Source organism: Streptomyces sp. NPDC001492 (genome assembly GCF_053597275.1).
This window is the reverse complement of sequence record NZ_JBSFHW010000023.1, coordinates 102,922-152,681: the sequence shown is the minus strand read 5'-3', so window position 1 is coordinate 152,681 and position 49,760 is coordinate 102,922. Positions and strand designations below refer to the sequence as shown.

The 49,760-nt window shown below is 68.4% G+C and carries 72 protein-coding genes (1 of these 72 running past the window's edge); 9 read left to right on the top strand and 63 right to left on the bottom strand.

What is annotated here, in order from left to right:
• Positions 1 to 428: 428 nt before the first annotated feature.
• The 4 genes from ACWC1K_RS28270 to ACWC1K_RS28255 form a co-directional block, all read right to left on the bottom strand.
• Entirely contained in the window at positions 429 to 704 is a 276-nt protein-coding gene (locus tag ACWC1K_RS28270; protein ID WP_351481081.1) for a YciI family protein, read from the bottom strand.
• 71 nt (positions 705 to 775) lie between these two features.
• Positions 776 to 1,495 (bottom strand): cupin domain-containing protein, encoded by a 720-nt coding sequence (locus ACWC1K_RS28265; RefSeq protein ID WP_450835377.1) that lies wholly within the window; start codon positions 1,493 to 1,495, stop codon positions 776 to 778.
• A complete protein-coding gene (locus tag ACWC1K_RS28260; protein ID WP_450835375.1) occupies positions 1,489 to 2,415 on the bottom strand; it encodes a DUF6807 domain-containing protein in 927 nt (308 codons plus the stop codon). Before ACWC1K_RS28260 ends, ACWC1K_RS28265 begins: the two co-directional genes overlap by 7 nt.
• Positions 2,412 to 3,599, bottom strand: coding sequence for a Gfo/Idh/MocA family protein (locus ACWC1K_RS28255; protein WP_450835373.1), 1,188 nt, complete (start codon positions 3,597 to 3,599; stop codon positions 2,412 to 2,414). The genes ACWC1K_RS28260 and ACWC1K_RS28255 overlap by 4 nt, the downstream gene beginning before the upstream one ends.
• A gap of 265 nt (positions 3,600 to 3,864) precedes the next feature.
• Here ACWC1K_RS28255 and ACWC1K_RS28250 point away from each other — a divergent pair, with 265 nt between their 5' ends.
• The gene (locus ACWC1K_RS28250) at positions 3,865 to 4,743 is read left to right on the top strand and encodes an undecaprenyl-diphosphate phosphatase (RefSeq protein WP_450835371.1); all 879 of its coding nucleotides are present in this window, start codon (positions 3,865 to 3,867) and stop codon (positions 4,741 to 4,743) included.
• Positions 4,744 to 5,368: 625 nt separating this feature from the next.
• Positions 5,369 to 5,608 (top strand): helix-turn-helix domain-containing protein, encoded by a 240-nt coding sequence (locus ACWC1K_RS28245; RefSeq protein WP_450835369.1) that lies wholly within the window; start codon positions 5,369 to 5,371, stop codon positions 5,606 to 5,608.
• A gap of 211 nt (positions 5,609 to 5,819) precedes the next feature.
• Here the strand turns inward: ACWC1K_RS28245 and ACWC1K_RS28240 are convergent, their stop codons facing one another.
• A complete protein-coding gene (locus ACWC1K_RS28240) occupies positions 5,820 to 6,068 on the bottom strand; it encodes a hypothetical protein (protein WP_450835367.1) in 249 nt (82 codons plus the stop codon).
• A 158-nt stretch (positions 6,069 to 6,226) separates the two neighbouring features.
• On the opposite strand from ACWC1K_RS28240, the gene ACWC1K_RS28235 reads away from it, so the two are divergent.
• Both ACWC1K_RS28235 and ACWC1K_RS28230 read left to right on the top strand, forming a co-directional pair.
• Entirely contained in the window at positions 6,227 to 6,472 is a 246-nt protein-coding gene (locus tag ACWC1K_RS28235; RefSeq protein ID WP_450835366.1) for a winged helix-turn-helix domain-containing protein, read from the top strand.
• Between the two features lie 64 nt (positions 6,473 to 6,536).
• Entirely contained in the window at positions 6,537 to 6,695 is a 159-nt protein-coding gene (locus tag ACWC1K_RS28230) for a hypothetical protein (protein WP_450835364.1), read from the top strand.
• 73 nt (positions 6,696 to 6,768) lie between these two features.
• On the opposite strand, the gene ACWC1K_RS28225 is transcribed toward ACWC1K_RS28230, so the two are convergent.
• From ACWC1K_RS28225 to ACWC1K_RS28215, 3 genes are read right to left on the bottom strand one after another with little or no spacing between them, the layout of a single operon-like run.
• On the bottom strand, positions 6,769 to 6,936 hold the full coding sequence (locus ACWC1K_RS28225) for a hypothetical protein (protein ID WP_450835362.1): 168 nt from the start codon (positions 6,934 to 6,936) through the stop codon (positions 6,769 to 6,771).
• Positions 6,933 to 7,427, bottom strand: coding sequence for a hypothetical protein (locus ACWC1K_RS28220; RefSeq protein WP_450835361.1), 495 nt, complete (start codon positions 7,425 to 7,427; stop codon positions 6,933 to 6,935). The genes ACWC1K_RS28225 and ACWC1K_RS28220 overlap by 4 nt, the downstream gene beginning before the upstream one ends.
• Positions 7,428 to 7,487: 60 nt before the next feature.
• Positions 7,488 to 7,667 (bottom strand): hypothetical protein, encoded by a 180-nt coding sequence (locus ACWC1K_RS28215; protein ID WP_450835359.1) that lies wholly within the window; start codon positions 7,665 to 7,667, stop codon positions 7,488 to 7,490.
• Between the two features lie 117 nt (positions 7,668 to 7,784).
• Here ACWC1K_RS28215 and ACWC1K_RS28210 point away from each other — a divergent pair, with 117 nt between their 5' ends.
• Together ACWC1K_RS28210 and ACWC1K_RS28205 are read left to right on the top strand one after the other, a co-directional pair.
• The gene (locus ACWC1K_RS28210) at positions 7,785 to 7,994 is read left to right on the top strand and encodes a hypothetical protein (protein ID WP_450835358.1); all 210 of its coding nucleotides are present in this window, start codon (positions 7,785 to 7,787) and stop codon (positions 7,992 to 7,994) included.
• Between the two features lie 9 nt (positions 7,995 to 8,003).
• A complete protein-coding gene (locus ACWC1K_RS28205; RefSeq protein ID WP_450835356.1) occupies positions 8,004 to 8,204 on the top strand; it encodes a hypothetical protein in 201 nt (66 codons plus the stop codon).
• 109 nt (positions 8,205 to 8,313) lie between these two features.
• Here the strand turns inward: ACWC1K_RS28205 and ACWC1K_RS28200 are convergent, their stop codons facing one another.
• The 3 genes from ACWC1K_RS28200 to ACWC1K_RS28190 all read right to left on the bottom strand — a co-directional run bounded on the left by ACWC1K_RS28200 (position 8,314) and on the right by ACWC1K_RS28190 (position 10,283).
• On the bottom strand, positions 8,314 to 8,535 hold the full coding sequence (locus ACWC1K_RS28200; protein WP_450835355.1) for a LexA family protein: 222 nt from the start codon (positions 8,533 to 8,535) through the stop codon (positions 8,314 to 8,316).
• A gap of 99 nt (positions 8,536 to 8,634) precedes the next feature.
• Entirely contained in the window at positions 8,635 to 9,777 is a 1,143-nt protein-coding gene (locus tag ACWC1K_RS28195; protein ID WP_450835354.1) for a tyrosine-type recombinase/integrase, read from the bottom strand.
• Positions 9,774 to 10,283, bottom strand: coding sequence for a hypothetical protein (locus ACWC1K_RS28190; RefSeq protein ID WP_450835352.1), 510 nt, complete (start codon positions 10,281 to 10,283; stop codon positions 9,774 to 9,776). The genes ACWC1K_RS28195 and ACWC1K_RS28190 overlap by 4 nt, the downstream gene beginning before the upstream one ends.
• 29 nt (positions 10,284 to 10,312) lie before the next feature.
• Here ACWC1K_RS28190 and ACWC1K_RS28185 point away from each other — a divergent pair, with 29 nt between their 5' ends.
• Positions 10,313 to 10,582 (top strand): hypothetical protein, encoded by a 270-nt coding sequence (locus ACWC1K_RS28185; protein WP_450835351.1) that lies wholly within the window; start codon positions 10,313 to 10,315, stop codon positions 10,580 to 10,582.
• 62 nt (positions 10,583 to 10,644) lie between these two features.
• Here ACWC1K_RS28185 and ACWC1K_RS28180 read toward each other — a convergent pair whose 3' ends face one another.
• The 19 genes from ACWC1K_RS28180 to ACWC1K_RS28090 all read right to left on the bottom strand — a co-directional run bounded on the left by ACWC1K_RS28180 (position 10,645) and on the right by ACWC1K_RS28090 (position 25,878).
• Positions 10,645 to 10,962: a hypothetical protein gene (locus tag ACWC1K_RS28180; RefSeq protein ID WP_450835350.1), complete on the bottom strand. Its 318-nt coding sequence runs from the start codon at positions 10,960 to 10,962 to the stop codon at positions 10,645 to 10,647.
• Positions 10,959 to 11,120, bottom strand: coding sequence for a hypothetical protein (locus tag ACWC1K_RS28175; RefSeq protein ID WP_450835349.1), 162 nt, complete (start codon positions 11,118 to 11,120; stop codon positions 10,959 to 10,961). The genes ACWC1K_RS28180 and ACWC1K_RS28175 overlap by 4 nt, the downstream gene beginning before the upstream one ends.
• Before the next feature lie 3 nt (positions 11,121 to 11,123).
• A complete protein-coding gene (locus ACWC1K_RS28170; protein ID WP_450835348.1) occupies positions 11,124 to 11,450 on the bottom strand; it encodes a putative phage holin in 327 nt (108 codons plus the stop codon).
• Positions 11,447 to 11,668: a DUF7620 family protein gene (locus ACWC1K_RS28165; RefSeq protein WP_450835346.1), complete on the bottom strand. Its 222-nt coding sequence runs from the start codon at positions 11,666 to 11,668 to the stop codon at positions 11,447 to 11,449. Before ACWC1K_RS28165 ends, ACWC1K_RS28170 begins: the two co-directional genes overlap by 4 nt.
• Complete coding sequence (locus tag ACWC1K_RS28160; RefSeq protein ID WP_450835344.1) at positions 11,631 to 11,951, bottom strand: hypothetical protein; 321 nt, start codon at positions 11,949 to 11,951, stop codon at positions 11,631 to 11,633. The genes ACWC1K_RS28165 and ACWC1K_RS28160 overlap by 38 nt, the downstream gene beginning before the upstream one ends.
• A 32-nt stretch (positions 11,952 to 11,983) precedes the next feature.
• Positions 11,984 to 12,310, bottom strand: a complete 327-nt coding sequence (locus ACWC1K_RS28155; protein ID WP_450835342.1) for a hypothetical protein — start codon at positions 12,308 to 12,310, stop codon at positions 11,984 to 11,986.
• Complete coding sequence (locus ACWC1K_RS28150; RefSeq protein WP_450835341.1) at positions 12,307 to 12,888, bottom strand: 3'-5' exoribonuclease domain-containing protein; 582 nt, start codon at positions 12,886 to 12,888, stop codon at positions 12,307 to 12,309. The genes ACWC1K_RS28155 and ACWC1K_RS28150 overlap by 4 nt, the downstream gene beginning before the upstream one ends.
• On the bottom strand, positions 12,885 to 13,883 hold the full coding sequence (locus tag ACWC1K_RS28145; RefSeq protein ID WP_450835339.1) for a hypothetical protein: 999 nt from the start codon (positions 13,881 to 13,883) through the stop codon (positions 12,885 to 12,887). The genes ACWC1K_RS28150 and ACWC1K_RS28145 overlap by 4 nt, the downstream gene beginning before the upstream one ends.
• A gap of 19 nt (positions 13,884 to 13,902) precedes the next feature.
• On the bottom strand, positions 13,903 to 14,823 hold the full coding sequence (locus ACWC1K_RS28140; protein ID WP_450835337.1) for a hypothetical protein: 921 nt from the start codon (positions 14,821 to 14,823) through the stop codon (positions 13,903 to 13,905).
• 61 nt (positions 14,824 to 14,884) lie between these two features.
• Complete coding sequence (locus ACWC1K_RS28135) at positions 14,885 to 15,481, bottom strand: hypothetical protein (RefSeq protein WP_450835335.1); 597 nt, start codon at positions 15,479 to 15,481, stop codon at positions 14,885 to 14,887.
• 14 nt (positions 15,482 to 15,495) lie between these two features.
• The gene (locus ACWC1K_RS28130; RefSeq protein WP_450835334.1) at positions 15,496 to 15,768 is read right to left on the bottom strand and encodes a hypothetical protein; all 273 of its coding nucleotides are present in this window, start codon (positions 15,766 to 15,768) and stop codon (positions 15,496 to 15,498) included.
• Positions 15,765 to 16,859 carry a DUF5047 domain-containing protein gene (locus ACWC1K_RS28125; protein WP_450835332.1) on the bottom strand — a complete coding sequence of 365 codons (1,095 nt, stop codon included), beginning with the start codon at positions 16,857 to 16,859 and terminating at the stop codon, positions 15,765 to 15,767. The genes ACWC1K_RS28130 and ACWC1K_RS28125 overlap by 4 nt, the downstream gene beginning before the upstream one ends.
• A gap of 2 nt (positions 16,860 to 16,861) precedes the next feature.
• A complete protein-coding gene (locus ACWC1K_RS28120) occupies positions 16,862 to 19,090 on the bottom strand; it encodes a hypothetical protein (protein WP_450835330.1) in 2,229 nt (742 codons plus the stop codon).
• Between the two features lie 12 nt (positions 19,091 to 19,102).
• Positions 19,103 to 23,560 (bottom strand): hypothetical protein, encoded by a 4,458-nt coding sequence (locus tag ACWC1K_RS28115; protein WP_450835328.1) that lies wholly within the window; start codon positions 23,558 to 23,560, stop codon positions 19,103 to 19,105.
• A gap of 21 nt (positions 23,561 to 23,581) precedes the next feature.
• On the bottom strand, positions 23,582 to 23,962 hold the full coding sequence (locus ACWC1K_RS28110) for a hypothetical protein (RefSeq protein ID WP_450835327.1): 381 nt from the start codon (positions 23,960 to 23,962) through the stop codon (positions 23,582 to 23,584).
• Between the two features lie 29 nt (positions 23,963 to 23,991).
• Positions 23,992 to 24,408, bottom strand: a complete 417-nt coding sequence (locus ACWC1K_RS28105; RefSeq protein ID WP_450835325.1) for a hypothetical protein — start codon at positions 24,406 to 24,408, stop codon at positions 23,992 to 23,994.
• 91 nt (positions 24,409 to 24,499) lie between these two features.
• Complete coding sequence (locus ACWC1K_RS28100; RefSeq protein WP_450835323.1) at positions 24,500 to 25,087, bottom strand: phage tail tube protein; 588 nt, start codon at positions 25,085 to 25,087, stop codon at positions 24,500 to 24,502.
• A gap of 72 nt (positions 25,088 to 25,159) precedes the next feature.
• Positions 25,160 to 25,552: a phage tail termination protein gene (locus tag ACWC1K_RS28095; protein ID WP_450835322.1), complete on the bottom strand. Its 393-nt coding sequence runs from the start codon at positions 25,550 to 25,552 to the stop codon at positions 25,160 to 25,162.
• Positions 25,549 to 25,878, bottom strand: coding sequence for an HK97 gp10 family phage protein (locus tag ACWC1K_RS28090; RefSeq protein WP_450835321.1), 330 nt, complete (start codon positions 25,876 to 25,878; stop codon positions 25,549 to 25,551). Before ACWC1K_RS28090 ends, ACWC1K_RS28095 begins: the two co-directional genes overlap by 4 nt.
• A 35-nt stretch (positions 25,879 to 25,913) precedes the next feature.
• Here ACWC1K_RS28090 and ACWC1K_RS28085 point away from each other — a divergent pair, with 35 nt between their 5' ends.
• On the top strand, positions 25,914 to 26,234 hold the full coding sequence (locus ACWC1K_RS28085) for a DUF4429 domain-containing protein (RefSeq protein ID WP_450835319.1): 321 nt from the start codon (positions 25,914 to 25,916) through the stop codon (positions 26,232 to 26,234).
• On the opposite strand, the gene ACWC1K_RS28080 is transcribed toward ACWC1K_RS28085, so the two are convergent.
• From ACWC1K_RS28080 to ACWC1K_RS27945, 28 genes are all read right to left on the bottom strand, one after another.
• Positions 26,231 to 26,494, bottom strand: a complete 264-nt coding sequence (locus ACWC1K_RS28080) for a hypothetical protein (protein WP_450835317.1) — start codon at positions 26,492 to 26,494, stop codon at positions 26,231 to 26,233. The two genes, ACWC1K_RS28085 and ACWC1K_RS28080, sit on opposite strands and share 4 nt — an antisense overlap.
• Positions 26,495 to 26,604: 110 nt before the next feature.
• Positions 26,605 to 27,021, bottom strand: a complete 417-nt coding sequence (locus tag ACWC1K_RS28075) for a hypothetical protein (RefSeq protein WP_450835316.1) — start codon at positions 27,019 to 27,021, stop codon at positions 26,605 to 26,607.
• A gap of 10 nt (positions 27,022 to 27,031) precedes the next feature.
• Positions 27,032 to 28,009 carry a glycosyltransferase family 4 protein gene (locus ACWC1K_RS28070; RefSeq protein ID WP_450835314.1) on the bottom strand — a complete coding sequence of 326 codons (978 nt, stop codon included), beginning with the start codon at positions 28,007 to 28,009 and terminating at the stop codon, positions 27,032 to 27,034.
• Positions 28,010 to 28,065: 56 nt separating this feature from the next.
• The gene (locus ACWC1K_RS28065) at positions 28,066 to 29,022 is read right to left on the bottom strand and encodes a phage major capsid protein (protein WP_450835313.1); all 957 of its coding nucleotides are present in this window, start codon (positions 29,020 to 29,022) and stop codon (positions 28,066 to 28,068) included.
• Positions 29,023 to 29,034: 12 nt separating this feature from the next.
• Positions 29,035 to 29,682 (bottom strand): hypothetical protein, encoded by a 648-nt coding sequence (locus tag ACWC1K_RS28060; protein WP_450835311.1) that lies wholly within the window; start codon positions 29,680 to 29,682, stop codon positions 29,035 to 29,037.
• Positions 29,683 to 29,750: 68 nt separating this feature from the next.
• Positions 29,751 to 30,524, bottom strand: coding sequence for a VG15 protein (locus ACWC1K_RS28055; RefSeq protein ID WP_450835309.1), 774 nt, complete (start codon positions 30,522 to 30,524; stop codon positions 29,751 to 29,753).
• Complete coding sequence (locus ACWC1K_RS28050; RefSeq protein ID WP_450835307.1) at positions 30,505 to 31,965, bottom strand: phage portal protein; 1,461 nt, start codon at positions 31,963 to 31,965, stop codon at positions 30,505 to 30,507. Before ACWC1K_RS28050 ends, ACWC1K_RS28055 begins: the two co-directional genes overlap by 20 nt.
• A complete protein-coding gene (locus ACWC1K_RS28045) occupies positions 31,962 to 33,716 on the bottom strand; it encodes a terminase (RefSeq protein ID WP_450835305.1) in 1,755 nt (584 codons plus the stop codon). The genes ACWC1K_RS28050 and ACWC1K_RS28045 overlap by 4 nt, the downstream gene beginning before the upstream one ends.
• On the bottom strand, positions 33,697 to 34,152 hold the full coding sequence (locus ACWC1K_RS28040) for a phage terminase small subunit (RefSeq protein ID WP_450835304.1): 456 nt from the start codon (positions 34,150 to 34,152) through the stop codon (positions 33,697 to 33,699). The genes ACWC1K_RS28045 and ACWC1K_RS28040 overlap by 20 nt, the downstream gene beginning before the upstream one ends.
• 453 nt (positions 34,153 to 34,605) lie before the next feature.
• Complete coding sequence (locus tag ACWC1K_RS28035) at positions 34,606 to 34,755, bottom strand: hypothetical protein (RefSeq protein ID WP_450835303.1); 150 nt, start codon at positions 34,753 to 34,755, stop codon at positions 34,606 to 34,608.
• Between the two features lie 23 nt (positions 34,756 to 34,778).
• Positions 34,779 to 35,042, bottom strand: a complete 264-nt coding sequence (locus tag ACWC1K_RS28030) for a hypothetical protein (RefSeq protein WP_450835301.1) — start codon at positions 35,040 to 35,042, stop codon at positions 34,779 to 34,781.
• Entirely contained in the window at positions 35,042 to 35,254 is a 213-nt protein-coding gene (locus tag ACWC1K_RS28025) for a hypothetical protein (RefSeq protein ID WP_450835299.1), read from the bottom strand. Before ACWC1K_RS28025 ends, ACWC1K_RS28030 begins: the two co-directional genes overlap by 1 nt.
• A 6-nt stretch (positions 35,255 to 35,260) precedes the next feature.
• The gene (locus tag ACWC1K_RS28020; RefSeq protein ID WP_450835298.1) at positions 35,261 to 35,476 is read right to left on the bottom strand and encodes a hypothetical protein; all 216 of its coding nucleotides are present in this window, start codon (positions 35,474 to 35,476) and stop codon (positions 35,261 to 35,263) included.
• A 297-nt stretch (positions 35,477 to 35,773) separates the two neighbouring features.
• Positions 35,774 to 36,088, bottom strand: a complete 315-nt coding sequence (locus ACWC1K_RS28015; protein ID WP_450835297.1) for a DUF305 domain-containing protein — start codon at positions 36,086 to 36,088, stop codon at positions 35,774 to 35,776.
• A 10-nt stretch (positions 36,089 to 36,098) separates the two neighbouring features.
• The gene (locus tag ACWC1K_RS28010; protein WP_450835295.1) at positions 36,099 to 36,962 is read right to left on the bottom strand and encodes an NAD-dependent epimerase/dehydratase family protein; all 864 of its coding nucleotides are present in this window, start codon (positions 36,960 to 36,962) and stop codon (positions 36,099 to 36,101) included.
• Positions 36,962 to 37,561 (bottom strand): class I SAM-dependent methyltransferase, encoded by a 600-nt coding sequence (locus ACWC1K_RS28005; RefSeq protein ID WP_450835293.1) that lies wholly within the window; start codon positions 37,559 to 37,561, stop codon positions 36,962 to 36,964. Before ACWC1K_RS28005 ends, ACWC1K_RS28010 begins: the two co-directional genes overlap by 1 nt.
• Positions 37,558 to 38,268, bottom strand: coding sequence for a hypothetical protein (locus ACWC1K_RS28000; RefSeq protein ID WP_450835292.1), 711 nt, complete (start codon positions 38,266 to 38,268; stop codon positions 37,558 to 37,560). Before ACWC1K_RS28000 ends, ACWC1K_RS28005 begins: the two co-directional genes overlap by 4 nt.
• 12 nt (positions 38,269 to 38,280) lie before the next feature.
• On the bottom strand, positions 38,281 to 40,776 hold the full coding sequence (locus ACWC1K_RS27995) for a glycosyl hydrolase family 28-related protein (protein WP_450835290.1): 2,496 nt from the start codon (positions 40,774 to 40,776) through the stop codon (positions 38,281 to 38,283).
• On the bottom strand, positions 40,773 to 41,891 hold the full coding sequence (locus ACWC1K_RS27990) for a hypothetical protein (protein ID WP_450835288.1): 1,119 nt from the start codon (positions 41,889 to 41,891) through the stop codon (positions 40,773 to 40,775). The genes ACWC1K_RS27995 and ACWC1K_RS27990 overlap by 4 nt, the downstream gene beginning before the upstream one ends.
• A 12-nt stretch (positions 41,892 to 41,903) precedes the next feature.
• Entirely contained in the window at positions 41,904 to 42,287 is a 384-nt protein-coding gene (locus tag ACWC1K_RS27985) for a phage tail fiber protein (protein ID WP_450835286.1), read from the bottom strand.
• 34 nt (positions 42,288 to 42,321) lie between these two features.
• Entirely contained in the window at positions 42,322 to 42,609 is a 288-nt protein-coding gene (locus ACWC1K_RS27980) for a hypothetical protein (RefSeq protein WP_450835285.1), read from the bottom strand.
• Positions 42,603 to 44,162 (bottom strand): hypothetical protein, encoded by a 1,560-nt coding sequence (locus ACWC1K_RS27975; protein ID WP_450835284.1) that lies wholly within the window; start codon positions 44,160 to 44,162, stop codon positions 42,603 to 42,605. Before ACWC1K_RS27975 ends, ACWC1K_RS27980 begins: the two co-directional genes overlap by 7 nt.
• Positions 44,163 to 44,207: 45 nt before the next feature.
• A complete protein-coding gene (locus tag ACWC1K_RS27970; RefSeq protein WP_450835282.1) occupies positions 44,208 to 44,615 on the bottom strand; it encodes a phage tail fiber protein in 408 nt (135 codons plus the stop codon).
• 259 nt (positions 44,616 to 44,874) lie between these two features.
• Positions 44,875 to 45,141: a hypothetical protein gene (locus ACWC1K_RS27965; protein ID WP_450835280.1), complete on the bottom strand. Its 267-nt coding sequence runs from the start codon at positions 45,139 to 45,141 to the stop codon at positions 44,875 to 44,877.
• Between the two features lie 534 nt (positions 45,142 to 45,675).
• Complete coding sequence (locus ACWC1K_RS27960) at positions 45,676 to 46,329, bottom strand: hypothetical protein (protein ID WP_450835278.1); 654 nt, start codon at positions 46,327 to 46,329, stop codon at positions 45,676 to 45,678.
• Positions 46,330 to 46,446: 117 nt separating this feature from the next.
• Positions 46,447 to 46,755: a hypothetical protein gene (locus ACWC1K_RS27955; RefSeq protein ID WP_450835276.1), complete on the bottom strand. Its 309-nt coding sequence runs from the start codon at positions 46,753 to 46,755 to the stop codon at positions 46,447 to 46,449.
• Entirely contained in the window at positions 46,752 to 46,982 is a 231-nt protein-coding gene (locus tag ACWC1K_RS27950) for a hypothetical protein (protein ID WP_450835275.1), read from the bottom strand. The genes ACWC1K_RS27955 and ACWC1K_RS27950 overlap by 4 nt, the downstream gene beginning before the upstream one ends.
• Entirely contained in the window at positions 46,979 to 47,680 is a 702-nt protein-coding gene (locus tag ACWC1K_RS27945; protein WP_450835274.1) for a hypothetical protein, read from the bottom strand. Before ACWC1K_RS27945 ends, ACWC1K_RS27950 begins: the two co-directional genes overlap by 4 nt.
• A gap of 157 nt (positions 47,681 to 47,837) precedes the next feature.
• Between ACWC1K_RS27945 and ACWC1K_RS27940 the strand changes: the two genes are divergently transcribed.
• On the top strand, positions 47,838 to 48,029 hold the full coding sequence (locus ACWC1K_RS27940; RefSeq protein WP_450835272.1) for a hypothetical protein: 192 nt from the start codon (positions 47,838 to 47,840) through the stop codon (positions 48,027 to 48,029).
• A gap of 1 nt (position 48,030) precedes the next feature.
• On the opposite strand, the gene ACWC1K_RS27935 is transcribed toward ACWC1K_RS27940, so the two are convergent.
• The 5 genes from ACWC1K_RS27935 to ACWC1K_RS27915 form a co-directional block, all read right to left on the bottom strand.
• Complete coding sequence (locus ACWC1K_RS27935) at positions 48,031 to 48,339, bottom strand: hypothetical protein (RefSeq protein WP_450835271.1); 309 nt, start codon at positions 48,337 to 48,339, stop codon at positions 48,031 to 48,033.
• Positions 48,340 to 48,391: 52 nt separating this feature from the next.
• The gene (locus tag ACWC1K_RS27930) at positions 48,392 to 48,583 is read right to left on the bottom strand and encodes a hypothetical protein (protein ID WP_450835269.1); all 192 of its coding nucleotides are present in this window, start codon (positions 48,581 to 48,583) and stop codon (positions 48,392 to 48,394) included.
• A gap of 22 nt (positions 48,584 to 48,605) precedes the next feature.
• A complete protein-coding gene (locus tag ACWC1K_RS27925) occupies positions 48,606 to 49,121 on the bottom strand; it encodes a DUF6197 family protein (protein ID WP_450835267.1) in 516 nt (171 codons plus the stop codon).
• An 88-nt stretch (positions 49,122 to 49,209) separates the two neighbouring features.
• Complete coding sequence (locus tag ACWC1K_RS27920; protein WP_450835265.1) at positions 49,210 to 49,377, bottom strand: hypothetical protein; 168 nt, start codon at positions 49,375 to 49,377, stop codon at positions 49,210 to 49,212.
• A 32-nt stretch (positions 49,378 to 49,409) separates the two neighbouring features.
• Positions 49,410 to 49,760: the 3' portion of a hypothetical protein gene (locus ACWC1K_RS27915; protein ID WP_450835263.1), read on the bottom strand. Its footprint extends 78 nt past the window's final position; 351 of the gene's 429 nt are visible here — the last part of the coding sequence; its start codon lies beyond the right edge, outside the window — the gene reads right to left on this strand; it ends in the stop codon at positions 49,410 to 49,412.

The window sequence follows — 49,760 nt, the reverse complement described above, 5'->3', positions numbered from 1 at the left end:
TTGCAGGACCTGCTGCGGTGCTGGACCGGCACCTGCACCACCTGCGGCCGCCCCCTCACCGCAAGCAGAACCAGAACCTAACGAAGCACTACTAGGCCCTGTCGTCTGGATCAGCTCGGCGTCGCGGGCCCTGGCACGCCCTCCCCCACTGCCTTAAGGGCGTGGGGGACCCCCAGCGGCGTTGTCGTCACTCTCCCCCACTCTCGAATTCGCTCGAGCGGGAGGGGCTCCCATCGCTCCGCGTCGCCCGCCGCGGCAGCGGCCGATGTCACGGCCTCCTCCGCCTTGCAGCTGCACGCTCCCCCACTCTCGGCTTCGCTCGAGCGGGGGGACCCCCATGACCCCGCTCGGGGCGGCTGCAAGGCGCAGTTCCCTACGGCCGACCTGATCCAAACGACAGGGCCCAGACCCCGCGGGCAAGGTGCGGATCAGGACGGGGCGAGGGCCTCGTTCCACTCCTGGATGCGCCAGGACTTCACCACTCCGTGCAGCACGAACGGGTCGCCGGCGACAAAGTCCTCGGCCGCCGCGCGGGTGGTGAAGACGGCCATCGAACCCTCTTCCTGGGGGTTCGCGAACGGGCCGATCATCAGCAGCTCGCCGCGCTCGACGTACTCCTGGTAGCGGGCGGCGTGCGCGGCGAAGTGGGCGGGCGCCTTCGCGGCCAGGTCGTCGGCCGACTCGTAGAACACGACGTATTTCATCGGGCCTCCCCGTGCGCTGGGCCCAGCCGATGCGTCCAGGCTACCCACCGTCGAGATCAGGGCGCACCCGGTCAGTTCGCCCGGTACACGTCCAACCGCCCGCACATCCCGAACTTCCCCTGTGCCGAAGGCAGTTCGGCCCTGACGACAGCCTCCGCGAGATGGCCGACATCGCCCTTCTCCAAGCGGTCGAGCTGCTCCCCCGTGGCTGCGGCGGCCGCCTCCGCGCCCCGGCGCCAGCGCTCGCGCCACTCGGCGAGCCGGGGGCGTACCAGTGCCGCGGCGGCTCGGTGGAAGGCGGCCAGCGTCTCGGGGCCGTCCGCGTCACGAAGGGCCTGGTACCCCTCCAGGGCGAGGTCCCGGCGGGTGCGGGCGAACCGCTCCTGCTCCTCCTCCGGCACATCCGTCGGAATCCTGGTGGCGGCGGCGTACGTCTCCGCGTCGGTGAGGTACCGCGGCGGCAGTGTCAGGACCGCGTCGCCCGCCTCCGGCAGGCCGCTGTTCTGCATCAGCACCGTGATGCGCAGGTCGTCCTCGTTGACCAAGCGGTGGATGGTGCCCGGCGTGAACCAGGCGACCGTGCCGGGTACGAGGGGCGTGACCTCGTACCCGGACGTCGTGAGGGTCTGCACCGCACCCCGGCCGCCGGTGACGACATACGCCTCCGAACAGGTCAGGTGCATATGGGGAGTTCCCCCGCAGACACCGTCGACGGCCGGCCAGTCGTAGACGGACAGGTGCGAGACCGCGACGGAGCCCGGCAGTCCCGTGAACTCCCCTGTGCTCACCACGGATGCGCCTCCAGGTACTTGGTGATCTCCTCCCGCTCCCACGGTCCGTCGGCCACCACGATCCGGTAGCGGCGGGTGAGGGTGTCGCCGGGGGCGAGTTCCAGCTCGTCGTAGAACGCCCAGGACGGGGCGACCGCGGCGAACGGCTCGTTGCGTACGAACCAGTGCGCGGGGTGCGTGCCGCGCTCGCCCAGGTGGTCGTTCTCGGGGGCGTGCGCGAAGACGAGGGTCGCGTGGCCGTCGCTGCCGTCGTGTGCGCCCGAGAAGGCGAGCCACGGCGCCTGCTCGCCCATCAGGCCGGGGCCCTCGGCGTCGGGGCCGATGATCCGGCCGTCGCGGAAGGCGCGCGGGCCGCGCCAGAACAGGCCGGTGTAGCCGGCCATCTCACGCCCCGCGGTGGTCGGGCTGCCGAAGCGCAGCGGCTCCTCGCGGCGGTTGGTGACGGCGCTGGCCCAGGTCAGCGCCCAGGAGCCGGACTCCGTGTCGACGTCGTGGATCTCGATACGGCGCTCCTCGTCGGCCCACAGCTCGCCGCTGTACGGGTGCCAGGTCAGCCGTTCGGCGATGACCGCGCGGTCGTCGTGAACCGCCACCTCGTCGAAGGCGGCGTGCGCCATCGAGCCGACGCGCTCGGGCAGTTCGAGGTAGCCCTCGCCGTGGACGTAGGAGTTGCCGCCCCACAGGTTGGCGCCGGACAGGTGGGAGGCCGTCAGCTGCAGGCCCTTGTGCCAGCGGTGGTCGTTGGGGCGGTAGTCGGTGACGACGTCGCCCGCCAGGGTGCGCAGCGGGTGGATGTACGGCTTCGGGGACTCCCAGGCCGCCTCGGGGGCGTAGACGTAGCTCAACAGCTCGACGCCGCCGGCCCGTTCGGTGATCGTGATGCGGTCGCCGAGGGCGTGCACGACACGCAGGCCGGTCATGCGGGCACCTCCTGGGCCGCCACGGGATCGACGGGTGCCCAGCCGGGCGCTCCGCCGTGCATCGCCGTGTGGAACGGGTCGCCGGGACCGATCTCGCCGGCCTTGACCGTGGTGTCCGTGAAGGCCGCCTTGTAGATCGCGGCGATCAGCTCCAGGCTGGTGCGCCCGTCGGCCCCGCTGCTGCGCGGACGCTCCCCCGCGCGCATGCTCGCCACCAGCTCCCGCAGCTGCTCCAGGTGCGAGCTGGGCACGTCCGCGCCGAAGTCCTGCCACGCTGCGGCCTCGTCACGGGACACGCCGGGGGCCGGGGTGATGCGCCAGTTCGCGTTGGAGTGGCCGTAGAGGTGGGTGAGCTCGACCGTGGCGCGCTCGCAGTCGATGCGGATGCGGCTGACCTCGTCGGGGCTCAGCACGCTGTTGACGACGGTCGCCATCGCCCCGTTCTCGAAGCGGATCAGGGCGGTGGAGACGTCCTCGGTCTCCACGTCGTGGACCAGGCGCCCGGCCATCGCCCGCACCTCGCGCCACGGGCCGAGCAGGTCCAGCAGGAGGTCCATCTGATGGATGCCGTGGCCCATGGCGGGGCCGCCGCCCTCGGTGGCCCAGCGGCCGCGCCAGGGCACGGCGTAGTAGGCGGTGTCGCGGTACCAGGTGGTCTGGCAGTGCGCGACGAGCGGCCGGCCCATGGCCTGCTCCGCGAGCAGCCGCCGTACGTGCCGCGAGCCGGAGCCGAAGCGGTGCTGGAAGACGATCGACGCGTACGGGCCGCCGTCCTTGCCCTCCTCGGCCTCCACCGCGTCGTAGTCGGCGAGCGTGGGCACCGGCGGCTTCTCGCACCACACCCACGCCCCGGCGCGCAGGGCGGCGATGGTCTGCTCGCGGTGCAGCGTCGGCGGGGTGCAGATGCTCACCAGGTCGGGTCGCTGCTCGCGCAGCATCTGCTCCAGGTCGGTGTAGGCATGCGGGATCCCGGTCGCCCGGCAGAACTCCTCGACCGCGCCGGCATCGATGTCGACGGCGGCGACGACCTCCGTCTCGCCCTCCTCGGCGAGCCTGGCCAGCGCGGGCAGGTGCGAGCCCCGCCCGATGGCGCCGGTGCCGATGACGGCGGCCCGGACGCGCCGGCCGGCGAGCGGGGCGGCGGGGGCCGGGGACGTCCCGGGGTGGGTCTCGGACGTGGACATGGACCTGATCAGCACTCCTCCGGGAACGACGAGCTACGAGGAGGAGCAGCGTCAGCAAGCGCTTTCTCCTCCCAGAAACGTAAGCTCCGCCCCCACACCTGGTCAACCATCCAGAACGCAAGGCCGCCGGGTGCCCCCGAAACCCCTGTGCCAGGCCTGTCGGCGCCGGACGTTAGGCTGCCCTTTCCACACCCGTGATCACGACGCCCGCCGGCGTGACCTTCCGTCGCGCCTGCCACGATCAGCACTTGGACGCCGTACCTCCATGTCTTGGTTTGAATCCCTCGTCCTCGGACTCGTCCAGGGGCTGACCGAGTTCCTCCCCGTCTCCTCCAGCGCGCATCTGCGGCTGACCGCCGCCTTCTCGGGCTGGAAGGACCCCGGCGCGGCCTTCACGGCGATCACGCAGATCGGCACGGAGGCCGCGGTGCTGATCTACTTCCGCAGGGACATCGGACGGATCATCTCGGCCTGGGCGCGCTCGCTGGTGGACAAGGAGATGCGCCGCGACCACGACGCCCAGATGGGCTGGCTGGTGATCGTCGGCTCGATACCGATCGGCGTGCTCGGGCTGCTGTTCAAGGACCAGATCGAAGGTCCTTTCCGCGATCTGCGGATCACCGCGACGATGCTGATCGTCGTCGGTGTGGTCATCGGCATCGCCGACCGGCTGGCGGCGCGCGACGAGACGGGCGGCCGGCACCGGGCGCCCAAGCAGCGCAAGACGCTCGAGAACCTGGGCGTGAAGGACGGCCTCGTCTACGGTCTGTGCCAGTCGGCAGCGCTCATCCCGGGCGTCTCCCGCTCCGGCGCCACCATCAGCGGCGGCCTGTTCATGGGCTACAAGCGGGAGGCCGCGGCCCGCTACTCCTTCCTGCTCGCCATTCCCGCGGTGCTGGCCTCCGGCCTGTTCGAGACCAAGGACGCGCTGGAGAGCGGCCATGTCGCCTGGGGCCCCACGCTGTTCGCGACGGTGATCGCCTTCGCGTCCGGGTACGCCGTCATCGCCTGGTTCATGAAGTTCATCTCGACCAAGAGCTTCATGCCCTTCGTCTGGTACCGCATCGCGCTGGGCATCGTGGTATTTTCGCTGGTCAGCCTAGGTTTTCTCAGTCCCCATGCTGGCGAATCCGTAGGCGGATAGTGAGAGTTGCCGGGAGTTCCTCACTGCCAATTTGAGTGTCGAATCGCGCACTATCTCGCGTTAACGCGTAGTCGGCTGTGGAATTTTGCAGCGGGTTTCTCCCACGCGTCTCCCACTGAACCTCGTATTGAATGAGAGGAGCCACCCTCCGAGCCGCACTTGGGAGGTTGGGCCTCACGGCCCGGAGGGTGGCGCCACAGACCAGCGGCCGACAGGGGTTGGCCGCTGGTCGCTTTAGGGGTGGCGGCGAGCGGGGAGCCCAGGCCGGCTTCGACGGCGGGTGTTGCGCGGGTGTTCCATCGCCTTCTCCCCACTGGTGCCTCGGTGCGTGGCGGCCAGGTTCCTTGTTCCCGCCTTGGCTAACGACCTGCGCTGGCCGCGGGCAGTTCACTCGTTCGTGTGAACATCTGTTCGACTGCGGACACTACCCGGCGCCCTGCGGCATATGCCAGTCCGCAGGGCTGCCAGTGGGGGGTGGCAGTGACGGTGCTGTGCGGGGGGCCGTGTGGGGCTCCCGCATGTTCTACGGCGGCGGAGTCGCGGTCCGTCGCTCGAATTATCAAGATCACAGAAAGCCCGGTTTTCCAGGCTGACCTATGATCAACTTCGGGTCAGCGTTTGTCGAGTGCCAACCCTGCCCGATGACGACGAGTGGCTCCTCAGGGAGCGCCGCGCCCTCGGCGACCGCATCCGCGTCACCCGGTTGCGCCAGAACCGCACCCAGGAGTCCGTATTCCTGGCCGCCCGGGTCTCCCGCTCCGTCTATCAGCAGATCGAGGCCGGCTCCGCGGATGCCCGCATATCGACCCTACGGCGCATCGCCTACGTCCTCGGCGTGCATGTGACAGACCTCCTCCGCGACTGAACGGCTTTGCAGCGGAGTCTGGGCTGCGCTGCACTGTTAGGTCTTGAGTAAATACCTGGCCAACAAAGCCTGAAACCGAGTTCGTGCATTTATCTGCGGAGGACTTGTGGGCTCGCTGTGAACATCTCACCCACCGCCTAACCACTGGCCAGAGCGCGTTCGCGTCCTCGAATCGCACCCCGTGTGAATCAGCCACCACGGAGACCAGCCGTCAGCGGATGCGCCGCAGCTGCTGATAGGCCGCGTCGCAGGCCTGCGTCCACACTCGCCAGAGCCGGTCGCCTTCGGGGCAGCGGTCGCGGTCGACGTCGCTGCAGCGCTGGCAGCGGGTCTTGTGTTCGTCGCCGACGACGTGCCGGTTGTAGTCGAGGTGGGCTTGCTGCGCGGTGGGGAGGTCGCCGGTTGGAGTTATGAGCGGGCCGCTTTCGGGCGGCGGCTGACTGTCTCTACGCTCGTCCATGCTGGCGGCTCCACTCCGTCGGCCACGCCCCCGGCCGGTCGCACGGCGCGGGGGTCTTTGCTGTCTGGTTTGCACGATACCCCTGCGGGATAGGCGGTATAGGTCGTATAGGTCGGCTGATCTCGCGTGTCGGTCTAGGCCCGCCTAGCTTCGGGATCATGAAGTGGGAGCCGGAGATTCCGAGGTGGCGGCAGGTGTACGCAGTCCTGTCTGAGCGGATCCTCGACGGCACCTACGAGCCCGGCGGCAGGCTCCCGTCAGCCATGGCGATCTGCGACGAGTTCGGGATCTCGCAGGTGACCGCGAAGCGCGTGCTGACGGAGCTGCGGGCGGCAGGGCTGGCCTACATGGAGCCGGGCATCGGCACGTTCGTGTCGCCGCTCCCCGAGCCGCCCACCGCATAGCCCGCTGTCAGACCCGCGCCCTAAGATCAGACGTATGCCCCCCATGCCCCCGCCGCAGGATCGCGTGCGCTCTGCCGAGCGTATCGCCGAGCTGAACAAGCAGATCCGGGCGCTGTTCAAGCACCGGGACACGCGGCTCGACGACGCCGCTCGGGCGGAGTATCACCGGCTGTTGGACGAGCTGGACCGGGTCGGGCGCGGGGACGTCACCACGGCGGCGTGACCGGCCAGCGCGACGTGAGCGCGACATTGCCCTGTGATTGTGATGGCATACCCAACGAAGAGGACCAGGTCGGTTATCCCTTTCCGTAACGGCGAGCCTGCATGCGGTCCTTGATCTGCTGCTGGGTGGGCTGTTTCCACGCGTGCCAGCCGACGGGCTCTGCGTACTGGCGGCCGTGGCCGCGTCGTTCGATGCCGCAGAGCCCGCAACCGCCTGGCGCGTTGCGCGGGCTGTCGTTCACGCTGCGTCTCCGAGAAGCCGGTCGATGGGGCCGGTGTAGGCCCGCATGCTGGCAAGGTTCTCGTCGATGATGGCGGTGATGGCGTCGTTGGCGGCACCCTCCCAGTGGTCGAGGACTTCCGCCCGGCGGATGATCTCGCCGAGTTCCTGGAGGCGTTCGGTGTCCTCGCAGATGCCCTCCGCGAGATCCCGGATCACCTTGACGGCGATCTCCCGCGCCGCCTGAGCGGCAGGGCTGAGCGCCTCCACCACGTCCGGGAGCACGACGCCCTGCTCATCGACCAGGACAAGCCCGTGGAAGCCGAAGCGGCCGAGAAGGTAGCGGCTGACCGGGCGCCCGTCGCCGAGGGTGGCCACGGAGTGCACGCCCATGTAGTGGATACGGCGCAGGATGTCGCACTGGTCGCCGTCTGGGCAGTCCGCGGGGTGGGGCCAGCTCGTGGTGCGTCCCTCATTCGTGTCGGTGATGGTCAGGTAGTGCGGTGTGCTCATGCCGTCTCTTTCTGTGTGCCCGGAGGGTCGCGCGCGACCCTCCGGGCAGGTTTCGGTGGGTCAGTGGTTGCAGGTGCCGTTGGTGCAGGCGTCGCCGCAGCGCTCGAAGGTCTGGCCGAACAGCGGGCCGGTGATCTTGTTGGCGGCTCGGACGCCCTTGTCGCCGGCGACCTTCTGGCCCGTGCGGGCTACGGCGGCGGCGGCGGAGTCGGCGGCCTGCGACATCTTGCGCTTGAACATGGTTCCTCCAGCGGTGAGGTGGACAGCTTCCCTGTGCCCTCAAGGTTGGCCTAGCGACTTGGCATTGTCAAGCGGTTCGGCCTAGCGACTTGGCCAATCGGATGGCATGATGACGGCATGAACACCGCCAAACTCGAACTCGCAGCCCAGCGCTACAGGGATGCACACGACGCGCTCGACGCCGCACGCGCAGACCTCCAAGCCGAGGTCATCTCAGTACTGAGCAGCACCGACGAGCGAGGCGCCCAGGCCCAAGCAGCACGCATCACCGGATGGACACGCGAACAGATCCGCCTGCTGATGAAGGCCGCACGTGAGCAGGCTTAAGATCCCCCGGTGCCCGACATAACCTTCCCGCCCGCCCTGCTCGCCGCCGAGACCGCCGCCTGGACCGCCATCCAGGCAGGCACCCTCACTCCCGACCTGGCCGCCGCCGTACAGGCAGGCGTCACCGCACTCGCCGCCGAAACCGGGAGGCCGCGGGTCGACGTCGAGATGGAGCTGAAGCGGGTCGTGCGGCATGCGGAGACGGGCTGACAGCAGCGCACCCCGTCGGGGTTCCACGCTCGACGGGGTGCAGCAAACCCGACTGATCTCGTGCCGGATTGAGTGGGATAAGCGTACCGACCGGCGCCGACAACGCGGGCTACAGCAGCCTGATCCCGCGCGCCCGGCCCGGCTCCCGCACGATCGCGCACTTCGCCTCCAGCTCGGCCAGCTGGTAGACGACACCGCCCGTGCTGCGGCCGATCTCCGCGCCGATCTCCCGCACCGTCGGCGCCTCCCCCGCATCCGCGATACGCCGGCGGATTACGGCGAGGATCTGCTCCTGGGTGTCGGTGAGGTAGTCGACCTTGCTTCTAGCCATGAAGCCAGTAGAGCGCGTGTTCGAATTATGGGGCAAGCGGGAGGCCCGTCGCGACGGGGGATGACACGACGGGCCCGGAAGCAGTGTGGCACGGGATGGCTACACGCCCGGCCGGAACCGATCCGTGATTCCGCTGAACAGCGCTTCGGCTGCGTCGACGTGGGCGGCATTCCGCTGTCCCTTGTTGCGGCGCTTCCAGTAGCCGACGGTGGTGGCGGGGTTGTCGTGGTCGGCGAAGGCTTGGACTTCGGCGAGGTCGACGTGGTCGTCGAGCATGTGCGTGATCCGGGACGCGCGGAGGACGTGCGGGGTGAGTTTGCGGCAGACCTTGCAGCGGGCGAAGGCGTGGCCTGGCTCGTTGACGGTCGAGCAGGTGAGGACGCGCGCCTTGCGTCCGAGGCGGGTGAGCAGGCGCGCGATGTCGTGTCGGTCGAGCCGGCGGCCGTCGGAGTCGAGGAGGAGTGCGTCTTCGGTGCGGCCGGCGGTGTGGGCGTCGAGGAGTTCGGCGACGGTGACGGGGAGCGGGAGGATGCGTTCCTTGCTCTCCTTGCGGGTGACGTCGAGGTAGGAGCGGCGTCCTCGTTCGATCCGGTCGTTGACGTCGGCGGCGCACATCTCGCTGACGCGTCCGGCGAGGGTGTAGAGGAGTAGGACGATGAGTGCATCGAACTCGTTCTCTGCGGCCTTCACGACGGCTTGGACTTCGTCGACTTCGAGGACGGGGGTGCTGCGGGAGGTGTTGCCCTTGTCGACCTTGGGTCGGTCGTCTTGGGTGACGGGGTTCTTGGGGAGGTCGATCTTCTCTGCGGCGTAGGTGTGGAGTGAGGAGAGCGCGTTGAGGTAGCGGCTGATCGTGGTGGGTGGGGCGCCTCGTCCTTCCATGCGGAGTCGCCAGGCGCGGATGTGGTCGGCGGTGAAGCAGCCGAGCGCGAACCGCTCGTGCCCGAGTTCCTGCGCGTAGCCACCCCAGACGCGGCGGATGTCGTCGACGTAGTTGCGCTTCGTCTGGAGGCTGCCGCGTCGAGTGGAGGACAGCCAGTCCATGACCATGACGAACGTGTCGGGGGTGACGGCTTCAGCAAGAAGTTCGGCGCGCGGCCGGTAGACGCGCTCTCGCCCGCGACGGTCGACTTGGACCATGCCGAGGTCGTCGACGAGCTTGCGGCGGACTTCCTCGAACAGGTCCGAGCCGGGCAGAGCGATGCCGCCCGGCTCGGATACGGCGAGATGGCCGTCGTTCACGCGTCCCTCCACCAGCGCAGCCCTTCAGGTTCGCCCGCTTCGAGGTCGGAGTCCTCGGCGTTGAGTGCGGCCGACCAGCGGGCCACAGCGTCGGCTGCGAGTTCACGCTCGGGGGTCGTCATGTTCTTTGTGAGCCACTGCCAGTTGCCGTGCAGCCAGACGCTTCCCCAGGCGGCGTCCCCCGGCCCGGCAGGGCCGTCTGCGTTGGCCTCTTCGATGACCGCTTGGATGTCGGCCCCGACTCCGAGAATGAAGTCCCGCTCGGACGTGCCGGTGTGGGCGTCGACGTACCAGCGGCGCCAGACGTCTTCGAGGTGATGGAGGGCTGCCGTCTTGGTGGCGATGGTGGCGTGCGCTCGGGCGGCGCTCGCTCGCGCCGCTTGTATCTCCGCTCGGGCGCGGAGGAGTTGGGCTTCGAGGTCGGCGCGCTCTGCGTCGGTGGTGTGCGCGTGCCGTCGGGCCAGAGAGAGCTGCCCCCTCAGTCGCTTCTCAAGGGTCTGATCCATCCTCAAATTCTAGCGCATAAGGGAACGTTATGCGCTACCGGATCGCCGAGGCGCTACTGACAGACGCCCCAGTCTTCGGCAGGCTCGCTCCACTGTCAGGCGACGAGAGGGACGACATGACGGAGCGACGGTACGACCAGTTGCAGGCGCGGGCGATCAACAACCTGGACGACAGCCTCGGCGAGGGAGATGGCGCCGAGCGTCAGGCCGCACTGCTCGCGCGAGCACAGGTGCACGCGCTGCTGGCGGTCGGCGCCGCCATCAAGGATCTGGCGCAGGCAATCCGCGAGGGACACTAGAACGCCGAAGCGCCCCGCTCCCCCGCCGCCGGATGGCAGCAGAAGGAGCGGGGCACAGACGTTCACAGCGTGGGCGCCGGGGTGAGCCCGTGTTCGGCAGCGATGGCGAGGCCCTGCCGGGCGAGGGCGACGCAACGCCGCGGGATCGCCGACACGTCCCGGCCGGCGAGGAGGCCGTCGATCGCGGCGTGAGCATCTCCGTGGCACGTTCCGCAGATCGCCACGATCGGTGTGTCGATCGCCTTCCCGGACGCCAGCCACCACGACTTCGGGCAGACATGGTGTCGCTCGATGACCGCCGTCATATGGCGCTTGTAGAGGCTGCACGGTTGCATCAGCATCCGGTTGCCGTCGACGGCGAGTTCTCTCAGGGTGCTCACGCTTCTCCCTCGAAGGGCGGCAGGTCGGGTTCGAGGAACGGATTGATGGACGGTGCCGGAACAGGCTGTTCGTCGATGCGGCCCATGCGTTCGAGACTGGCCGCGTCGGCGGCTGTGGTGTCGCGGCGCGGCTCGCGAGCTGCGGGCGGTTCGGGCATTGCTCACACTCCAGTTCGATGGTCTTTCTTTTGGGCGCGAAGCATCAGCCGGGTGCGCTGCACCACCAGCACTACAACCGCGGCCACGGCGAGAGTGCGGAGGCTGCGCAGGACGATCAGGATGCATGCGTCGCCCTGCCACACCGTGGCCAGCACCGTGTACAAGCAGAGCAGGCCGATTGCGGCCACGAAAGCCATCTGGTTGCGCCCAACCTCTGACCGCCACCAGGTCGCGGTCAGGTGGTAGGTGGCGACGAACACGGCGCAGGCGATGAACCCGAGCGCCGACATGACCGCGTTCATCCAGACGTCGACCCCCATGTTTTTCATCGCGCTGCTCCTCTTCGGGCGCCGAATGCCGCTTCGACCTTCTCCGCCCAGTGGTTCTCGATGCGGGCCTGCCGGATGGGTGCGACGGCAGCCCGTACAGCCGACCAGCGGTCTTCGACTTCCTGCCGGGCCTCGGTTGCCCGCTCCAGGGCGGCCTCCGAGTCGGTGGGCTGGCTGCGTTCACGGCCGTGTACGAGGCGTCGGAGCCATCCGAGCATCGGCTGTCACCTCCCCCTCGTCCGCCTTCCCCGGATGGGGCAGGGCGGTGAGGATGTGTCCGCCGAGCCGCGCCAACTCCAGCAGCTCCTCGGTCTGGTCGTGCTCCTGTTGCCGGGCGGCTTCGGACTGCAGGAACGCTGATCGCCAGTTGTCGCGGTCGGCGATGACGTCCTCGTGGGTGCGTCTGGGGATGAGCCGGCCGGTGAGGATGAGGAGGATGACGAGGGCGAGGAGAGCGGCGGCGCCGCCCTGTACCGGGTCGATGCCGAAGATCTCGCTCACGTTGTCCCCCTACCCTCGACCGGTCTGCCCACTCAGACGCCCCGCGGCTCGGCGCGAGCGGTGACGAGGCTGTCCTGCGCCTTGCCGCTGACCCCGGTCGGCTTCCACAGGCCGAAGTGGGCGAGGACGCTCGTGCCGAACGACACGAGGGCGAGCACGGCGGCCGTGGCCACGCTGTATCCGGACGGGTGCGGGCCAGCGAGTTCGACGAGGAACCCGTTGAGCGTGCTGAGCGCGAGGAGCAGTACCGCCTTCGCGCCGGGCGACGTGACTCTCGTCGTGACCAGCCCGACGAGGACGGGCAGGACGACGGAGACGACGAGGCCGAGCCAATACGCGGCATCAAGGTTGACGGTCATGTGATTCTCGCTTCCTGTTCGGCGAGCCAGCGCCGGACGGTCTGGTTGTGTCTGGCGTCGGCGAGAGCGTTGTGCTCGCCGGATTCTTGCTTGGGCAGGTCGTCCCAGCTCAGGCCGAGCCGGGCGCGTTCCTGCTGGATGTCGTTGGTGTACATGGGCACACCGTCGGGGAGGTCGATCATTCGGCCCCACAGCTGGGCGAGACAGACGTGGTCGTAGGCTCCGTAGTTCGCCCAGAGCTGGACGTCGTCCCCGCTGTCGCGGATGAAGTCGCGGACCTCGCGGGCGATCTGCTCGATGGGCTTTACGGCCGGGTCGAGGTAGTTGAACAGCCACCGCCTCGGCATGTGGAGGTTCCAGTCGCCGTGCGGCTTCGGCAGGTGCGGGACGACGTTCTCCATCAGCCACTTGTGCTTGCGCACCCGCCGCCGGAACCGCCACCCCTTCCATCCGCGCGCGGCGAGGCGAGCGTTGACGGCGTAGTAGGTGCGGCCGTCATCCGACACCATGCCGATGGAGATCGGCTCGATGTGGACGCCGTCCTCCAGGAACTCCCAGTCGTAGAAGACGTCGGTCACTCGGCGAGCCTCTCCGCGAGCTTGACGGCGACCTTCTCCGCGATCTGCTCGGCGAGCGCCGGGTTGGAGGCGACCGCGGAGGCGAGGGTGGCGATGCCGATGTCGGACAGTTCGACCGGCGTCCGTGCCCCGAGTTCCTTCACGCGGGCCAGGGTTTCGCGGATGCCCTCGACCTGGGTGCGCTGCATGTAGCCGCCGGTCCAGGTGTCGTTGTTGACGGTCTTGCCGTCGGCCGCGAAGTAGTCCGTGTTGTTGTACGGCGGCCGTGCCGCGGGAACGGTGTCGCTAGCCCACAGGGCTGCGGGCAGCTGCTTGGTCACCGCAGCGGCGATCTTTGCGATGTCGGCGTCGGTGAGCGCCACGTCGTCCTCCTGGATGGTGCCGTTCTTGGCGGCGGCGAGGATGGCGGCCATCGGGAAAGCGCCCGGGTCGCCGTGATCGTTTTCGGGGACGTGCTGGTGGCCGCAGTGCCCGGTGAAGTTGTTCCACTGACTGCCGCTCATGCGGACGCCGTTGCCGCCGTAGCTCGACGGGTACGCCTTGAACGTCAATCCGGACGACAGCGGTACGCCGTGGCTGGTGTTGGCCCACTTTGCGAAGGCGGCCAGGTCGCGGATCGCCCAGTCCGGGAGCTCCGCCATGTACAGGTGCTGGATCCCGGCCTGCGACCACTTCGTGTGCGTCGTCGGATCGCAGGTGCCGACGATCTCCACCTGGCAGACATTGAGGGTGTTCGTCTCCACGCCGCCCGCCAGGTTGCGCAGGGCGCGGGAGGACACGTCGAAGTCGAAGTGCTGGTACCAGACCAGGCGCTTTGCCGCGAAGTCCGGTTTCGCTGTGAGGTTCGGGGCCATCGAACCGCCGTCATACGACGGCAGGGACGTTCCCTCCGTGGAGTGCCAGCACAGGACGTTGACCTCCATCGGCGAGCCCGGGTACTTCGACCCGTACCAATAGGCGGTTAAGGCGCCGGGATAGCGCTGGGGGCCAGACATGGTCATGGTCTCCGTCCCTTCAGCTCAGGCAGTTGTCGTGCGCCAGCGCCTGCATCAGTCCGTCCAGTTCCTGAGCCAGGGCAGCCGCCCGAGCCAGTCGAGGATCCACCGGAGAAGGCGCTGGCGGCGAAGGAGGGGCCGGAGTCGGCTGGGGCGGCGGGGCCGGGACGGGGTTATGCTCCCCGGTCAGGGCTGCGAAGTCCTGGCCGAGCGCGTAGAGCGATGCAGCGCCCGTGAAGTAGGTGGCAGCCTTCGTCAGGCCGTCCTTGTCGAGGCACACCCAGGCCTCGTCGGCGTACTTCTGGAAGAAGCGCCAGGTCACCTTGGTTTCGGCACCCCAGGTGACGATGCCGACGCCGCTGCTGTCGTAGGCGCCGGCGAGGACGCAGTGGCCGCCTTCGATGTGGGCGCCACGGACGACGTCCCAGACCTGTCCGGTATCGAACTGGTCCATGGCGCTGTCGGGGAAGTTCATGCCGATCGAGATGCTGCCGAACAGGGCGATGGCCTGCCGGATTTCGTCGAGGTTGCCGACGTCGAGCGACGCATAGGCGACGATCTTGTGCCCGGCGATGCCCGTCTTGCGCCAGTACTTCAGCGCGTCCTGGACGTAGGTTCCCCGGTCGGTCGGGTTGCCGCCGGAAGGGCCTGCGCTCGGGTCGAAGCCTGTGACCTTCGAGTAGGCGCCGAGGATGGCGCTCTCGGATGGTTCGATCTCGGTGCCGCTGCCGTAGTAGGTGAGCTGGTTGATGGCGTGGCCGATCTCGGCGAACACGCAGCAGCCCCACAAGTCGTTGGCGTACATGGGCCAGACGATGCGGTCGTCCTGCCAGTCCACTGCCTCCGGCGGGGCTGTGAGGCGGCTGCCCAGGACCGTCGACAGTCTCAGCTGTGGACGGGCGGGCTGGGCGGGGAGCTTCCCGCCGTGGAATCGGGTCAACGAGCCCTCCCGGGCATGAAAAAGGCCCTGCCAGGGGGCGCGGGCGTGGTGATGGCGCAGGTCAGGTGGTCTTCAGGAAGGCGATGTGCAGGCGCAGATTGGTGCCGGATTCGATGGTCCCGTCGGAGGTGCGCAGGGTGCAGATGCCGTCGGTGCCGATGACGAAGCCGCCTCCGGCCACGCCGTTGTCCCAGGCGCCGTTGATCGTGTCGTGGGTGGGCCGCCATCCGGACGGGACGGTGCAACAGACAGTGTCCGGCAGGTTGCCGCTGGCGAGCGCGAGGTTGCCGCCGGACCGCCCGAGGAACATGTCGAGGGTGATGAAGCGCCCCTGCCGGAAGCCGTAGAAGGTGTTGACGGTGAAGCCGCTCGCGGCGGTGAGCCCGCTGGTGGTGCTGGTCAGGGCCGGCTGCGGGGTGACCCAGGCGGCGCCGTCGTACACCTCGAAGCTGTTGGTGTCCTGCAGCCAGGTGGCCATGCCGTCGACGGGCGCTGTCGTCCCGGTGAGGGCGGCGCCCCGCGCGGAGGCAGATGCGAACCGCATGACGCCACGTTGGGCGAGCGTGTTCGCGAGATCCTTCGCCAACTTGGAGGCGTCGGGGGCGTCGGTCAGGGAGGCGATGTTGACGCCCTGCCCGTAGTCGTCCTCAGTGGACATGGCGTCCCTTCTGTCTAGGTGGTGGCGAGGGGCCCGATGGCGATCCAGTTGCCGCTGCTGGACTGGCTGATGACGATGACGTCGCCCACGGCCGGGGTTGTGTAGGACTTGAGGCGGCGGATGGCGGGGATGCCGTCGGCGTCGACGGTTCCGCCGGTGTTGACGGCTGTGACGGTGGCGAGCCGCCAGTCAGCGCCGCGCACGGACGGGGCCTGCTCGCCGGCCCGTTGGGCCTGCTGTTTGAGCGCCCAGGCGAGGTCGCGGTGGACGCTGTGGCTGGACGTCACGCGTCCTCCTTCGCCGAGATGGTGGCGATGGGGAAGTCGCCGCCGGTGTCGAGTGGCACGCTGAAGCTGGCGACTTGGTGGAGTTCCTTGCTGTCGTCGGGGTGGACGACACGCAGGACGTCGCCCGGCTCCAGGGCGGGGTTCGGCAGGGCGGAGAAGTCGCCGCTCGCGTTCGGGGCCTTCATGGCGGCCAGCTTCAGCCGCGCCGCATTCGTGCAGGCGGCGAGCGTGGTGAGTGTGGACGAGCTGTAGAAGGCGGGGCGTCGGCCGTAGGGGCCGCCCCAGTACGTGGGCGAGGTCGTGTCGCTGTCGGTGGCCAGGTAGGAGACGGGGGGAACGTTCGCGCTGGTGTTCTCCCCGCGCGCCAGGACGCCATTGTTGACTTTGTCGCTGGACATGCCGCGGCTGCCGGTGATGTACACGCCACCCTCACGTGCCTCGACCGACCACACGGGGGTTGCCGTGGACAGGTCGGGCAGCGTGGCAAGCACAAACGTGCCATCAGCATCGGCATACAGTTCGGCTCCGGCGGCGGCGGCAACCTCCTGTGCCGCTGCCAGCGGTTCGCCCTCGATGTCCCAGGTGCGGGAGCCGATCGTGACATCGGCGACTGTGCTGATCACGGTGGCGGTGGGCAGGCTCCGCTGCACCAGCGCGGTCACCGCGGAGATGACGGTGCCGGTGGCCGTGTAGGGGGCGGTGAACTTGTCGTCCTGCAGGACGACCTCGAGGCCTTTCCCTTGCAGAGTCACCGGGCCTTCGCTGACGTCGCCGTCGGCGCTGTCGAGGCGGAACACGCCGAGCGGCACGAGTTCGGGCTGGCTGCCGTCGCCGTAGTCGACGCCGCGGCTGATGCGCAGCCGGGCCCCGTAGGTGGCGAGCTGGTCGGTGGGTGTGCGCGGGATGAGGGACGGGTCGGGGCAGGTGACGGTGCAGGTTCGGCGGATTGCCTGCGACCGGTCCACCGTCACGCTGCCGCCGGTGTGCGGCAGGTCGATGACCTGCCCGGTCGTCAGGAACAGTTGCACGCGGGTGGCCACGGTGTGGGATTCGGCGAGACGGGTGAGGAACCGGTCGGAGACGGGATACACGCTCACCCCTTCCGGCGGTCCAGGAGGACGTCTTCCCATGTGGCGTAGGCGTTCAGGACGTCCTGCCAGGTGTCGAACTCGGTGAGAATGTCCTGCCATGTGCGGCCCGCGGCTCCGTTGACCCCGACTGTGACCGGCATGTCCGCTTCGACGAGCGGCAGCGTCCACGCCCGCCATGACTCTTGGGCGAGCGGGCTGGTGCGGGCTTCGGTGATTTGAGCGACGGTGACGTACATGTCGGAGACGCCCATGCCGGGAACGGCCTGCCACAGCAGGGTGTTTCCGGAGTCGAGGAGCAGGTGGAGGGCTTTACGTTCGGCGTCGGAGCGGGTCATGACAGCGAGGTCGCCCTCGAGGCCTTGCCGCACGCCGGAGAGGACGACCTTGTTGCGTCGGCCGCGGACCACGTAGGAGGCCTGGTCGATGGGCCGCTGCCAGTCAGGGGCTTTGGCGACCATCACTTGCAGGTTGCGTTGCGGGTTCGCCGGGTCTTTCAGCCAGGCCAGGTTGATGTCGGCGAGGGTGAGGGTGACGGTGCCGCTGGAGCGGGTGGCCGCAGCCAGTGAGCCCGGCGGGTAGATCTCGATGTGGTAGTAGACCGGCGTGTTGAGGGGCGCCTCATGATCCTCGATGATCATGAGGTCTGAGGTGATGGTCTGCCGGTCGATGAGGCCCTCGGTGCTGCGGACCAGGGCGCGGGAGCCGTCCTGCTGTACCCGGTACACCGAGATTTCGTAGTCGAGTGTCAGCTCCCGCAGCGTCAGCTGGATGTAGCCTCCGTCGTCGACGGCCTCCACGGCGGTCTGTGGCAGCACCTGCCACAGCACGACCTGGTCGACGTGCAGCACCGAGCTTGTCGCCGCAGCGGTTGCCACGAGCTCGATTGCGGCCTGCGTCGCATTCGCCGGTGCAGTCGCATCCGAGGGCAGGGCATACCAGGACGATCCTGGGATCGTGTAGAGGGTGCCGGCGGAAGCCCCGAGATCCGCGTTGGTGGCGTCGTACCAGCGCACTCGCACGGTGACGTTCGCCCAGGATCCGGCCGCCCGATGCACCACCGGCTGCGCCCGCCAGTTCGCACCGCCCGTCACCGGCACTTTCACGGATCGCACGGTCGATGCGGTGGCGGTTGCCGAGGTGACGGCTAGGGCGTAGGAGCCCTCGAAGAACGCGTTGCCCCACGGGGTGGTGCGGGCCAGGGTCGCCACTCCGGCAGGGACCGTCCACCCGGCGATGCCCTGCTCGAATGAGGCGTCTGCATACGGCAGTACCGTGCCTGCCTGCAGTTGCGGCGCCACCATGACGACCACGGTCTCCAGGCGCAGCACCTGCCCGGCCGACGCCGCATCCAGGCCGGCCGCCACGCTGCACGTGGCCGCGTTCGCCGGCGCCACCATGGATGCCCGCTGCCGGTACATGCCCGTCGTCGCCGGCGGCGCCAGCGTGGAACGCTGGGCGCCGATCTGATTGCCGTTGACGTCGAAGAAACGGAGTTCGATCCACGCCTGCGACGTCAGCACCGGGGGCTGCAGGTAGGCGTAGGCCAGATATTCGGTGCCCGGCGTCACCGCCGGCCGGTCCACCGCCAGCACGGAGGCGTTGCCCGCGGCGACCGCGGTCATCGCCAGCGTGTGGCCGCCGGCAAGGTAGTTGTCGACAGCCCACTGCATCACCGGCACCTGCCGGGTGACGGTCGCATTCACGACCGCCGCCCAGCCGGTGGCATCGACCTCAGTGGACTCCGTGTTGAACGGCAGCAGGTTGCCGGTCGTCCGCAGCGGCAGGCCCAGGTAGACGTTTTCCCAGTAGTGGGAGACGACCGCCCCGGTCTCCGTCGAGCCGAGCAGCACCTGCGCCTGCGTCGTCCCCGCCGGCGCCACACCCGCGGTGCTGACCCGGTGCCACGCCGACGAGGCCGCCATGGTCGTAGCAGACCAGGCAACCCCGACTTCGCCGCCTGAGGAGTTGAGCCAGCGGATGCCGATCCGCTCCCCCACTACTCCGGCCGTGTCCGCGAAGGCGTAGTACACGGTGCCTGCGGTGACCGGGTAGGAGGAGACGGTGCGGGCCTGCATCTCGCCCGCGGCCACGGACTTGACGGCAAGGCAGCCGTTTCCGTTCCGGCCGCCGGTTCCTTGCGCGATGGTGCAGTTGAGCTTGGGTGTCCATCCGCTGGTGTTCGGGTCGATGGACTCTGTGGTCTGGCTGAGGAGGTTCCCGGGAATCGGCAAGGGAGTCCCCTCTCAGGTCGCGTTGAGAACCTGCACCAGCTGCTGCTGGCTGTCCTGGATGCGCACGTCGATGAAGTCGCCGATCGCGCCTTCCTTCGGGTGGAGCTCGACGATGACCGGGGCCTGTGCCCCGTCGCCGCCCCGCGCCATCGAGAACAGCGCACTGGCCTGCGCCGACGTAAACACGGGCTCCGGTCTGCCCGTGCCGTTGTAGGCCAGGTTGAGGCCGGGCTGCAGGAAGCCGCCGGAGTCGTAGGACCCAGGCTTGAACCCGTACCAGGAGCCGAACAGCTTGTCGTTGTAGCCGCGGGCGCCAGCGCCGACGATGACGCCTGCGCCGCCCCTCGATTCGACGTTGGTCTTGCCGAGGGTGCCGGCCGTGTGGCCCACGCCGGCGTTCGTGATGCCGACCCTGAAGGGGCTGTTGCCGTGGTACACCCAGCCGGGCGGGGCCGTCCGGCCGTGGAAGGCGCCCGTCGCCCACCTGCGGTGAGGCCTCTGGCCGCGGATGACGGACTCGATGGCGCTCATGAAGCCCGAGCAGTCCCACGAGGGGTTGCCGTTACCCGCCCACTGGTAGGGCAGACCAGCCTGCGTCTTAGCCCACTTCAGGGCTGCCTGGATGCGGGGGCCGCCGATCCCCCCGGCGCCCTTCTTGTCGGAGTCTTTGGAGTAGCCGAACAACGCATCGATGATCTTGTCGGGGATGTGGCGGATCAGCTTTCCGAAGCCGGTGTCCATGCCCGGGAACTTCGCGAGCAGCGGATTTACGACATGCTTCACGCCTGCCCGGGCCGACGCCTCCAGGGTGTCTCCGAGCCAGCTCGCGCCCTTCTTGATGGCGTTCCACACGTCCGATCCGGCGCCTGCGACCTTGTTGAGGCCCTTGCCGATCCAGCCGAAGATGCCGCCGTCCGCAAACGACTGCACCACGCCGCCACCCGCGTACTGGAGGGAGGTGTCGGTGTGGGTGCGCGGGTTGCCGCCGAACACCGGCGCCAGGGCGGCCTTCACCGCCTGGGAGCCGCCGGATGCGGCGAGCTTGTTCATGGTGCCCACGAACCCGGAGCCGACCGCGCGGGTGAACTCCGGCCGCATGATGGCCTCGCCGCCGGACAGTTCGAGCGCGCCGCCGGTCGGCGACACGAACCGGTGCACGTCACGGCCGGGCGTGTAGCCGGGCATGACGCCGCCAGCCGCGAACTTGAATGCCTTCAGCTTCGGAGCTCCGAAGGCGTCGGCGACCTTGTTCCAGACGCCGACGATGCCCCTGTTGTAGACGGTGTCGACGACGAACTGGACGGGTTTGCGCGATACGTCCTTGATCTTGTCCCAGGCGGTCTTGATGCCTCGGACGGCAACGTCGAAAGCGCTGTGCAGGTCGTGGACGACACCCTTGAACTTGTCGAAGATGGGCTTGATCCCTACCTGGTAGGCGATCTTTATCGCCGAGACGATGCCGCCCCAGGCAGGCTTGATGGCGTTCCTGTACAGCCACATGGCCAGGTCGCCGATCGCATGGAAGGAAGGCGCGAGGGCGCTCCTCCACAGCCACATGGCGACCCTCGCCACAGCCCTGAAGATGGCCATCACGGCATCGAACTGCGGCTTGAACACGTTGCGGTACAGCCACACGGCGAGCGCGGCGATCCCGTCGAATGCAGGCTTGATCGCGTTCCGCCACAGCCACATGCCGATCGCGCCCAGGATCTTGAACACGGCGATGATCGGCAGGATCGCCAGGACAACGATCGTCGTCAGCAGGATTCGCGCGGCGAGGCTGATCGCATCCCACGCAGGCTTGATCGCATTCGTCCACAGCCACATCGCCCACCGGCCCAGCGTTTGCACCGCGAGCACGATGAACCCGAATACGGGCTTGAGGACGTTGTTCCACAAGAACAGGGCTCCTGTCTGGATGCCCGACCAGACGGCCTGCACCAGCGTCCTGAACCAGCCGAAGCGGTTGTAGGCGTAGATGACCAGCCCGACCAGGGACAGGATCGCCAGGCCGATCAGCACCAACGGGTTGGCCGACATGACGAAGTTGAACGCCACTTGCGCGAGCGTCCACAACTTCGTCGCCAGAATGATCCCGTAGATCAACTGGATGAACCAGGGCGCCTTGTCGGCGATGATGCCGATCGCCTGCGCCAGCCCGCCCAGCAGCGGCAGCAGGATGTCAGCGATCGGCGACATCGCCTTGCTGATGTTCAAGAACGCGGTGAAGATCTGCCCCAGCACACGGGCCAGGATCGGCCCGTGCTCGGAGGCGTAGGCCAGGAACCGCTCGAACTCGGGTGAGCCCTTCAGGCTGGCACCCCAGTTCGCGAACCGGCCCGTGATCCGCTGCATCGTCGACGAGATGCCGTCCATGTGCGGCAAGAATCCGTCGACGACTCCCGCCATCCCCTTGATCACGTTGCCGAATGCGACACCCAGACCGATGATCGCCGGGCGGACGTTTGTCTGCAGATCCTTCTTGAAGTCCTGCCAGAACGGCTTCTTCACCGCCGCCGACGCCCGGTCCTGCAGCGTCTTGATCGCACCCGCGGCACCGATCACGAACGGCGTCAGCGTCGGCAGCGTGTTCCGCAGGCTCACGAGCGCCCGCGTGAAGATGGGCATCACCGCTGGCTGCAAACTCTTCGACCACGCCCCGAACGCCGTCCGCAAGCCGACGAACGCATTCAGGGTGTCCCTGGCGCTCGGCGTGAGTTTCGCCAAAGCCTGCTGGTACTTGGACTGCGCGATGGCAGCCTGATCCACGCCCCCGGCCGCCGAAAGCGACGCGGAGGCAATCTGGCGCTGAGCCGAAGCGATCGAATCGGCCCCCGACTGCTGGGCCTGCACGACACGCTCCTGCGCGCGGGCAATGTTCTCGGCGCCGGCCCGCTGCGTCTCGGCGACGTTCTTCTGCGCCTCGGACAGCTTCTGCTGTGCGTCGGCGATCGCCCGAGTGTTCTCGATCTGCGTCTTCGCGACGCTGTCCTGCGCCTTCTTCAACGCAGTCGTCTTGTCGACAACCTCTTGCTGGGATGCGGCAAGCCGCTCCTGCGCACTCTTGACGGTGTTGCTGCCCTCGACGCCAGCCTTGTTCGCCGCCGCCGTATCCGACTTGAGGCGCTGGGCCTCAAGCTGCTGCTCCTTCAGATGCTGCATCGCCTCGTCGAACTGCAGCTGGGCCTGCTGCCGCTGCAACGCGGTTGCCTTCGACCCGGCAGCGTTGACCGCGTTCAGGTTCTGCCGCGCCTCAGCTACCCGCAGCTCCGCGTCCCGCACGCCGAGCTGCGAGTCGACCAGCTGGTTGTTCATGTCCTGCAGCTGGCGAGAGGCCTCCTTGCGGGCCGCTGTCAGATCCAACTGGGCTTGGCGCGCCGACTTCTGTGCTGCTGCGAGATCGCGCTCTGCCTGGACGACCTGCTCGTTGGCCTGGTCCATGCGGTCCGCGGCCTGCGTGTAGGCGTCCGACAGCGACTGCCGGGCCTGCTTGACCTGCGTGGCGGCCTGCGCGTTCGCCTGCGCCGCCTGCCGCACAGCGTCGCCCACGCCTCGCTCGGCATCCGCGATCTGCCGGGCGGCGTTACGGCGGGCCGTCGCCAAAGCCTGCTGTGCGCCCGCCATTTGAATGGCCTTCGAAGCACCCTGAGAGTTCGCCTGGGCGCCCTTGTAGGTGGCGTTCGTCGCCGCATCCTGGGCGGCCTTCTGGGCTTGGAGGACGGTGCCGATCTGCTTGAACGCGGGGATTGCCACCAGCGCGATCGAGCCGATACCTGCTGCAGCCGCGGTACCCGCGGCGGCGACCGCACCGAGCCCGGCCGCGATGACCGGCAACACCGGCAGGATCGCCGGGCCGAGCGCGATCGCCGCGAACACCAGCCCGTTGATGCTGGCCGTTGCCGCGCTCGCGTCGATGTCGACGTTCTTGCCGTCCACCGCGTCAACCTCGGCGCGCAGCGCGGCAAGCTCCGCCAAGGCGCGCGCCGTGTCGGCGCGGACCTGCACGTTGGGGTGCTGGGCGCCGAGCCGCTTCAGCCGCTCCTCGATGTCCGTGATTTCCGCCAGGGCGGCGCCGGCGTCGACGTCGATACCGATGCGCTTTCCCGACAAGGTCTCCAGGCGGGCCCGCAGACGGGCCATGTCCGCGTCGAAACCGGTGTCGGACAGGCGCACGTCGGCCTTCGGCAGCGACCGGAACGCCGCCTCCAAACGCGCCTTCAACGATCGGGAGAACGCGCCCGCCGTCTCGTCGCCCTGCCGGGCCGCGGCCGGGCGGGCCGCCCTGGCGCCATTGTTGATGCCATCCCGGATCGCTGGCGCCATCTGAGCGGCGATCTGCCGGCCGATGATCCGGCCGACCTCGTCGCCGATCTGCGACGCTGGGGGGACCAGCGCCGCGCGGAGCCGGGCGTCGATTCCGCGGGCGTTGGGGACGACATCGACTTCGACACTGCCGACAGAGATAGGCACCGGGAGCCTCCTCCCAGCGCCCTATGCGGCGCCCCCGTTCAGCATCGACCACAGGTGATTGGCCTGGGCGTCGGACATTTGCTGCTTCGGCCGGATCGACTTCGCGCCCGGCCTGCGTGTCGGGTCTGGAGGCTTCGGGCGCTTGGACTTTGAGTCGGTGTTCGCGCAAATCAGCACGTACTCGACGCGGCGAATCGCATCCAGCGCTGCGGCAAGCAACAGTTCCTGCTGCGACCAGCGCCCCTGCTCCGGCTCGCCCTTGTCCGCCTGCTCCGCCAGCTCCTCATCCGACATTGCGTTGCGCAGGGCCGTCCATGTCGCCGACTCCGGCGGCAGGTGCTGGATCAGGACCCGCAGTCTCCGCCACGACATGACACCCCGGTGCACGTCCAGCAGATCCACGCCCTGGTAGTAGCGCAGCAGGTCGGCCTCTACCGCCTCCGCGTGCGCCTCGACGACGGAGCGGGTCCACGCGAGTTTCCCAGGCTCTCACCCGCCCGCTCGGCCGCATCACCGACGAACTCCCCCCACTCCTCGTTCGTGGGGTCGATGTCGACGTAGAGCTCGTAGTCATCCGGGTGAAGGATGATCTGCGCGAAAGCATCGATCTGGCCCTGCGCGGCCAGTCGCTGCCACGACTGCCGCCACGCGCCCGGCGGAATGACGCGGACTTCCTCGTCGCACAGCAGGGCCGTCACGTACTTGTTGACGGCCTCGATTTCCTGCGCCTCGGCGGCGGAAGTCTGGTCGTCGACGTCCGGCTCGGCTGGGCGACGGGATGTCGCGGCACGGGCCGCCGTGCGCGGCTTTCCGCTGGTGCTGCTGGCGGCGTTGCGTGATGTGGCCACGGCGCGGGCCCCTTTCGATCAGACGGCGCGGGCAGAGGAAGGCAGAGGTGGGCGGGCCGGGCCCGCGCCGACGAGCGGCCCACCCACCAGCTCATGAGCCCGTGTAGGCGGGCGTCACGGGGATCTTGTCGACGTGGTAGACCGTGTTCCCGGAGTCGTCCGGGTAGGTGGTGATCGTCCATTCGTAGCCGGACATCTCGTCCTGCTTGAACGTGACGTCACTGCGGTCGTTGATCTCGCCCTGCGGGACGTAGAAGCCCTTGTAGGCGTCTCCGTCGATGACCAGGAACCAGAACGCGCGACGGTCCGGTACCGGGCTTGCGGTCTCCGCGTACTTCGTCAGACCGTCCCCGTCGGGGGCGAGATCCGCCGTCGACAGCCGGTACTGCAGGGACTGCACCGCGACACGGGACGTCTCCCACACCGTCAGCCCGAACGTCCGCACCGACTTGGTGATCTGCGTCCTGAACGGGCTGGTCAGACCCCACGGGGTGAACTCCTGGGAGTCCTCGTCGAAGCCGTACTTGAGGCCGTCGTCCGAGATCGCGCCCAGCGGCTCCCACGGTGACACGGGCTGGTTGCGGGGGTCCGCCGGCGCGGTAGAGCCGACCGGAGCGACCCATCCGCCGCCGTTCGCACCCACCAGGGCGAGGTCCGCGGCGCGGGTGATGTTGACCATGATGTCTCCAGACATGCGAAAGCCCGCGCACGGGCGGGAACTTGAAGGGTCCGGCGCGGGCCCGACGGCCGGTCAGGAGACCGGGTGGCAGAAGATTTCGTAGGTGCCGCCGACGCGGCGCAGGGCCGTGTTCTCGTAGTCCCGTGGCCCCGGGAGGGTCAGTGCTCTGATCTGCCCGAAGGTGACGGACGCACCCGCGGTGCCCGGCAGTTCGCCCGTCAGCCAGGCGTGCACGGTTCGGCCCAGGGTGATGGCGTCAGCCCGGGTTGCCCCGAAGACGTCCATATCGACGATGACGCGGGCGAGTCGGAATCCGTCATCGTCACCGGCGGGAACCTGCTGGAATCGGATCGTCGGCAGTTCGTTCAGCAGGTTGTTGTCGAGCTCGTCCCTCACCACCGCCTCAGGAAAGCGGTCTGTCGCGCGGCTGATGAGCTCCAGCTCAATGTCGACAATGTCTGTCACTGATTCCGGCCACCCATCTGGGCCGCCCGCAGCAGGACGTGGTGGGCGGGCACCCGCTCGGTGCCGTATTCCACCCAGCGCGCGTAGTAGGCGGTGTTGCGGACGTAGCCGACGGCACGGTCACGGCGTCGCCCGCCGCGGGCCGTGCTGTCCGTCTCCCATGACGACTTGTAGTGCCCCGGATGGGGGCCGCCCTCGCCGACCGGTGACAGCGCCACGGCTACGCCCTTGATCACCTCGGCGCGACGCAGCATCTCCGCCTGCATCCCCGGCATGCGCAGCATCTCGCCGACACCTTTGCGGTTCATCTTGAACCGTGCTGCCATAGCCCCTCCAACAACTCGCACAACAGGGGGCGGACATGGACGTGAAAGGCGTGCTCGGCACCATCAGCTTCGACGGAGAATGGATCACCATCACGAAGACGCCCATCGGGGCCAGGCCCGCACCAGTACGACTGCGGGCAGCCGACATCACCGGCACCCGCTTCAAGAAGGCGACCAGGCTCTTCCACGGCTACGTGCAGTTCCAACTGCCCGGGACCCTCGCTGCGGGAGAGAAGAGCGGCCTCATGGCGGGCGGCAGGCCGCCCTACGAAGACCCCAACAGCCTGTCCATCCCCCGCAAGAGCAACGACGCCGCCGAGAAGCTCGTCGCCGCCGTCGAACAGGGCCGCCGCTAGCCGGTGACCCGGTCCGCAGCGAACTGGATCACTCCGCGGGTCCCGGTGAACGGGGAACGCCCCCAGTCGCCGGGCTCCCCCGTAATGTCGCACCTCACGCCGCGCACCATGGCCTGGTCCGTAGTGCGCAGCGGCGCCTTAGCCGTCGGCACGACCGGCGCGTAGACGGTCCATCCGACAATGACGGTGTCCCGGCCCTGCTGCTCCGACCCGCCGACCTGGGGTGTCTCCGCACGCGGTGTGACCACGCAGCCGGTCAAGTCGAAGGACTCATCCGGACCCGGAAGGGGATGCCCGCGAGGATCACGCCCCGGCGATGCTCCGGTACGCAGAATGCGCACCGTCTCCCCGAACGGGTAGGGCCCCGGCATCAGGGATACCCCCAGCCTGCTTCGAAGTCCTCTTCCCAGACCAGCACTGCCTCGACCGGCCACGTCGGCGACGGATCAGCCGTTGCCGGTGTCGGATCGACCGTGAAGGCCCCACCCCGCCCGGCAGCCGATTTCAACGCCGACTTGTCAGCCTTGGTGAGGTAGATGCCCCCCGAGCCGGTCGGCCGCTGCACCGACATCGGACCGATCGTCTCGTAGGTGACCTGGCCCGGGTTCAGATAGGCCCGGCCCGCAACGGACAGGACGACCGAGTCGGCGCCCTCCGGGAGCGGCTTGACGACGGTCTGACACAGCGAGATCGCCTTGCTGATGAGGAAATCGCCGCGGTCTCCGTCGATCTCGTCGAGGTTCAGGAACAGCCCGAGTTCCTCAACTGTGGGTGGAGTGAACGGCATCGTGCACCTCCTAGGCGATGAGTCCCTCCACGGCCGCACACCACGCCGCCAGATCGGCTGCCGGGTTCAACTCGGTGCTGCGTTGCCTGGCCCGCTTGCTGGCCAGCCGGTACTCGGAAGCCGTCAGCAGCTTGCGCAGCACAGCCTCGTAGCCGGCGATGTCGTTGCGGTCGACGAAGATGCCCGCCTCGCCGAGGGATTCACACAGGCCGGGTGTGGGGTGGGCGACCACCGGAATGCCGCTCGCCAATGCTTCGCACCCGGCCCGCCCCCACGACTCGTAGGAGGAGGGCATCAGCAGCACCCGGGTCCGGGCGTACACCGTGGCTCGCATGTCCTCGCCGCGCACATGCTCGACGATCTCCACGTTCGGCAGGTCGGGGAGGATCTGCTCTCCGTAGGCGCCCTTCACGGCGAGGAACTGCTGGTCCGGCATGCGTTCGGCGAGGGCCTTGAAAACCTTGCCGCCCTTCTCCGGATTGCAGTTGACCAGCGTGATCGCCTTGCCGGGTTTCGTCGCGTACTCGTCGGCGAACACCGGCGGGCGCACGATCAGGCTCGCCTCAGGGCGTACCGACTTCGGATACTCGGCGAAGAAGAGTTCCGCCTCCCGCTGCATCCACTGGGAGTTGTAGACCGCGAGAGCAGTCCCCCCGGCGGCCATGTCACGGAACGTCGGCAGATGCGTGTTGTGACAGACCACGGCCAGCTTCTTGCCGTAGCCGCGGGCCAGCGACGCCGCCGGCGGCACCGTCTCCAGGTGCGCCAACAGCACATCGGCCCGCCGAACAGCCGTCGGGAAGTCGAGGCGGGACTCCAGCGGCACCACCCGGATGCCACGGTAGTCGTACTCCTTGCTGGCCTTCCCGTAGCGAGACAGCCACACCGACACGTCGTGGCCGCGTTCCACCAGGGGCCGCAGCATCGACACCAGCATGTGCTCCGCCCCGGCATTGTGCTCCGGCGGCATCGCATGAACACGGGCCACGATCTTCAGGGGCTTGGCTGCCCCGCCCGGCGCGGAAGCCGGGACAGCCCTCCCCATCAGGAACCGCTCGGGGTGCCGGTGAACTTCACGAACGCGTCCACGTCGCCCATGACGAAGCCGTAGTAGGCCTCAGCGAGGATGAGAACGAGGTTCTCCTGGAACGCGGAGTGAACGCCGCCCTCCTCGTCGACGTAGGTCGCCTGGTCGGAGATACGGACCGTAATGTCCATTCCGACGCCGTAGGCAGCCTGCGACCAGTCGCCGCCGATCGCGCGCAGACCCGTGTCCGTCGACGCGGACTGCCGGCGCTGCTTGCCCGACACCGACCGGGAGTAGGCCAGCGGCTCGCCGATCAGCGTGCCGGCCGCCGCCATGTTCGTGCCCGGCGTCTGGGTGTCGACCAGGATCGGGCGGCCGGTCGTGTCCGTGGCGAGCAGCAGCTTCGGCTTCAGCCGGTGGTCGGCGACGGTGCCGGTGTAGTCCCAGTCGCCGTCGATGACCTCTTCCATGCCGGTCACCAGGTCGGCCCAGATGCCGCCCTGGGCCTGCGACTTCGTCCCCAGGGCCACCGAGTTGGAGGTGGCCGCCAGGTACTCGCTGAAGGGGCCGGTGGCGCCCTTCATCGTCTTGCCGTGGATCGCGGCGTGGTCGAAAGCCCGCGCGAACGCGGTCGGCAGGTCCTTCTGCAGCTGGTCGTACAGGCCGCCGGCGTTGGTCTTCGCGACCTCCATGGCGACCGGGATGAGAACGGCCAGCTTCTTAGCCTGCATCTGCTTCACGTCGACGCCGCCGGTCGACAGCGGCTTCTTCGCCGCCTGGCCCACCCAGTCTGCGGTGGGCACGTCCATCGGGATCGGCACGCTCGTGGTGGCGTCCAGCGCCAGCGGCGCGGGACGGGCCAGGGCCATGACCGCGGACTGTTCGACGGACTTATCGAAGATGGGTGCCGTGATCGTGCGCGGCAGAAGCGACGCATCGACGTTGGACAGAGTGAGAGGGGCGGTGACCGCCATCGAATCCTACTTTCAGCGGCCGGGAAGCCGCGAACTCAGCCACCCGGAGAACTCGTCTCGCGGGCTGGGGGCCTGCTTCTTGTTGGCGCCGGACGCCTGAGTGCGATCCGGTGCGGGACGCCGCGGGCCCTCCTGGGGCTGGGGCTTCGCCCAGTGCGGCTTGCGCTCCAAGAGCGCTTCGAGGTCCGCCTTGATGGCCGCCTCGTCGATGTCGCCGTCAGAGCTGATGTACGAGTCGAGATCCAGTGCGCCGACCGCGTCCTCCGGGTCCGCGAACGAACCCATCGCGAACGCCTGCACCTGCGTCTTCACGAGCCGATGGCGGGTCGCAGCGATCTGCTCGGTGGCCCGCGCCAGTTGGTCGTTCAGCCGCTCGGACTCCGTCTTCTCGGAGTCCTTGATGCGCTGCAGCTCCGCCAGGAGCGGCTCCGCCTTCTTCAGGCGCTCCCGCAAGTTCTTGGCTTCGCTGTTCTTCTTGCGCAGCTCTGCCTCGAACTTGGCCTTGTCGAACGGCTCCTCCTGCTTGCCGTCGGCCGCCTCCTGGGCGTCCTCGGCTGCACCGGTGCCGTTCTCCTCGGATGCCGCGGCCGTCTCCTCGACGGCCTGCTCGCCTTCCGTGCCGGCCTGCTGATCGGTGTTGGTCTCGTTCTCTTCGGGCATGACGAAACGGCCCTCCAGGGGCTCGAAAACTGGAATCGGCCGCCACCAGGGCGACCGGTCGGGAAAGGTCAGTGGGCAGCCGGGAGGTGCCCGTGGTCGGCGAGCGCCCGCCGGAACAGGCGGAGCTGGTCGCCCGAGTGGCCTGCGGCGTACTCGCGGTACAGCCGGTCCCACTCGCGTGCGTGTGAGGACAGTTCGAACCGCTGCCCTTTGAACACGGGGATGGCCATGCAGTGACAGCCGTCGTGGGCACGGAATGAGACCGTGTCCTGCTCGTATACCGCCCCGCGAGCTGCCAGGAGCTTGCAGAAGGCGCAGGCTCCCAGAGCGGCCGACCGCGCCCAGGCGACGGCCTGACGGTCAGCCCGCACGGCGCCTTGCACGGTTCCTCGGCCGGTGTCCGTCACCAGCTTCTGGGCGACCGCCTCGGCCTTCTTCTCGGCCTGATCGAGCCGGGTGTCGAAGGGCTCCCGCTGGGCGTCTGTCGTCTTCGGATCTTCAGGGTCGCGTGGCCACAGATCCTTCGTCGCCCAGCGCAACGACGCCTCGGTCTGATCTGGTGAAGGCGGCTCTGCGGTCGCCGCGGCGAACACCCCCGTAGCGCCGGCCGTATCCCGCTGTGTGTCGTAGAACTCCGCGGCAAGGGAGGACGACACCTGCGCGTACTGGGCAATCACCGCGTTCATCGCGGTGAGCCAGTCAGGCACGGACGACTGCAGACGCGACGGGATGATCAGGCGGCGAAGTCCGCGCACATCCCGCACCAGCAGCCGAGTCAGGCCCAATTGAGCGGCCCGGTACCGATTGGCGGCCTCGCCGCCGTCAGAGACCGTTGCCGCCACCGGACACCTCTGCGGCTGTCGGCAGTTGCGATGGATGCTGGTCGTTGAGGGCGGCGAGGCGCTCCATCAAGCCGCCACCTGCTGCTGCAGCGCTCGAGCGGCGCCGGTCCGCGGCAACCCGCTGACGCTGGCCCTCCGTCAGGCCGGCCATCTCCAGCGTCACATCCGAGTCAGCGGGCAGTACCCCGGCCTGCACCAGCTTCACCGTGGCGTCCACCTGGGCCGCCACTGTCGGGGTTGCCGGGTTACGCCACACCGTCTCGATGCGCTTCGCCTTGTCCGGCGCTTCACCGTCCCGCACCCACAGCGCGAGCCGCATCGCCTGCTGCCAGGCCGCGCCGAAGCGGCGGATCCGCCGCTCGCTGCGCTTGACCAGCTTCGCCTCGGTGGACCGGATGGCGTCCGCACTGGCGGGGTTGTCAGTGGTGTAGCCGAGCATGTGCGGCGGCAGGCCGAACTGGCTCGACATGATCCGCGCATACAGGTCGATGATCTTCGTCATGCCGGTCGGGTCGTGCGCCGCGAACTGGCCGACAGCCGGGACGTTGCCGTCTTCGTCCCGCTCCAGAGCGAGCACCCGGCCGATGTACGTCTCCCAGGCACTCTTCGCATTGCCCTCAGCGTCCTGGAACGCCGACTCTGACGCTCCGAGGATGTAGCGCTGCGGGGCCCCGAAGAACTCGGACGCCACCTCCATGCCCATTAGGCGCCGGCATGCCGCATCCGTGATCGACATAACCTCTGGGGTGATCTCCGAGCGGCCGATCCGGTCCGCGGTGCGCTGCCGGTTCGCCATCCGCACCACCGGAACCACGCCCAGGTTGTGGATGTCCCGGTCGACGATCTCCCATCCGCCCGCCTGGGCTGGGATCGCGGTGATCGTCTGGTCCGGCAGGTACAGCACCAGCATCCGCTCTTCTGGCCCCACCTCAGCGAAGCCGTCCGCCATGCACTCCCGCAGCGCAGCGGTGCCCATGCGTAGCCGGGCATCCCACATCAGCGTCATGTCCAGCGGCGACTCGATCGAGATCAGCGGCGGCATGCCGTCGCTGTCCGGAGAGCCGACAGCCAAGTACTCGCGGCCGTACACCAGGGCGTCCAGGTGCGCCAGCGACGACTCGTCGAACAGATCGTTGGCCTCAGCGATCTCATCCAGGTCACTGGAATCGGAGCCGTCCTTCCAGCGGAACGCCTCCAAGTCCAGGCGCTCCTCCAGGGACTCGACACCCACCCGCGGCCAGCCGATGACCGTGTGAAGGCCCTTCAACTGCGGCGGAATACTGATGCCGAGATCCCGCACCATCTGCTCGCCGTTGAAGTAGGCATCCCTCAACTGAAGCGCCCACCGGTCCCGCAGCATGTCCGCACGCAGAATGCTGATCAGTGCGAGCTCGTCGTCCGACAGCGTCAGAAGCGGCAGCTCGGGAATCGAGACGGTCACCGCAGCACCACCACCCGTCCCTTGCCTGGCGTGCGCTTCTTCGCCCGCTTCGAAGAGTTGAGGATCATGCGGCGCAGCATTCGTGCGCCGACCATGCAGACCGCGAGGTCGATCTTTCGGGCAGATTCACGGTGTTCCTTGCCGATCGTCACGCCCCACCGGTTAGTTCGCCGACGGGCGTTGATCACATGGGTGCGTAGCACCTTGTGCCCGTCGTGCAGGAGTGTCCGCTCCAACACGTCTGCGTGGGTGCGCTTCACGGCCTCCGTGAACGTCTCCTGATTACGCGAGTCGCGCATGTCCCACCGCACCGCGTGCGCCTTCGGGCCCGAAAGCACCGACCGCAGGGCCAACCTCGGCCCCCACGTCTGACCCCACGTGTCGATGTACGTGTCCCAGTACATCTCCCCGTCGTCGTCATCCTGGCCGGAGCCCGGGTCGGCGAAAAAGGCCAGCACCTTGAAGCGCGCGAACGCGTTCTCCACCACACCGTGCACCTCGTCTCGCGGCACCCGGTACGGCACGAAGCCCGGCGTGTTCGGCGCCGGCCAATTCGCCGGCTTCTGCCACACACCCAGTGCGGTCACGAGACCGTCCGACATCCGGCAGGCGCACAACCCGGTGGCATCGTCCGACTTGGAGCCGTCAAAGAACAAGACGATCTCGTCGCCGTCGGCCAGGCTCAGCCCGTCACGCTTGCAGGCGTCCCACTCGAAGCGGGCCAACCACGCGTCCTCGGCCGCGGCGATCTGGTTGAACCAGAAGCGGCGCGACCGGGACGGCGGGTTACGGACGTCGAGAATCGACGCCTTCAGCCGGCCGATGTCCAGCCACGTCGAATCCCCACGGACTGCACGCAGCGTCGGTTCGATCCACGCCTCCGTCAGCTTCGCCTCCGGCGGAGCCTCCAGCGAGTCGTAGAACAGGCCTGTGTCCGCAGCCCGACCAGCCTCCGCAGCTTCGTAGGCGTCGCGGGTGCGCTCGGCCACCGAATCCTCACCAGGCTCGAACGCGTTCGTGATCGCCAACGTGCGCGACTGGCCATCGGCGGACTTCGTGGCGTTGCGCTCGATTACCGCAGCCATCTCATGGCCCTGGTTCGACTCAAGCCAGTGGTGCGTCTCATTCGGGTACGTGGCCGTCGGCCGGCCACCTTCCAGGGCTCGCGGTGACGAAGTGACCGCCTCAATACGCGCCCGCCCCTTGTCGGCGTAAATGATCTCTTTGCCGAGGTCGATGCGGTACTCCTCGATCGCCCGCTTGCTCAGCAGACTCGGGAAGATCGTCATCGTGTTGCGGGTCTGATCCTGCGACACCGCCGCCATCTGTACCCACGCCGCAGGATGCTGCTGCCCCAACGGCTGACCCGGCGGAACACCCCACTCGTTGTCCTCGTCCGCGATCTCTCGGAACCGGCACGGGCCAACGAACTCGAAAGCGCCCCACGATGCCACGACGGGGTCCTTGCCCCAGCCCTTCAGCCTCTGGATGACGCCGTCCCGCCACAGGAACCGGTTCGTCTCCGGGTCCATCGCGTACCACCACAGCGTCAGCCGGGCCTGCTCGGGCGTGTACTGCCACGCCTTCCCGACGTAGTGCTGCAGATAGATGCGCGTCCAGGCCAGACAATGCCAGCCGAGCGTGTACTCGGGCAGGATGAACTTGCCGTCCGGGCCGCGCTTCCAGGTGGGGCCGAGCGTGAACGGTTCGACAACGTCGGGGACCTGCTCTTCAGCCTCCGGCGATGTCACGGTAGGAATCCAGCGGACTCACCGACGCCAGCTTCGGGCCAGCAGGCTTCTTCCGCTCCAGCTCCATGCGGGCCCGTCGGCGGTCCCCCTCGGTCGTCAGCAACGACGACATCGCCGAGTTGAGCGCGGCAACGTACTGGCCATTCGGCGCCCGGTCCGACGACAGCCCGCGGGACATCAGCTCAGCCACGTACCGGGCCACCGCCCAGTCCGACGGTTCGTAGAACGCGGCCTGCCCCGACTCGCGCAGCGACAGATACCAGTCCGTCGCGATCTGATGCCACAGCGGGTCCGCGTCCGGCAGGTCTGGCAGCTCGTTGGGGGCGCCAGCCGGCGCCTGGATCAGCTCTGGGCCGTCGTCCTTGTTGCGGCGACGACGTTCTTCGGATCGCTTCGGAATGGGTCCATGCGTGCCCACGAAGACCTCCAGGGTCAAAGCGCACCACCAGGGGGCGCAACGGGCGGAGCGAACAAGGCCGCCCACCAACCAGCCGACGCCTCCAGGGCGCCAGCCAGACGTGCGCGAGACGGCCATCTGAGCGCGGGGCCGCAGGCCAGGAGGGCCTAGGGAACCCGTACAGACAGTTAGGTGCTATACGGCCCCGATCCGGGAAGATCGCGGGGAGGGGGTATCCCCCCGGGTGGATCATGGTGGGGCCGGCCGGTCGAGACCCTGGATTGGATCTTGAGATTTCGGGGCTTGCTGATCTTGGATCACCTTGGTCGAATGAGTTTTCGATCTCCTCAATTCGATCTTCAACTGAAGATCAAACGATCAATGATCGACTCAACGTGCTGAGACACGATGACCATGACCGCATCGCCCTGCCTCACCCTGCCCTGCCAGGCCGGCACACCCTGTGGGTGGAGGGCGGCCGGCGTCCAGGGCCTACCCCTCGGCCCGCTCCCGGCCGTCGAGGGAGTGGTGCACCAGCAGCCAGGCGACCGACCCGTCCTCCTCGGTGGCCGGCCTGACCTCCGGCCCGCATACGCAGTCCGGATCGGCGGTACCGGTGTCGTGGTCGATCAAGTCGGCCATCGGCGTGACGTGAAGCGTGCTGGTCACCGCTTGCGTCCGGTCGCGCCGCGGACGAGCTTGGCGTGCGCGCTGGTGGTCATGCCGGTTGCGGCCATGTGCCTGAGCTGGCAGTAGCCCTTGGCTCGTGGGCCCATGAACTTGCTGACCTGGCGCACGCAGCGGGACCAGTCGCCGGGTGTCCCCCACCTGATCTTGGCTGCGCCGGCTCCGTGGGTCCAGTAGTCGCGCAGGGTCTGGGCGTTGCCGCCGCCTTTGCGGCCGCCCTTGCCTTGGCGTCCTCGTGCCATCACTTGCCGCCCTTCGACTTGCCGATGCTGGGGTAGCGCTGCTTGACCTTGGCGCGGACGGCTTTCTTCTCGGCTGGGGTTCCGTTCTGCGCCACTCGCGCGAGGGCGTTGCGGGCTCGGGCCTTGGTGTCGACGGGGTACTTGCGTTTGCCGGGTAGGGCGAAGGAGGTCTTGGGGAGGCTCTTGCGCTTCTTCGCGGTCATCTTGGCCACGGCGGATCACTCCTGTGGCGGCGCGGGCTCCTGGCTTGTGGGGTCCTGGTCTTCGTCTACCCGCATGACGCAGGCGACTTGCTCGCGGGGTACTGCGTAGCAGGGGCCGTCTTGGTCGTGGAATGTGACCCAGTGGGGCGTGAAGTCGACGGTGAGGTGGTCGTCTTCCAGGCGGACGTCTTCGCCGCGGCGTTCGGCATGGACGATCACATAGGTCGGCATCTGCTCACCTCAACCCAGGGTGCGGCTCTTCCGGCCGGCGCCGTCCAGGCCGCGGGTTGGCGCGTTGGGCGTCGTTGCCTTCGCGGCTGGACTTGAGTCCGTGGCAGGTGGCGCACACGCCTTGCAGTTGATCCTCGGCGTGGGCGTCCGTCTTCGCCTCAACGTGATCGCAGTGGCTGCTCGGCCGAACGCCGCAGATCTTGCAGATTGGGTCGCGGGCGAGGACTCGTGCGCGTATGCGTTCCCAACCGGACGGGAGCCGGCTCTTGCGGTCGGAGCTTGTCCATCCGCCGGGCATCAGCCCATGCCGCCGCAGTTGCAGCCATCGGGACCGTCGCCCATGCCGTCCATCCCGCTGACGTCCGTGGTGTCGCCACTGTCGGCCTGGTCGTCTTCGGCGGGGAGTTCGACGCCGGCTTGCTGGAGCCAGCTGCGCATGTCGGTGGCAGCTTGGCCTTGCGCCTGGACGACGTTGCGGGCGAGGTCGGCAATGCGGCTCTGCCTCTGCGCGGGGCTGCTGTTGTCGAGGTAGCCCTGGGCGATGGCGACGCCAGCTTCGCTGTGTTGGATCATCAGGTCGAGGAACTGGATGTCGTCCAGGCTGATCGCCACGGCGCCTCCTTCAGTGGAGCGCCCGCCGCACGCCTTCTTCCAGCGTCACGGTGGGTACGTAGTGGTCGAGCATGCGGCTGGGGTCGCAGACGCGGTGATGAACGCCCTGGGGGGCGTCTTGCCGGTGCTTGAACTCGGGCCGGTAGCCAGCCGCTGCGGTGACGATCGACGCGAGTTCGTCGAAGCTCGTCGCCCGTCCCCAGCCGAGGTTCACGGGCCCCGTGACGTCCGCATCGAGCAGCGCGAGGGTGGCGCCGATGAGGTCGTCGATGTGGATCCAGTCGCGTGTGCTGCTTCCGGATCCCCAGATCTCGAAGGGGTCGTCGCGGCGTCGAGCTCGGGCGATGAACGCGGGGAACGGGTATGCCTCGTCCTGGTCTTCGCCGTAGCCGCTGAATGGCCGCGGGATGAGGATGCGGCAGCCTTCGGCTTCAGCGTAGGTGGCGAGCTTCTCCCCAGTCAGTTTGGCCCAGCCATACGTCGCGTCGGGCTCCTCGGGATAGTCGAGGCTGATGTCTTCCTCGTACAGCTTCCGCACGTCGCCGGCACCTTGGAGGCCGATCGGATAGGCGGCACTGCTGCTGAAGTACACGGCTCGCGGGGTCTTGGTGCGGATGAGCCATCGCATGTACCAGGCGTCGAGCGCGAGGTTCGTGGCGATGCCGAGTGGTGAGCCGTCGATGCTGGCGCGCCCGCCGACGACGGCCGCGCAGTGGAAGGCTGCGTCGTAGCGAGTGTCGTCGCTGCGGAAGAAGTCGAGTGCGTCGTCGCCGTCCTTGAGTTCGACGCACGTGATCTCGTAGCCGCGGTCGCCGAGAGCCCGGTGGAGGTGACGGCCGACGAAGCCGCCCGAGCCAGTGAGGAGGACCCGCATCAGCTGCCCGCCTTCACAGCCCGGTACACGCTCCACGGCAGTTCGCTGTCGACGGGTTCTAGGCCGATCCGCTCGCATGCTTCGGCCTGCTGTTCGGGCGACCAGGTGGTGACGCCGATCCAGCTGTCGGCCTCACTCGGCTGGTCGGAGATGGGCCAGTCGAGGACGAGGGTTCCGCCGAGCTTGGTCGCGGCCCGTAGCCGTTCGATGATGTGCAGGCAGTCGGCGTAGCTGTGGTGGATGAGGACGGCCAGGCAGTACACGGCGTCCATGCGGCGGCGACCGAGGTGCCCGGCGATTCCGTCGGCGTCGGCCTGAACAGTGGCGAGCCCGGAGGCACGTTCGGTGAGCCGGTTGAGCATGCGCTGCGAGGAGTCGACGGCGGTGACTTCGTAGCCGCGAGCGGCCATGGGGATGGCGACGCGACCGTCACCGCAGCCGAAGTCCATCACCTTCACCCCGTCGGGGATGGCGGTGGCAAGCATGGCGGCCTGCGCCTCACCGGATTCCCAGTACGCCTCCTCGGAGACGCGGCGCAGCGGGTGGATCGCGGCGGGATCGGCCTGGTCCCAGGCGGTGATCACATCGGCGGCGGTCACACTGCCTCCTCGACGAGCTTGCGGAGCTTAGCGAGGTCGGCTTCCAGGCCGTCGCCGTCCCGGTACTCGTAGTAGGCGGCGGCGTCGCTGCTGACCTGTTCGGGGCTGTTGCACTCCTCGTACACCGCATCCATCTGCGCCTTCGCCGCTGCGGGGTGCAGGTGCTCGATGACCATGTCGTCGAGGTAGGTGATTCGCCCCATCCCGCGGCCCCATTCGACCCAGACGAGGTCGACGCAGAGGTGCACCATGGCTGGGGGCGCCATGTAGCCGAGCGTGGCGACGACGTCGGAGGTCATCGCGACGGCGGTCGCCATCTTCTCGCCCTGCAAGAGGTCGTTGCCGTAGACGATGCCGGGCCCGGCGGACAGGCAGATCCGGATGCGTTCGTCCCACGGCATCGCAGCAGGCCGCGGCCGGTGGTCGTCGCCCATGAACGCCAGGAACCGGTACGACGGCGCATTCTTCACCGCGGCCTGGTTGAGGGTGCCGACGAGCCGCTTGCGCGCCCAGAACACGAACCGCACCCGGCCATCGTCGGCAAGCGCCTTCGCCTGAGCCTTGTAGCCAGCCAACTCGGGGTCGTCCTTGTCGACGCAGAACAGCACGTCGGCGGTGGCCCCGGTGTCGTCCCACGCCTGCATGATCTCGGGGACGGCGTGTGGCCGTCCGCGGGTGGGGATGATGACGAGGAGGTCATCGGCCATGGCGCGGGCCTCCTAGGCGTTCGCAATGGTGGTCACTGTGCCTGAGCTGCCGCGCCATTTCAGGGCCCCCGCTTGGGCGTACAGCACGCCGCCGCCGGCCGGGTTGGTGGTGGGGACGACGGCGGCGTTGGTGATGCCGAGGATGGCGCCGGTGCCGCCTCCGAGGTCGGCGCCGCCGAGGTTGTTCGTGTAGACGGTTCCGGGCGCGGCGAGTTCCACCAGGGCCGTGCCGAGGGTGCCCTTCACTCTGAGCATGTTTCCGGTGATCTGGTTGTTGCCGGCCGGTCCCATGGCTTCCTCACGGATGAGGGAGCGGGTGCGGCCGTTGGTGGACGAGGAGACGATCGCGTTGCCTTGGATGAGGTTGCGGGCAGCGGCGTACTCAAGGTGGATGCCGGAGGCGGCCCCGGCGGTGCCGACCTCTCCCGGAGAGAAGATCGTGCAGCCGACGATGCTGTTCTGCTCGCCCGCGATGAAGATCGAGTCTCCGGCGGTGCCGTCGAAGTTGCAGCCGGTGATCTTCGTGGAGGCGGCGTCCTGGATACGGACGCCCTTGGTGTTGTTGGTGGCTCCGCCGACGAAGTTGCAGGCGGTGATGAACTGTGTGCCTGCGCGGTCGAGGATGGCGACGGCCGTCGAGTAGCCGGTGCCACCCGAGCCGCCGAGGAACTCGAAGTCGCACCCCAGGATCTGATTCTCGTCATTGCTGAGCATCTGGATGCCGCGACCGGGCCCGGACGAGGTCATCGACTGATCGAACAGGCAGCCGATCACCCTGTTGTTGTGGCCGAACGCGCCGCCGGTCATGCCGCCGAGGTAGAGGGCGTCGTCGCGGCAGGCGATGAAATGCACGTTGTCGATGCGGCAGGCCACGGCACCGGCGCCGTAGATGCCACCGGAGGTGCCGGTCGTGCCCTGCTCCAGGCAGTTGCCGTCGATGGTCAGGTCGCGGATGGTGACCCTGGTGTCGGCGCCGGTCATCTGGAGGATGTAGGAGTTGGAGGCTGCTTTCAGTTTGACGGAGGTGCCCCAGCCGGAGCCGACGATGGAATATCCCTCGCCGGCCGGGAGGGTGACGGGGGCGGAAACTATGTAGGTGCCCGGCGGCAGGTAGGCGGTCGTCTTGGCGGCGGCTGCAGCGGTCACCAGGGCCTGCAGGGCGGCGGTATCGTCGGTGGTTCCGTTGCCCTTGGCGCCGTAGGTCTTGGCGTTGAGCCAGTCGACCGGCCATGACTTTACTGTGCGGGCTGGTGCGGTGGTCGGGCCGCTGGCCAGGGTGCTTCCGGGGCTGAGGAAGAAGCTCGCGCTGCTGCCGTCGTCGTTGAGGCCGCCGAGGTAGCCGTGCAGGTAGGCGCCGTGAATCTGCAGGGATGTGGCGCCGGTGACTCTGGCGCCGTAGTCGGGGGACGGCGAGCCGCCGGCGCCGTCGTCGACGCCGGGGTAGCAGGTGATGCCGCCGATGGTGACGGGCACGGTGGCGCCGATGACGGCGAGGCCGGCGAAGTTCCCGCCGCCGGTGCCGCCGTTGCGGCCGTCGCGGCGCAGCATGAGCCCGGACAGAACGATCGGCGTGTTGCCGGTGGCGTCCACCAAAACGCCGTGCTGCCCGTTGCGGTCCGTGCTGCAGCCGGTCATCTGCATGCCGCCGGAGCCGGCCCAGTCTCCCCAGGCGCCGGTGATGTGGTAGCCGTGCGAGCCGTTCCATTCGGCGCGGCATCCGGTGAGCTGCCCGTTGGTGCAGTTGGTGAGGACGAAGCCTTGCGCCCAGCAGCCGATGACCTGGACGTCGTCGAGGGTGATGTCGGTGTTGCCGGTGAACAGCAGTCCGTTGGCGTGGCACTGGTCGATCATCAGGTGCCTGAGCCGCCACGAGAACGGGAAGGTGCCGTCCGACCTCGACGCTGTGACGATGCCGTTGTTGGTCATCTGCCGGATCGTCACGTTCTCCAGGACGACGTTCTGGACGTTGCCGCGCGCATAGAGGCCATCGACGGAGCCGGTCAGCTTGGAGCCGTCGATCATCAGGTCGGTGATGCGCTGTTCGCCGGAGATGTTCGGGTGGGTGCCGTCGGCGTCGCCGATGATCTGAATGACCGAGCTGCCGGTGAAGCCTGCGGCGGGCTGGATGTAGCAGGGGTATTCGGACCCCGTCATGCCGGGGCCGACCATCATGCTGGCGTGGTCGCCGAGGAGACTGACCCCGTTCTTCAGGTCGAGGGTCGCCGTGGTCTTGTAGATGCCGCGGGGCAGGTAGACGACGCCGCCAGGCTGGCAGGCGTTGATCGCGGTCTGGATGGCCGCAGTCGCATCAGCCACGCCCGTGTTGTCGGCGCTGTAGGGGGCGACGGTGGCGTTGAGGTGGCCGGTGACGCCGGTCAGGTTTACGGCGCCGGACTGGCCGTTGACCGTGAATACGGCACCGGCGTTGACCTCGATGACTGCGGACTGCTGGCCGCCGGTCACGTTGATGTTGTCCGCTGGCTGTTCGCCGGTCACCAGGAGCTTCACCGTGTCACCTCCAGAGAGACGACGGCACGCCCGTTCAGGAGCCGGACGACGATGGAGCCCTGATACACCTCCAGGTCCCACACGCCGTTTCGGGTGAGGGCCTGGGTCTGTGTGGCGGGGATGGCCAGTCGGATCGCAGCCCCAGAGATCGTCAGGTAGGGGGTGAGGTCGAGAAGGAGGTCACCGCTGTCTGCGGGTGCGGACCGGATCTGGGCACGCGCCCCCCAGCCTGCCCACGTGAAGCCGGGCTGGTCGGTGACCGTGTAGGTCTGGACGAACGTGGAGCCTTGCTCGATCTTGAGGTCCCAGTCTCCGGCAGCCAACTCAGCCACCTCCGGGATGCCCTGGCTGGACGCGTCGGCGGCGAGGGTGGCTTCACCGGTCAGGAGCACGGTGGGCTGCGCCGACAGGAGCAGGCTGGCGGTGAGGCTGCTGTCGGCGGCGGGCGCTGCTGCCGCATGCGCGGACAGGAGTGCGGTGGCGGCCAGGGCACCGTCGCCGGTGAGGGTGGCGTCGGCGGTCCACACGGCACCGTCGGACAGCGTATTGAACAGGTCGTATTGCGCTTCGTCGCTGGCGCCTGCGTCACGATGTGCGGACAGGTCAAGCGCGCACGCGTCTACCGACGAGGTGACCCAGGCGGGGGTGGTGAGCGTGCGACGGTTGGTCCACGTCGTTCCGTCGGGCGAGGTGTCCCAGTAGACGTTGGTGCCGTCCTCGCGCAGCCTGAGGAACTTGTGGGTGGTCGCGCTGTAGGTGAGGTCGACGCTGGCTGGGTCGTAGTAGCCGTCGTCGTTCTTGCACCGCAGCTGCCCGGTGACGGTGTTGATGACGAACCCGACGCGTTTCCCTGAGGTGGCAATGTCGGGGGCGTTGACGAACACGGACGCGTAGGCCTCGGTGGCGGTCGAGGCGGCTGGCACGGTGGTGATGGCGACGAAGAACGAGGCGCCGGCCATGGTCCAGCTGTAGGCGGTCTGGTAGCCGGCGTATCCGGTGGTGCAGGGGACGTGGGCTTTGCCGCCGGATTCGGTGACGCCGCCGTAGGCGTTGCCCCAGTTCGCCCCGATCAACCCGTCGTTGAAATTGTCGATCAATGTGGAGAGGCTCGGCATGCGGGCCTCCGATCACGAGAGGGACAGCGCCAGAGATCCGGCGACGAGGCGGACCTCATCGCCCGCAGCGACGGTGCGGGACGCGGACAGCGCCCCGTGCCAGAGGCGGACGGGCGTGCCGGCGTTGTCCCAGATCTCGACGCCGACCACGGTGCAGGCGGGCATCCCGGAGAAGACGAGGTCCGCGCTGTTACTGGTAGCGCCTGCGGAGGCCGCGCCGACGGTGAGGGACTGCCGCGCATATGAGCCGCCAGTGACCTCGGTGCCTGCCGTCGTGTCGTCGCCGTTCGCGGTCACCAGGGCCACTTTCAGCGGGGTGGTGGGGGCGGTCGCCGTTAGTCCGTTGATGAAGTCCAGGCACCGGTTTTCTGCAGTATTCGTCAACGCGTCGGCCACGCGGCCTCCTTCGGTGGGTGCGCCGCGTGGCGCGTCAGGTGATGGTGAGGATTCCGGCTTTGCGGACGATGTCCTCGCTGCCGGGCGGGTCGAGGTTGATCCACACCCGGTAGTCGCCTGCCGCCAGGACGATGCCGCTGCCGGGGCCGATGAGGAGGCGGGCGTCGTTGCCCGACCAGTCGGCGTCGTGCCATTCGGCGTCGGCTGGGTCGGCGCGGTGGGCAACGACGGCGATGCGGACGGGCGTGCTGCCGGTGTCGACGCCTGCCGGGAGGGTGACGGGCACGTGCAGGTACTCGGTCGATGAGGCGGGGATCACCACGGGGCGCCCACCTCCCAGCCGGTTTGCTGCGGCGCGCTGGCCGCCCACGGTTCGGCTTGTGGTGCTCCTGCCGCCCACGGGCTGTACGGCGCGCCGACGGCGATGTCGACGTCGTCATGGGCGGAGCGCGTCGCCCCGCTGGCCGTGAGGATCGCCGTGATGGCGGCGTCCGCAGTGCCGACGCTTTCTGTGGCACCTGCAGCCGCAACGTCGGCAATGACGCTGAGGTCAGCGCCTGCGGACGCGGCGCGGGCGCCTGCTGCTGCGAGCTCTGCGGCAACGTTGATGCCGGCCCCGGTAAAGGCCGAGCGGATGCCTGCCGCCGTGATCGTGCCCGTAGCGTTGAGGGCGGCGTCACCGAGCACGGGCGGCGCACCGATGACTCCGTCCGCCGCAAGGAGGGCAGTCGTTGCCAGAGCGGCCGTGGCGTCGTGGGCAATCTGTCCTTGCGCTGCCAAGTCGGCGGTGACGGCCAGGTTCGTGTCGGCTTGAGCGCTGCGTAGTCCGCTGGCATCGAATGCGGCGGAGGCGGCGACGCCTGCATCGGCGGCGGTTGCACGTTGCCCATCCGCTGCGAGTGCGGCGCTGCCCGCAAGTGCGGTGTCGCCAGCGGCCGTTCTCTGCCCGGATGCGGTCAGGGCTGCATCCGCAGCGAGTGCCGCGTCGCCGGCGGTTGTCGTAGCTCCGCTCGCGGAGAGGGTCGCCGTTGCGACGAGACTCGCCGTGCTGATTGCGGTTCGGGTGCCGTCAGCGGCCATGCCCGCGATGGCCGCCAGACCGGTGTCGCCACTCGTGGAACGCACTCCGGCAGCGGCGAGGTTGGCTGTTGCTGCGAGGGTCGCGTCGCCTGCTGCGGCGCGAAGGCCGGATGCTGTCAGCGTGGCGGTCGCGATGCGGGCCGCGTCTCCGTTGGTGGACCGTGAGCCTGTCGCGGTGAGCGTTGCCGTGGCGGCCAGGGCCGCGTCACCGCTGGTGGACCGGGCGCCGGTGACGGAGAGCGTGGCGGTGGCGGCCACTGCTGCGTCACCTGAGACTCCGGAGGTGACATCGGACGCGCTGAAGTCGTCGAAGCGGAGGACGTTCGACGATTCGGCGCGGAGGCCGACGCTGGTGCCGCTGGTGACGGCGCTGTTGGTGACGGTGACGCGGGCGACGCCGTTGACGTAGCCCTTGATCGTCGAACCCACAGCCGCGATCTTCGCGACGTCGCCTGCGACGGCCGCCCCAGAGAACGAGCCCAGGGAGGTGAAGCTGCCACCGACGTTCGAGAAGAGCACCCACGAAGTGCCGTCATTACGCCACAAATAGCCGCTGGTGAACGAGGTGTTGCCGCGGCACCAGACGCCGTGCGAGACCGCACCCGTTGCGGCGATCGTCACCTGCGCGGAGTTGTCGCTCGTACTCATTGCGGTGGCGGCACGGATGACGATGGTGCCGCCCGCGGTGCCTGACGAGAGCTGGTTGGAGACGATCGTCCAGAGGCCGGTCCCATCGACCCAGTTGGCCCCCGGGGCGCCGTTCGAGCGGTTGAAGTCGTCGGTGAAGGTGGTCATGACGACCTCCCCGTCAGCGCGTCGCGCCGCCTACTGGCTACGCGATCATGCGGCTTGAGGGGTCAGGCTTGCGGTCAAAGTCGCGAGCGAGAAGGAGTCCCCCGACGCCCACGCCTTACTTGCCGTGAGCGCTACTGTGAACAGCAGCGTTCCGGCGGATGAGGCGGTCCACACGGAGATGTGAGTGAGGGTTTCGCTGGTGCCGCCGTTAGTCCACGCCGTCGGCGCTGTGCTGAGCGACAGCGACGAGCCGGACGATGAGCTGGAGAAGACGAACGAGTTGCGAGTGGTCGAGCCGGCGCTGATGTTGGAGGTGCCGGAGGCGCCGGGGTCCCCGGTGTGCAGTTGGACGTAGGTGCCGGCCACAGCCGAATATGCGGCGCCGCCGTTGCCTGTTGTGCGGAGGGTGTTGAGCCAGCCGGAGACGAGGCTGGGGGCGAGTCCTGCGGTCACTGCTCAGCCTCCTCGGGCTCCTCGGTCTGCGGTTCGGCGTTGTCGGGGTGGGCGGGGGTGACCTCGCCGGAGGCCTCGATCGTCAGGGCGAACGTGTGCTCGTCGGCCACGGCGGTGCTCCTTACGGGTGGGCGCCGCGTGGCGCATAGATGGTTGGCGGCGCCGCTGATTCGTCGGCGACGCGAATGACGGGGCCAATGGACCAGGCGAGTACGAGCAGGCCGACGATGAAGGCTCGCCGCATGGCGACCTCCACGGCCTAGGCAGGCTCGTAGGTTGCGGCGAAGATGGCGGGCTTGACCGGGTAGAACTCGCCCTGCACGCCCCGGACGATCCAGTCGCCCGGACCAAAGGCCATCTCGCCTTCGAGTGTGAGGATCGCGCCACCGGTGTTGGTGGTGCTGTTCCAGCGCTGGTTACCGGAGTGGGAGCCGCCGAGAAATTCGGTGATCTCCGTACAGCTCTCGCCAGTACCCGTGAACTGCACGGCTTCGATCTCGACGGGCTTCTTGCGGTAGCGGGCCATGGCGCCCTTCTTCGTGGTCGTTGGGGTCCCGCCGCCCGACGGCGTAGGTGGATCGGGCGGCGGGACGTTCGGGGCTCGGAGTGAGCGGCCAGCCCCGGCTGTGGTTGCCCGCCCGATCCTGGGGGGACCGGGCGGGCAGTTGGCCCGAGCGCGGGGCGCTACGAGGGCCGGGCCTGCCCCACCGCGGGCAGGAGTCAGGCGGCGAGTGCGGAGTCTGCGCCGAGGATGGGGGGCGTGGTGCCCGGCTCGATCAACGCCAAGGTGTCCTTGTCGCGAACCGCTTCGGGGATCTCGTCCATATCGAAGAGGACCCCGTTCTTGCGGCGTCCTCTGTCTGGGTACCGAGTAAGGCGTCCTTCCGCTGCCCACCGTCGGATGGTCGCTTCGGGGCGTCCGGCGACGTGCGCTGCCAAGTCCAGAGGGATGAGCAGTCCGGGCATGCCGTCACCCCCGGGCCATGCAATAGGGGCCACCTTTGCGGCGGCCCCGGGAGACAGAAAGATCCAGACTGGGGTCAGAATATGCTCGCCCAGCTCAGAGGGCAAGCAGTTCTGCCACTGTCGCCTCGGCTGTCTCTCGTGAAACGAGGGAGGCGTGCGGGATGTGCGGCACTCCCTGTTGTTCGCGCAGTTGGCGAATCAGGTCGAGCAGGGCTGGCCCCGGGATGAAGTACTCGCGGCCGACATCATGGTTACGGAGGGGCCCGAACTGGGTGTGCCGAAGCCGTTCAAGTTCCTTGTTGCCAGGTTCGATGGCGAGGACCGCGTCTGGCATGAGGGCATCGAAGCGCTGTCTCGGCCGAGTGGTCGTGCCGATCTTTATGAGCGTGCCGCGCAGGACGTAGTAGACGATGCCTGGGGATTCCTTCCAGCGCCTGGCGGCTTCCCTGCGCGCTTTCCAGGCTTCGATCTCCTGCGCCGCCTCTTGGGCTTGCGCTTCCTCGAATGCCCTGCGCTTCGCCTCGCTGTCCTTGACTTGCTCGTTCTTCCAGTGGATGAACTTGACCGCATTGTCGGCGACAGTCTGGTCGATCTCGACTCCCGCACGGCGCTGCATCTCCAGGTGAAGGGAGATGTCGTAGTAGTACGGGTCTTGCGGATCTACCAGGTGTCGGAACGGGAGGCGGATGCGGTCTTTCTCGTTCTTCTGATGTTCGTGTGCGGGTATGAACGGTCTACCGTTACCCATGTCGGCTCGCTCTCGTGTAGCGGTTGGCCACGCCCCGGGAGGTCTAGCCACCTCGCCGGGGTCTCAACTGTCCCAATTCTACCGACCTTTAGATCTATTCGCGGCGATTCGCGCAGGTCAACGCCGCAATGCATCGACGACACCCAAGCCGACGTAGCCGATCAGCGCAGCAACCACCAGCGGCCACATGAGGGCGAAGGCCGCGACGAGCACGGCGTGCGAGAGGCCATGGCCGTCGGCCGGGCGACCGCCCGTGAGAACCATGTCGACGACCCAGAGAACTGCGCCAATACCGAGGTAGATCGCGATTCCGAGGTGGGGAACGTCCGAGATCGTGAAGGCGATCACGATGACAAAGGCAGCCGCGATGAGGCACTCGAAGGCGTAGAGCCTGAACAGGCCCTGGTTCGGGCTCGTCTCGCTCACTGCTTCACCTCTGGGTCGATGAGGTCGGCAGCGGCGTCAAGGCCTCGATAGAAGTCGTCGTCCCAGGCTTCGGGCGCTTCCGGCGCGTTGCGGATGGTCTCCGCCAGTTCGTGCGCGTACCCGTCCATCAGTGCGGCCGCTTCGTCAACGGAGACCCCGAGGGCGAGGAGCTTGTTGTACAGCTTCCAAGAGGGCCGCGACTGGTCGAGCGGATCGTCGAGGTTCATGCCGCGACTCCTGCCGCTTCGGCGAGTACCCGCTCTTGTGCGGTCCGCAGGTCTCGCCATTCCCCGATCGTCTCCCACCTGCTGCCGCAACTGCCGCAGTGGACTCGGTGGCTGGCGGCGGATGCGGTGAGCGGCGCCCAGCACAGGCTGTCGCCGACACGGACGGGGCAGTTGCCGATCTGCACCCGGCCCGGCCGTCGTTCGTCGTTGACGATCGCCGTGCATTCGCCGTGGAGGCGGCGGATTTCCTCGATGTCGTCCGCCACCGACTCGTAGCTGGAGCAGGCCCACAGGAGGTTGTCGGTGAGGAACTTCCCCAGCTGCGGCACCGCTTGGGCTGGGCTGCCGCGCCACGGGGCGACGGTCCAGCCGAGCGCCTGCCGCCACGCGTCCTCGATCGCCGACAGGCGGGCCGCGACACCGCCCGGGCCGACGAGGGCGAGGACTTCGAGGCGGGGCGGGATCGGCGGCGTCTTGCTGCCGGAGCTGCCCGCGCCCGGGCGGCGGGCGCCACGCATCAGAGAAGCCGTCGTGTCCAGCTGCCGGAACAGGGAGGGAAGTTCGGCTATGCGGGCCTGGGTGCGTTCTCCACACGGCCGGCAGGCAAGGCGATCGCGCTCGATGGTCCACAGGTCGCGTCCGCAGGCGACGCAGGTCGGCCAAAAGTATTCGGCGTCGAGGGCAGGGTTGTCGTTCACGGCGGCTCCTCGGGCGGTGGTACGGGGAAGCGGGTGACCTTTGAGCCGATTGTTGCACTGCGGGTTGACAATCCGGGCCAGTGGTCCACTGGCGGCGCTCGCTGCGGCTTCCGCGGTTCACCCACCACTCCCCCACCCGGCCCGGCACACTGCCGGTATGGCGATCCGGGTGGGTGTGCAGGCGGACACGGAAGAGGAGTGCGCCGAGGGCTTGGCGCTCCTCGTCGACGCCGGGTTCATGCCAGTGATGATGCCGAAGCTGCTGAGCGACAACCGCTGGATGGCCCGCGCCGTACCCACGCCAAGGCCCCCGGTCCGTGAGGACCGGGGGCCTGCACTGTCGGGCTAGTTCAAGCAGCGGCCTGCTCCGTGCCGGCGTCGGCTTCGTCGACGAGCCACTGCCCGTACTCGCGGTCGGCGGCGGCGTGGATCTCGCTGCGGTCCCAGCCGGCCTTGGCGGCGTGGTCGAGGGCGGGCAGGACGTGGAGCAGGAAGTGCATGCGGTGGCTGGCGCCGGCCTGCTGGAGTTTCTGGTTGTCGACGAGCAGGTGGATGGCGAGTTCGCGGAGTTCGCGCCGGTCGTCTTCGGTGTAGGCGGTGGGTGATCCGGGGGTGACGATGCCGTCGAGGAAGTCGGGGACGTCGAGGGTCTGGTTCATGGGTTCAACCTCGTTTCGGGTAGGTGTGGCCGGTGGGCGGGCTGGCGCGCTCTCAACCCTGGGGGGTGTGGTCGACGGACGCGGCGAGGATGGCCATGGCGAGACGCTGACTGTCGTCTCCAGCGCGTTCGCAGAGCTGGTCGGCGAGGCGACTGTCGCCTTGCGCCAGCGCCTTCCCTGCGGCGTCGATCTCGGCGCCGGTGGCAATGACGCTGGCGTTGGTCTTGCGGTTGAACAGGCCCATGCCGGGGTCCTTTCGTGGCGGGTTAGATGCCGCGGTCGGCGGCGAGTTGGGCGGCGCGGTCGAGGTAGAGCAGGACGGGTGCGGGGCTGGTCTGCTGGTCGTTCCAGGACGGCAGGGTTTCGGCGTCGGGGAAGTCGCGCTGGATCGCTTCCAGCAGCAGCACGCAGGCGTCGTCGGCCTGACGCCGGTTGCTGATGCCTTCGATGCGGATGGCGCCGAGGGGGCAGCGCCTCATGCCGACGTCTTCACGGAGGCCGCCTTGGAGCCAGCCGTGGGTTTCGATGTAGATGCGGGCCCGGTGCAGGAGTGCGGCGAGCGGGGTGTCGTAGGGGCTGGTCGGGGTCAGGGTGGGGGCGAGCGGGATGATCTCGGTGGCGTCGAGGATGGGATCGGCGCCTGCGAGGTGGGCGGTGTTGACCTCGAAGGCGACTGCGGCCTCATTGAGGCGGGCGTCCATGTCGACCAGGCGGAGGGCGAGCCGGGCGTCGATGTCGAGGGCGGGGGGCGGGCTTGCTGCGGCCAGGGTGGTCGTGGTCATGTGGGCGTTGCCTTCTGCGCCTTGGCGCGTGGTGGGTGGATGGGGCGCCCCTGATTGCTGGCAGGCGGGAAGGGGCGCCCCGGCTTGGCTAGCCGCGCTGGCGGCGCATCTCGGCCTTGATGTCCTCGTTGGTTGCTCCCATATCGAGGGCTCGGCCGACCGCGCGCATGACCTGCCGCGGATCGGTGAGGCATTCCGGTCCCCCGTGTGCGATCACCTCGCGGGCGGCTTCCTGAACGGCTTGCTGTCGGTCCATGGCGTTCTCCTGTCGGGTTGAGTTGTGATCGGTTATCGGCGTCGGCCGCGTTCGCCTCGGCTCGGGCGGGTGGCGGGGTCGCTGCCGTTCTGGACCCTCTTGCCGAGGCTGCGGATCTCCGCCTCGTCGAGGTAGGCGCTGTAGTCGCCGTGACCCATCGGTCCGGCAACCTGCCGTCCGGGGCTGCCGAGTTCACGCATGCCGCGCAGGGGCTCCGCGTAGACGGTGCCCTCCTGGGCGAGGAGCCCGGAGATGGACAGGTGGCCGGTCATCCACTCGCCGCTAACCAGGGAGCGGCCGTCGACGGTGCGGGAGTTGAACATCTTGGCGTCCTCCCACGGCGCGGCGTTGAGGGCCTGCTTGGAGATGGTGTAGACGGTGAC

Bases quoted from the DNA above. Each gene is read 5' to 3' on its own strand.
- ACWC1K_RS28270 (WP_351481081.1), bottom strand. From the start codon at position 704: ATGAAATACGTCGTGTTCTACGAGTCGGCCGACGACCTGGCCGCGAAG.
- ACWC1K_RS28260 (WP_450835375.1), bottom strand. From the start codon at position 2,415: ATGACCGGCCTGCGTGTCGTGCACGCCCTCGGCGACCGCATCACGATC.
- ACWC1K_RS28255 (WP_450835373.1), bottom strand. From the start codon at position 3,599: ATGTCCACGTCCGAGACCCACCCCGGGACGTCCCCGGCCCCCGCCGCC.
- ACWC1K_RS28250 (WP_450835371.1), top strand. From the start codon at position 3,865: ATGTCTTGGTTTGAATCCCTCGTCCTCGGACTCGTCCAGGGGCTGACC.
- ACWC1K_RS28240 (WP_450835367.1), bottom strand. From the start codon at position 6,068: ATGGACGAGCGTAGAGACAGTCAGCCGCCGCCCGAAAGCGGCCCGCTC.
- ACWC1K_RS28235 (WP_450835366.1), top strand. From the start codon at position 6,227: ATGAAGTGGGAGCCGGAGATTCCGAGGTGGCGGCAGGTGTACGCAGTC.
- ACWC1K_RS28220 (WP_450835361.1), bottom strand. From the start codon at position 7,427: ATGAGCACACCGCACTACCTGACCATCACCGACACGAATGAGGGACGC.
- ACWC1K_RS28215 (WP_450835359.1), bottom strand. From the start codon at position 7,667: ATGTTCAAGCGCAAGATGTCGCAGGCCGCCGACTCCGCCGCCGCCGCC.
- ACWC1K_RS28210 (WP_450835358.1), top strand. From the start codon at position 7,785: ATGAACACCGCCAAACTCGAACTCGCAGCCCAGCGCTACAGGGATGCA.
- ACWC1K_RS28200 (WP_450835355.1), bottom strand. From the start codon at position 8,535: ATGGCTAGAAGCAAGGTCGACTACCTCACCGACACCCAGGAGCAGATC.
- ACWC1K_RS28190 (WP_450835352.1), bottom strand. From the start codon at position 10,283: ATGGATCAGACCCTTGAGAAGCGACTGAGGGGGCAGCTCTCTCTGGCC.
- ACWC1K_RS28185 (WP_450835351.1), top strand. From the start codon at position 10,313: ATGCGCTACCGGATCGCCGAGGCGCTACTGACAGACGCCCCAGTCTTC.
- ACWC1K_RS28175 (WP_450835349.1), bottom strand. From the start codon at position 11,120: ATGCCCGAACCGCCCGCAGCTCGCGAGCCGCGCCGCGACACCACAGCC.
- ACWC1K_RS28170 (WP_450835348.1), bottom strand. From the start codon at position 11,450: ATGAAAAACATGGGGGTCGACGTCTGGATGAACGCGGTCATGTCGGCG.
- ACWC1K_RS28165 (WP_450835346.1), bottom strand. From the start codon at position 11,668: ATGCTCGGATGGCTCCGACGCCTCGTACACGGCCGTGAACGCAGCCAG.
- ACWC1K_RS28155 (WP_450835342.1), bottom strand. From the start codon at position 12,310: ATGACCGTCAACCTTGATGCCGCGTATTGGCTCGGCCTCGTCGTCTCC.
- ACWC1K_RS28145 (WP_450835339.1), bottom strand. From the start codon at position 13,883: ATGTCTGGCCCCCAGCGCTATCCCGGCGCCTTAACCGCCTATTGGTAC.
- ACWC1K_RS28135 (WP_450835335.1), bottom strand. From the start codon at position 15,481: ATGTCCACTGAGGACGACTACGGGCAGGGCGTCAACATCGCCTCCCTG.
- ACWC1K_RS28100 (WP_450835323.1), bottom strand. From the start codon at position 25,087: ATGGTCAACATCACCCGCGCCGCGGACCTCGCCCTGGTGGGTGCGAAC.
- ACWC1K_RS28090 (WP_450835321.1), bottom strand. From the start codon at position 25,878: ATGGCAGCACGGTTCAAGATGAACCGCAAAGGTGTCGGCGAGATGCTG.
- ACWC1K_RS28085 (WP_450835319.1), top strand. From the start codon at position 25,914: ATGGACGTGAAAGGCGTGCTCGGCACCATCAGCTTCGACGGAGAATGG.
- ACWC1K_RS28075 (WP_450835316.1), bottom strand. From the start codon at position 27,021: ATGCCGTTCACTCCACCCACAGTTGAGGAACTCGGGCTGTTCCTGAAC.
- ACWC1K_RS28065 (WP_450835313.1), bottom strand. From the start codon at position 29,022: ATGGCGGTCACCGCCCCTCTCACTCTGTCCAACGTCGATGCGTCGCTT.
- ACWC1K_RS28060 (WP_450835311.1), bottom strand. From the start codon at position 29,682: ATGCCCGAAGAGAACGAGACCAACACCGATCAGCAGGCCGGCACGGAA.
- ACWC1K_RS28035 (WP_450835303.1), bottom strand. From the start codon at position 34,755: ATGGCCGACTTGATCGACCACGACACCGGTACCGCCGATCCGGACTGC.
- ACWC1K_RS28030 (WP_450835301.1), bottom strand. From the start codon at position 35,042: ATGGCACGAGGACGCCAAGGCAAGGGCGGCCGCAAAGGCGGCGGCAAC.
- ACWC1K_RS28020 (WP_450835298.1), bottom strand. From the start codon at position 35,476: ATGCCGACCTATGTGATCGTCCATGCCGAACGCCGCGGCGAAGACGTC.
- ACWC1K_RS28010 (WP_450835295.1), bottom strand. From the start codon at position 36,962: ATGCGGGTCCTCCTCACTGGCTCGGGCGGCTTCGTCGGCCGTCACCTC.
- ACWC1K_RS28000 (WP_450835292.1), bottom strand. From the start codon at position 38,268: ATGGCCGATGACCTCCTCGTCATCATCCCCACCCGCGGACGGCCACAC.
- ACWC1K_RS27990 (WP_450835288.1), bottom strand. From the start codon at position 41,891: ATGCCGAGCCTCTCCACATTGATCGACAATTTCAACGACGGGTTGATC.
- ACWC1K_RS27975 (WP_450835284.1), bottom strand. From the start codon at position 44,162: ATGACCACCTTCACCGACGACTTCAACCGCTCGAACGGCGCCCCGGGG.
- ACWC1K_RS27965 (WP_450835280.1), bottom strand. From the start codon at position 45,141: ATGGCCCGCTACCGCAAGAAGCCCGTCGAGATCGAAGCCGTGCAGTTC.
- ACWC1K_RS27960 (WP_450835278.1), bottom strand. From the start codon at position 46,329: ATGGGTAACGGTAGACCGTTCATACCCGCACACGAACATCAGAAGAAC.
- ACWC1K_RS27950 (WP_450835275.1), bottom strand. From the start codon at position 46,982: ATGAACCTCGACGATCCGCTCGACCAGTCGCGGCCCTCTTGGAAGCTG.
- ACWC1K_RS27940 (WP_450835272.1), top strand. From the start codon at position 47,838: ATGGCGATCCGGGTGGGTGTGCAGGCGGACACGGAAGAGGAGTGCGCC.
- ACWC1K_RS27935 (WP_450835271.1), bottom strand. From the start codon at position 48,339: ATGAACCAGACCCTCGACGTCCCCGACTTCCTCGACGGCATCGTCACC.
- ACWC1K_RS27930 (WP_450835269.1), bottom strand. From the start codon at position 48,583: ATGGGCCTGTTCAACCGCAAGACCAACGCCAGCGTCATTGCCACCGGC.
- ACWC1K_RS27925 (WP_450835267.1), bottom strand. From the start codon at position 49,121: ATGACCACGACCACCCTGGCCGCAGCAAGCCCGCCCCCCGCCCTCGAC.
- ACWC1K_RS27920 (WP_450835265.1), bottom strand. From the start codon at position 49,377: ATGGACCGACAGCAAGCCGTTCAGGAAGCCGCCCGCGAGGTGATCGCA.